General features: G+C 66.2%; 54 protein-coding genes (1 of these 54 cut by a window edge). 21 read left to right on the top strand and 33 right to left on the bottom strand.

Features of this window, described 5'->3' with window-relative positions:
• Nucleotides 1-140 precede the first annotated feature (140 nt).
• The 6 genes from efeB to ACTIMF_RS04480 all read right to left on the bottom strand — a co-directional run bounded on the left by efeB (nucleotide 141) and on the right by ACTIMF_RS04480 (nucleotide 6,675).
• Nucleotides 141-1,430, bottom strand: a complete 1,290-nt coding sequence (efeB, locus tag ACTIMF_RS04505; protein WP_442349079.1) for an iron uptake transporter deferrochelatase/peroxidase subunit — start codon at nucleotides 1,428-1,430, stop codon at nucleotides 141-143.
• Nucleotides 1,430-2,656 (bottom strand): iron uptake system protein EfeO, encoded by a 1,227-nt coding sequence (gene efeO / locus ACTIMF_RS04500; protein ID WP_442349078.1) that lies wholly within the window; start codon nucleotides 2,654-2,656, stop codon nucleotides 1,430-1,432. Before efeO ends, efeB begins: the two co-directional genes overlap by 1 nt.
• Before the next feature lie 39 nt (nucleotides 2,657-2,695).
• Nucleotides 2,696-3,598, bottom strand: a complete 903-nt coding sequence (gene efeU / locus ACTIMF_RS04495) for an iron uptake transporter permease EfeU (RefSeq protein ID WP_442349077.1) — start codon at nucleotides 3,596-3,598, stop codon at nucleotides 2,696-2,698.
• Nucleotides 3,599-3,695: 97 nt separating this feature from the next.
• The gene (locus ACTIMF_RS04490; RefSeq protein ID WP_442349076.1) at nucleotides 3,696-4,805 is read right to left on the bottom strand and encodes a DUF5995 family protein; all 1,110 of its coding nucleotides are present in this window, start codon (nucleotides 4,803-4,805) and stop codon (nucleotides 3,696-3,698) included.
• The gene (locus ACTIMF_RS04485) at nucleotides 4,802-6,022 is read right to left on the bottom strand and encodes an oxygenase MpaB family protein (RefSeq protein ID WP_442349075.1); all 1,221 of its coding nucleotides are present in this window, start codon (nucleotides 6,020-6,022) and stop codon (nucleotides 4,802-4,804) included. Before ACTIMF_RS04485 ends, ACTIMF_RS04490 begins: the two co-directional genes overlap by 4 nt.
• A gap of 32 nt (nucleotides 6,023-6,054) precedes the next feature.
• Nucleotides 6,055-6,675: a TetR family transcriptional regulator gene (locus tag ACTIMF_RS04480; protein ID WP_442349074.1), complete on the bottom strand. Its 621-nt coding sequence runs from the start codon at nucleotides 6,673-6,675 to the stop codon at nucleotides 6,055-6,057.
• A gap of 176 nt (nucleotides 6,676-6,851) precedes the next feature.
• Between ACTIMF_RS04480 and ACTIMF_RS04475 the strand changes: the two genes are divergently transcribed.
• The 5 genes from ACTIMF_RS04475 to ACTIMF_RS04455 all read left to right on the top strand — a co-directional run bounded on the left by ACTIMF_RS04475 (nucleotide 6,852) and on the right by ACTIMF_RS04455 (nucleotide 11,011).
• Nucleotides 6,852-7,538: a lytic transglycosylase domain-containing protein gene (locus ACTIMF_RS04475; protein ID WP_442349083.1), complete on the top strand. Its 687-nt coding sequence runs from the start codon at nucleotides 6,852-6,854 to the stop codon at nucleotides 7,536-7,538.
• A gap of 96 nt (nucleotides 7,539-7,634) precedes the next feature.
• On the top strand, nucleotides 7,635-8,918 hold the full coding sequence (eno, locus tag ACTIMF_RS04470; RefSeq protein ID WP_442349073.1) for a phosphopyruvate hydratase: 1,284 nt from the start codon (nucleotides 7,635-7,637) through the stop codon (nucleotides 8,916-8,918).
• 235 nt (nucleotides 8,919-9,153) lie between these two features.
• Nucleotides 9,154-9,543, top strand: coding sequence for an FtsB family cell division protein (locus tag ACTIMF_RS04465; protein WP_442349072.1), 390 nt, complete (start codon nucleotides 9,154-9,156; stop codon nucleotides 9,541-9,543).
• Nucleotides 9,540-10,055 (top strand): DUF501 domain-containing protein, encoded by a 516-nt coding sequence (locus ACTIMF_RS04460; protein WP_442349071.1) that lies wholly within the window; start codon nucleotides 9,540-9,542, stop codon nucleotides 10,053-10,055. The genes ACTIMF_RS04465 and ACTIMF_RS04460 overlap by 4 nt, the downstream gene beginning before the upstream one ends.
• Entirely contained in the window at nucleotides 10,052-11,011 is a 960-nt protein-coding gene (locus ACTIMF_RS04455) for a Ppx/GppA phosphatase family protein (RefSeq protein WP_442349070.1), read from the top strand. The genes ACTIMF_RS04460 and ACTIMF_RS04455 overlap by 4 nt, the downstream gene beginning before the upstream one ends.
• Nucleotides 11,012-11,028: 17 nt before the next feature.
• On the opposite strand, the gene ACTIMF_RS04450 is transcribed toward ACTIMF_RS04455, so the two are convergent.
• From ACTIMF_RS04450 to ACTIMF_RS04430, 5 genes are all read right to left on the bottom strand, one after another.
• A complete protein-coding gene (locus ACTIMF_RS04450) occupies nucleotides 11,029-11,583 on the bottom strand; it encodes a DUF4395 domain-containing protein (RefSeq protein ID WP_442349069.1) in 555 nt (184 codons plus the stop codon).
• A gap of 65 nt (nucleotides 11,584-11,648) precedes the next feature.
• Nucleotides 11,649-13,475, bottom strand: coding sequence for a DNA helicase RecQ (gene recQ, locus ACTIMF_RS04445; RefSeq protein ID WP_442349068.1), 1,827 nt, complete (start codon nucleotides 13,473-13,475; stop codon nucleotides 11,649-11,651).
• A complete protein-coding gene (locus ACTIMF_RS04440) occupies nucleotides 13,472-13,690 on the bottom strand; it encodes a hypothetical protein (protein ID WP_442349067.1) in 219 nt (72 codons plus the stop codon). Before ACTIMF_RS04440 ends, recQ begins: the two co-directional genes overlap by 4 nt.
• A 119-nt stretch (nucleotides 13,691-13,809) precedes the next feature.
• Complete coding sequence (locus ACTIMF_RS04435) at nucleotides 13,810-14,970, bottom strand: fatty acid desaturase family protein (protein WP_442349066.1); 1,161 nt, start codon at nucleotides 14,968-14,970, stop codon at nucleotides 13,810-13,812.
• A gap of 45 nt (nucleotides 14,971-15,015) precedes the next feature.
• A complete protein-coding gene (locus ACTIMF_RS04430) occupies nucleotides 15,016-16,083 on the bottom strand; it encodes a ferredoxin reductase (protein ID WP_442349065.1) in 1,068 nt (355 codons plus the stop codon).
• 135 nt (nucleotides 16,084-16,218) lie between these two features.
• Here ACTIMF_RS04430 and ACTIMF_RS04425 point away from each other — a divergent pair, with 135 nt between their 5' ends.
• From ACTIMF_RS04425 to ACTIMF_RS04410, 4 genes are all read left to right on the top strand, one after another.
• Nucleotides 16,219-16,842 (top strand): TetR family transcriptional regulator, encoded by a 624-nt coding sequence (locus ACTIMF_RS04425; RefSeq protein ID WP_442349064.1) that lies wholly within the window; start codon nucleotides 16,219-16,221, stop codon nucleotides 16,840-16,842.
• Between the two features lie 54 nt (nucleotides 16,843-16,896).
• Complete coding sequence (locus ACTIMF_RS04420; RefSeq protein WP_442349063.1) at nucleotides 16,897-18,348, top strand: serine/threonine-protein kinase; 1,452 nt, start codon at nucleotides 16,897-16,899, stop codon at nucleotides 18,346-18,348.
• A gap of 43 nt (nucleotides 18,349-18,391) precedes the next feature.
• Nucleotides 18,392-19,282 (top strand): hypothetical protein, encoded by an 891-nt coding sequence (locus ACTIMF_RS04415; RefSeq protein WP_442349062.1) that lies wholly within the window; start codon nucleotides 18,392-18,394, stop codon nucleotides 19,280-19,282.
• Nucleotides 19,283-19,366: 84 nt separating this feature from the next.
• Nucleotides 19,367-20,278, top strand: coding sequence for a hypothetical protein (locus tag ACTIMF_RS04410; protein WP_442349061.1), 912 nt, complete (start codon nucleotides 19,367-19,369; stop codon nucleotides 20,276-20,278).
• On the opposite strand, the gene ACTIMF_RS04405 is transcribed toward ACTIMF_RS04410, so the two are convergent.
• The 4 genes from ACTIMF_RS04405 to ACTIMF_RS04390 are packed head-to-tail and all read right to left on the bottom strand — an operon-like array spanning nucleotide 20,275 to nucleotide 23,823.
• Nucleotides 20,275-21,630: a dipeptidase gene (locus ACTIMF_RS04405; RefSeq protein WP_442349060.1), complete on the bottom strand. Its 1,356-nt coding sequence runs from the start codon at nucleotides 21,628-21,630 to the stop codon at nucleotides 20,275-20,277. The two genes, ACTIMF_RS04410 and ACTIMF_RS04405, sit on opposite strands and share 4 nt — an antisense overlap.
• A gap of 5 nt (nucleotides 21,631-21,635) precedes the next feature.
• Nucleotides 21,636-22,397: a pirin family protein gene (locus ACTIMF_RS04400; protein ID WP_442349082.1), complete on the bottom strand. Its 762-nt coding sequence runs from the start codon at nucleotides 22,395-22,397 to the stop codon at nucleotides 21,636-21,638.
• The gene (locus ACTIMF_RS04395) at nucleotides 22,394-22,849 is read right to left on the bottom strand and encodes a MarR family winged helix-turn-helix transcriptional regulator (protein WP_442349059.1); all 456 of its coding nucleotides are present in this window, start codon (nucleotides 22,847-22,849) and stop codon (nucleotides 22,394-22,396) included. The genes ACTIMF_RS04400 and ACTIMF_RS04395 overlap by 4 nt, the downstream gene beginning before the upstream one ends.
• A complete protein-coding gene (locus ACTIMF_RS04390) occupies nucleotides 22,846-23,823 on the bottom strand; it encodes a pirin family protein (RefSeq protein ID WP_442349058.1) in 978 nt (325 codons plus the stop codon). The genes ACTIMF_RS04395 and ACTIMF_RS04390 overlap by 4 nt, the downstream gene beginning before the upstream one ends.
• Before the next feature lie 181 nt (nucleotides 23,824-24,004).
• Between ACTIMF_RS04390 and aqpZ the strand changes: the two genes are divergently transcribed.
• The 3 genes from aqpZ to ACTIMF_RS04375 are packed head-to-tail and all read left to right on the top strand — an operon-like array spanning nucleotide 24,005 to nucleotide 26,069.
• Entirely contained in the window at nucleotides 24,005-24,796 is a 792-nt protein-coding gene (gene aqpZ / locus ACTIMF_RS04385) for an aquaporin Z (RefSeq protein ID WP_442349057.1), read from the top strand.
• 9 nt (nucleotides 24,797-24,805) lie between these two features.
• A complete protein-coding gene (locus ACTIMF_RS04380; protein ID WP_442349056.1) occupies nucleotides 24,806-25,207 on the top strand; it encodes a hypothetical protein in 402 nt (133 codons plus the stop codon).
• A gap of 34 nt (nucleotides 25,208-25,241) precedes the next feature.
• Entirely contained in the window at nucleotides 25,242-26,069 is an 828-nt protein-coding gene (locus ACTIMF_RS04375) for an alpha/beta hydrolase (protein WP_442349055.1), read from the top strand.
• A 165-nt stretch (nucleotides 26,070-26,234) separates the two neighbouring features.
• Here ACTIMF_RS04375 and ACTIMF_RS04370 read toward each other — a convergent pair whose 3' ends face one another.
• The 9 genes from ACTIMF_RS04370 to ACTIMF_RS04330 all read right to left on the bottom strand — a co-directional run bounded on the left by ACTIMF_RS04370 (nucleotide 26,235) and on the right by ACTIMF_RS04330 (nucleotide 36,143).
• Nucleotides 26,235-28,022, bottom strand: coding sequence for an acyl-CoA dehydrogenase (locus ACTIMF_RS04370; protein ID WP_442349054.1), 1,788 nt, complete (start codon nucleotides 28,020-28,022; stop codon nucleotides 26,235-26,237).
• Between the two features lie 19 nt (nucleotides 28,023-28,041).
• Nucleotides 28,042-28,869 (bottom strand): SDR family NAD(P)-dependent oxidoreductase, encoded by an 828-nt coding sequence (locus ACTIMF_RS04365; protein WP_442349053.1) that lies wholly within the window; start codon nucleotides 28,867-28,869, stop codon nucleotides 28,042-28,044.
• A gap of 54 nt (nucleotides 28,870-28,923) precedes the next feature.
• Nucleotides 28,924-29,085, bottom strand: a complete 162-nt coding sequence (locus tag ACTIMF_RS04360) for a hypothetical protein (protein ID WP_442349052.1) — start codon at nucleotides 29,083-29,085, stop codon at nucleotides 28,924-28,926.
• A 46-nt stretch (nucleotides 29,086-29,131) separates the two neighbouring features.
• A complete protein-coding gene (locus ACTIMF_RS04355) occupies nucleotides 29,132-29,818 on the bottom strand; it encodes a hypothetical protein (protein ID WP_442349051.1) in 687 nt (228 codons plus the stop codon).
• A 103-nt stretch (nucleotides 29,819-29,921) separates the two neighbouring features.
• Nucleotides 29,922-30,536, bottom strand: a complete 615-nt coding sequence (locus tag ACTIMF_RS04350) for a TetR/AcrR family transcriptional regulator (protein WP_442349050.1) — start codon at nucleotides 30,534-30,536, stop codon at nucleotides 29,922-29,924.
• Between the two features lie 6 nt (nucleotides 30,537-30,542).
• Complete coding sequence (locus ACTIMF_RS04345) at nucleotides 30,543-32,771, bottom strand: MMPL family transporter (protein ID WP_442349049.1); 2,229 nt, start codon at nucleotides 32,769-32,771, stop codon at nucleotides 30,543-30,545.
• Nucleotides 32,772-32,858: 87 nt separating this feature from the next.
• Nucleotides 32,859-34,304: a YibE/F family protein gene (locus tag ACTIMF_RS04340; protein ID WP_442349048.1), complete on the bottom strand. Its 1,446-nt coding sequence runs from the start codon at nucleotides 34,302-34,304 to the stop codon at nucleotides 32,859-32,861.
• 32 nt (nucleotides 34,305-34,336) lie between these two features.
• Nucleotides 34,337-35,494 carry an acyl-CoA dehydrogenase family protein gene (locus ACTIMF_RS04335; RefSeq protein ID WP_442349047.1) on the bottom strand — a complete coding sequence of 386 codons (1,158 nt, stop codon included), beginning with the start codon at nucleotides 35,492-35,494 and terminating at the stop codon, nucleotides 34,337-34,339.
• A gap of 67 nt (nucleotides 35,495-35,561) precedes the next feature.
• Nucleotides 35,562-36,143: a TetR/AcrR family transcriptional regulator gene (locus ACTIMF_RS04330; protein WP_442349046.1), complete on the bottom strand. Its 582-nt coding sequence runs from the start codon at nucleotides 36,141-36,143 to the stop codon at nucleotides 35,562-35,564.
• A 79-nt stretch (nucleotides 36,144-36,222) separates the two neighbouring features.
• Here ACTIMF_RS04330 and ACTIMF_RS04325 point away from each other — a divergent pair, with 79 nt between their 5' ends.
• Entirely contained in the window at nucleotides 36,223-36,999 is a 777-nt protein-coding gene (locus tag ACTIMF_RS04325) for an SDR family oxidoreductase (protein WP_442349045.1), read from the top strand.
• A 59-nt stretch (nucleotides 37,000-37,058) separates the two neighbouring features.
• On the opposite strand, the gene ACTIMF_RS04320 is transcribed toward ACTIMF_RS04325, so the two are convergent.
• The 3 genes from ACTIMF_RS04320 to nagE form a co-directional block, all read right to left on the bottom strand.
• Nucleotides 37,059-37,892, bottom strand: a complete 834-nt coding sequence (locus tag ACTIMF_RS04320) for a DUF559 domain-containing protein (RefSeq protein WP_442349044.1) — start codon at nucleotides 37,890-37,892, stop codon at nucleotides 37,059-37,061.
• 107 nt (nucleotides 37,893-37,999) lie between these two features.
• Nucleotides 38,000-38,617 (bottom strand): phosphoribosylanthranilate isomerase, encoded by a 618-nt coding sequence (locus ACTIMF_RS04315; RefSeq protein ID WP_442349043.1) that lies wholly within the window; start codon nucleotides 38,615-38,617, stop codon nucleotides 38,000-38,002.
• A gap of 21 nt (nucleotides 38,618-38,638) precedes the next feature.
• Nucleotides 38,639-40,687, bottom strand: a complete 2,049-nt coding sequence (nagE, locus tag ACTIMF_RS04310; protein ID WP_442349042.1) for an N-acetylglucosamine-specific PTS transporter subunit IIBC — start codon at nucleotides 40,685-40,687, stop codon at nucleotides 38,639-38,641.
• 169 nt (nucleotides 40,688-40,856) lie between these two features.
• Here nagE and ACTIMF_RS04305 point away from each other — a divergent pair, with 169 nt between their 5' ends.
• The 6 genes from ACTIMF_RS04305 (at nucleotide 40,857) to ACTIMF_RS04280 (ending at nucleotide 47,131) form a co-directional block, all read left to right on the top strand.
• Nucleotides 40,857-41,876: an iron-siderophore ABC transporter substrate-binding protein gene (locus ACTIMF_RS04305; protein ID WP_442349041.1), complete on the top strand. Its 1,020-nt coding sequence runs from the start codon at nucleotides 40,857-40,859 to the stop codon at nucleotides 41,874-41,876.
• An 11-nt stretch (nucleotides 41,877-41,887) separates the two neighbouring features.
• Entirely contained in the window at nucleotides 41,888-42,877 is a 990-nt protein-coding gene (locus ACTIMF_RS04300; protein WP_442349040.1) for a FecCD family ABC transporter permease, read from the top strand.
• Entirely contained in the window at nucleotides 42,874-43,905 is a 1,032-nt protein-coding gene (locus tag ACTIMF_RS04295) for a FecCD family ABC transporter permease (RefSeq protein WP_442349039.1), read from the top strand. Before ACTIMF_RS04300 ends, ACTIMF_RS04295 begins: the two co-directional genes overlap by 4 nt.
• Nucleotides 43,902-44,702, top strand: a complete 801-nt coding sequence (locus tag ACTIMF_RS04290; protein ID WP_442349038.1) for an ABC transporter ATP-binding protein — start codon at nucleotides 43,902-43,904, stop codon at nucleotides 44,700-44,702. The genes ACTIMF_RS04295 and ACTIMF_RS04290 overlap by 4 nt, the downstream gene beginning before the upstream one ends.
• Nucleotides 44,692-45,648: a siderophore-interacting protein gene (locus tag ACTIMF_RS04285; RefSeq protein WP_442349037.1), complete on the top strand. Its 957-nt coding sequence runs from the start codon at nucleotides 44,692-44,694 to the stop codon at nucleotides 45,646-45,648. Before ACTIMF_RS04290 ends, ACTIMF_RS04285 begins: the two co-directional genes overlap by 11 nt.
• A gap of 73 nt (nucleotides 45,649-45,721) precedes the next feature.
• On the top strand, nucleotides 45,722-47,131 hold the full coding sequence (locus tag ACTIMF_RS04280) for a class II fumarate hydratase (RefSeq protein WP_442349036.1): 1,410 nt from the start codon (nucleotides 45,722-45,724) through the stop codon (nucleotides 47,129-47,131).
• 14 nt (nucleotides 47,132-47,145) lie between these two features.
• Here the strand turns inward: ACTIMF_RS04280 and ACTIMF_RS04275 are convergent, their stop codons facing one another.
• From ACTIMF_RS04275 to ACTIMF_RS04265, 3 genes are all read right to left on the bottom strand, one after another.
• A complete protein-coding gene (locus tag ACTIMF_RS04275; RefSeq protein ID WP_442349035.1) occupies nucleotides 47,146-48,270 on the bottom strand; it encodes an NAD(P)/FAD-dependent oxidoreductase in 1,125 nt (374 codons plus the stop codon).
• A 54-nt stretch (nucleotides 48,271-48,324) separates the two neighbouring features.
• Nucleotides 48,325-49,791 carry an aldehyde dehydrogenase gene (locus ACTIMF_RS04270; RefSeq protein ID WP_442349034.1) on the bottom strand — a complete coding sequence of 489 codons (1,467 nt, stop codon included), beginning with the start codon at nucleotides 49,789-49,791 and terminating at the stop codon, nucleotides 48,325-48,327.
• Between the two features lie 229 nt (nucleotides 49,792-50,020).
• Entirely contained in the window at nucleotides 50,021-51,718 is a 1,698-nt protein-coding gene (locus ACTIMF_RS04265; protein ID WP_442349033.1) for a fumarate hydratase, read from the bottom strand.
• 236 nt (nucleotides 51,719-51,954) lie between these two features.
• Between ACTIMF_RS04265 and ACTIMF_RS04260 the strand changes: the two genes are divergently transcribed.
• A complete protein-coding gene (locus tag ACTIMF_RS04260; protein WP_442349032.1) occupies nucleotides 51,955-52,530 on the top strand; it encodes a hypothetical protein in 576 nt (191 codons plus the stop codon).
• A 33-nt stretch (nucleotides 52,531-52,563) separates the two neighbouring features.
• Here ACTIMF_RS04260 and ACTIMF_RS04255 read toward each other — a convergent pair whose 3' ends face one another.
• The 3 genes from ACTIMF_RS04255 to ACTIMF_RS04245 form a co-directional block, all read right to left on the bottom strand.
• The gene (locus ACTIMF_RS04255) at nucleotides 52,564-53,415 is read right to left on the bottom strand and encodes a patatin-like phospholipase family protein (RefSeq protein WP_442349031.1); all 852 of its coding nucleotides are present in this window, start codon (nucleotides 53,413-53,415) and stop codon (nucleotides 52,564-52,566) included.
• Nucleotides 53,412-54,545, bottom strand: coding sequence for a MalY/PatB family protein (locus ACTIMF_RS04250; RefSeq protein ID WP_442349081.1), 1,134 nt, complete (start codon nucleotides 54,543-54,545; stop codon nucleotides 53,412-53,414). The genes ACTIMF_RS04255 and ACTIMF_RS04250 overlap by 4 nt, the downstream gene beginning before the upstream one ends.
• Nucleotides 54,546-54,701: 156 nt before the next feature.
• Nucleotides 54,702-56,069 (bottom strand): LLM class flavin-dependent oxidoreductase, encoded by a 1,368-nt coding sequence (locus ACTIMF_RS04245; RefSeq protein WP_442349030.1) that lies wholly within the window; start codon nucleotides 56,067-56,069, stop codon nucleotides 54,702-54,704.
• A gap of 176 nt (nucleotides 56,070-56,245) precedes the next feature.
• Here ACTIMF_RS04245 and ACTIMF_RS04240 point away from each other — a divergent pair, with 176 nt between their 5' ends.
• A protein-coding gene (locus ACTIMF_RS04240) for an ABC transporter substrate-binding protein (RefSeq protein WP_442349029.1) crosses the window boundary here: on the top strand, nucleotides 56,246-57,512 show its 5' portion. It continues 404 nt past the right edge of the window; 1,267 of the gene's 1,671 nt are visible here — the first part of the coding sequence; it begins with the start codon at nucleotides 56,246-56,248; the stop codon falls past the right edge of the window.

Raw genomic sequence — 57,512 nt, 5'->3', positions numbered from 1 at the left:
GCCACGACGGATACCCCTGGTTCCGCGAACCGGTCGATCCGGACCACCCGAACCGGCGGCGCGAACCCTTACGGTCGCACGGCAGGCGAACCATGACCGTCCACCCAGCGGCGGCATGACCGCGGTTGGGTAGGGAGCGGTCAGGTGAACAGGCGCTGGCCCCACCATTCGCCGTCCTTCAAGCCAGGAGGCGCGGCGAAGATGGCGGACGCGTTCGGGATCAGGTACTCGGTCATCGCGTCCTTGCGGGACAACTGGTGCTGCATTGGAACGAACTGTTTGAAGCTGTCGCGGTTGAAGGCGATGAAGAACAGTCCCGCGTCGAGGTGGCCGAAACCGTCGGAGCCGTCGGTGAAGTTGTATCCGCGGCGGAGGATCTGGACGCCATTGTTCTGATCCGGGTGCGCCAGCCGCACGTGTGCGGTCCGAGCGATCATCGGCGATCCATATGAGGTGATATTGAAGTCCGGCTCGTCGAACTCCCCGGCCTTGCCGATCGGAGCGCCCTCGCCCTTCGTTCGACCGACGATCGTCTCTTGCTCCTTCAGATTCGCGCGGTCCCAGGGTTCAATGTCCATCCGGATACGTCGGGCGACGAGATAGGTGCCGCCCGTCATCCACTGCGCGGCAGGCGGATTGTCCTTTTCCGCGACCCACACATGGTCGTCGAGCACATCGGTGTCCTCGGCGCGGATGTTCGCGGTTCCGTCCTTGAACCCGAACATGTTGCGCGGAGTGTCCTGTCCGCGGGTCGTCGACGACGTACGCCCGAAACCCAGTTGCGACCACCGCACCGACACGACACCGACGCCGATCCGAGCCAGATTGCGGACCGCGTGGACGGCGACCTGAGGATCGTCGGCGCACGCCTGGATACAGATGTCGCCGAACGACCTCGACGGCTCGATCTTCTCCGCCGCGAACGCAGGCAGATCCGCGAGAGCGGCAGGCTTGCGTCCGCCGATCCCGAAACGGTCCTTCCGGTTCGGGTCCGATGCACTCGCTCCGAACAAGCCCGGACCGAACCCGATCGTGAGAGTGAGATGGGCAGGGGAGAGCCCGAGCGCCTCGCCGGTGTCCGCGGGCGGCGTGTAGTCACCGAGATCCAGCGCGCCGCCCTCGACGGTTTCCTCGCCACGCGTCATGCGCTCCGCGGCGACGGTCCACCGCTTCAACATGTCGATCAACGCGTCACGCGAATCGGTGACGACGTCGAACGCCGCGAAGTGCAGACGGTCCTGCGCCGCGGTGGTGATCCCGGCCTGATGGTCGCCGCGGAACGGGACCGTCTGGTCGTCCGGAGATGCATCAGACGACGAGCCGACGCCGTAACCACCGGCCGCTCCCGCGACACCGCCGACGACCAGGCCCGCGCCCGCTGCCCCGAGGACGGCGCGGCGCGAGACTCCCGGGCTCTCCCCGCTACCCACTACTTCTTCTGCATCACGATGCCGGGTACCTGAGAGAGGCTCGCCGACAGCGCGTCGATCTTGTCCGACAGGCCCTTACGGGTGTTCTCGTCGACCTGGTCGTACGACTTGTAGCCGTCGCCCTCCTGCAGCGCGTCGATCGCCGACCGAACCTCACCGAACTGGGCGGTGATCTTGTTCATCAGATCCGGGCTTGCCTTCGAGATCATCGGCTGCATCTCGGCGATCAGCGTCTCCGCACCGTCGATGTTCGCCGCGAAGTCCCACAGGTCCGTGTGGCTGTAGCGGTCTTCCTCGCCGCCGACCTTCGTCGCCGCGATCTCGTCGACCAAGGCCTGCGGCCCCTGGACGAACGACTGAGTCTCGAACTGGAAGTCCGGCTTGTTGACTTCGGTCTGCAGCGTTTTCACGTTCGTGAGCAGGCCGTCGGCGATCTTCGCGATCGCTTCCTTCGTGTCAGCGGTCTTCGCCTGCGCGGCGTCGGCCGGAGCCACCTGGTCGCCCGCCTCGCCCACATCGGAGGCCTGCGGTGCCCACAGGTAGCGCTCGATCCGGTGGAAGCCGGTGAACTCGACCTTGCCGTCCTCGGTGTCGTCCCACCGCATGTCGACCATCGGATCGAGATCCGGGAAGCTCTCGGCGACCGGCTCCACGCGCTCCCAGAAGGTACGGACCTGACCGAACTGCGAACGCGCAGCATCGAGATCACCCGACTTCACCGCTTCGGTAAACGTCTGAGTCTGCGCGACGAGACCGTCCACCTGGCCGCGGACATACTCGAGGTAGCGAGCCTTCGCGGCTTCGACGTCGGCCGGAGCTTCGCTCTTCTCCTTCTTGTCGCCGGTCACGTTGACCTCTGTGCGGATGCCCTGACCGACCATGCCCGGCTTGCAGGCGACGGTGTACGTGCCCGGGTCGACGATCTCCACGCCCAGCTTGCCCGTGAGACCTGGACCGATGTTCTCGACCTCGCCGAGCACGCGGTTGTTGTTGCCGTACACGTAGAACTCAGTGACCTTCGAGCCCGAGTTCGTCACCGCGAAATCGACCTGACCGGTCTGAAGATCGGTGCTCGAGAGATCGCACGCGTCGTCGGTCGACGTCACCGTGATGGCGCCCTCGCCGTCGGACTTCGACTCGCACGCGGCGAGTGCGATCGGCGTGGCGACAGCCAGGCCGAGGATCGTCGCGGTCCGAAGACCGCGATACAGGGACGTGGTGGCCATGAGATTTCCTTTCGGAGGCGTACTCGGCGATTGCGAGTATCAGGAGGAGACAGACAGGGAGTCGGACTTCGTCGACGGCGCGGGACCGGCGCGCTTGGGCGATCGACCGCGCATTACGAACAAGGTGCCGACGATCGCGACGTACGCGACCCACACGATGACCTGCAGCCGCGTCGGTTCGGGGCGGAAGTTGAAGATGCCCTGCAGGACCTCTCCGTACCAGGCGCTCTGGTCGTACCAGGAGGTGATGTCGAAGGCGATGTTATGCAGGCCCGGCAGCCAGCCGTACACCTGCAACGCGTGCACGCCGTACCCAGCAATACCTGCGGCGACGACGATCAGGAACAAGCCGGTGTAGTAGAAGAATCGAGCGAAGTCGATGCGGACGGCTCCCCGATACAGCAGCACCGTCAGAACAACCGCCACCAGGATCCCGAGAAGCAGCCCGAGCAGCGGCCACGGTCCGTTCGACGAACTCTCGGCGTACCCGACCATCAGCAGCGCAGTCTCCAAGCCTTCGCGGCCCACCGCGAGGAACGCGAGTCCCATGACTGCGGCCGGGCCAGCCGCCATCGCTGTCGACAACCCCGACTTCAGTTCGCCGGAGATGCTCGCCGATGCCTTCCTCATCCACAGCACCATGAATGTCACGATCACGACCGCGACGATCGATGCGATACCCGCGATCAACTCGGCTGCCAGCGACGAGACGGTCGATGTACCGAACTGGATGATCAAGAAGGTGCCGATCATCAATGCGAGTGCGACGCCGACGCCCGCCCAGATCCACTTCAGTGCGTCACGCCGACCCGACTTGACCGCGAACGCGATCAGGATCATCACGACGATGCCCGACTCGAGGCCCTCGCGGACACCGATCAAGCCGCTCCCGAACATCTGGGTTACTACAGACGGTGCGCCCGACGCGGCGAGAGGGATCATCGGCGACTTCAGCTTTCATGAGGCAAGGCATACCAAAATGGCAACGCTCAACAATAGCGCTCGACGCCCTTCGAGTGAATAGCGAGTACTGCGCGAGTCACGAAGCGAGGTCGACGGCCGCCGCGAATGCCGCGAATCGGTGTCTCCCCACGTCATAGCCTTGCCGAGCGATGAGGGCGTCGCGGATCTGCGGGTGGATGCGCGCAGCGATACCTGTCCACCACGGTTTGTGGGAGCGCGGCAGGTCGTCGAGCAACCTGTCGGACGCGGCCGAGAACACCGGGGAGAGTCGGAGATAGTCGGGCCGGAACTCGCGGAGGTCGCGGTCGGCGTACTCGGCGCGGTGCAGTTGGGAGATGGCGCGCGGGAGGTCGGCGTCGATGTGCGCCGCGACTCCCGACATCAGCCCCTTCATGACGGGAACGTGCGGCTTGCGGTCGTCACGTCGCTCGCAGGCCGACCACGCCCGCTGCCACATGGGCTCGCACGGCGCGCCGCTCTCGAACGCGACGAGACTGCGCGTGTAGTACTCGTCGAACACCGGAATGAGTGAGAGCACCCAGTCGGGGTTGTCGACGCCGCCGCGATCGCAGATTCCGAGCATCTCGTCGGTCACATACGAGTACACGCGGGCGAACCACTGCTTGGGGTCGTCGTCGGCGGCTAGACGGTCCGCGGTCTCGCGCTGCTGGGTCAGGACCTGCGTCGCGGCGCATCGGGAGGTGGTCAGATCGACGTCGGAGCGGGGCATGACGGTGGGCGGCGCGACCGGCGCGGGCGGCTTGAGGCCGGCGAGCAGATCGAGGGATTCGGCGACCTGCCCTCGGACCCGGTTGGCGAGGAGCGTGGTCGCGGTCTGCGAGACCAACTGCATTCGGGCCGTCCAGGTCAGCGTGCATCCAGTCGGGGTCGGCGTGATCTCCTGGCGCCCGGAATGGTCGAGGAGTGCGGGCCCGCCGTCGTAGACGCGGTAGTCGAATGATCGCGCGAAATCGGAGCGCTCGACCACCTCCCGGAGCTTTGCCCGGCCACCGGGCAGGGTGACCGTGCGTAGGGCGCCGACGCCGTCTGCGCGGTCGCCGACCCCGGGATCGCGGAGTTCGATCCGGGCGGTCGACCACCGGTTCATTTGGTCGGGTTCGGTGAGCATGGTCCACGCCTGTTCCGGCGAACAGTCGAGGTCGCGGCGCAGCCGGAACTCCCTCACGCGACCCTCCCGTACCTGGCGGCGTCCGGATCGGCGAGGTCGATCCCGAGTTGCGTGGTCACAAGCCGCAGTTCCCGCTGAGCGACACGGGTGTCCGATCCGAAGACGCCGAGCGCTCGCAGTACCTCGCGCGAGCGCACCAGCGGTCGGGCCAACGCCACCACGTTGTGCAGGGGCGTGGCCCGCAGTCCCATCGCCGACGCGATGTCTTCGTCGACCCAGCGCGTGGACACACTCGCGAACAGAGTGCGCAGTACCGGTCGCGTCACCGTGTGGACCGCTCCGTTGATGGCGTTCGCCACCGCGGGCGGCAACGGCAGCGGGAACTCGGTGCGGAACCCATCGTCGAGCAGCGCCGACACCAGGGTCCGTGCATCGGGGTCGGGTTCCATCCGGAAGGCGCGTGCGACGCGGTCGATCTCCGCGGCATCGGCAAAACTGCGGGGCAGCAGGTCGTCGTCGACGCCCATCACCGAGCCGATCCACCGCCACATGTGCGTGATCGCCTCCCGTTCCGCGGGCGAGTACCGCAGACCGAAGTCGTGGCCGATGCGCAACGGCAGTGCGAGGAACCCCGCCGTGATCGTGAACTGGCTGTAGGTCTGATTGATCGGAACGCCCCACTGCTCGGTGTCCCACCCCTGACGGTGCACGAGGTGATGGCGCACCATCGCGTGCACCAACCGGATGCGCAGCGTCTGCACCCAGCCCGCCCGTCCGACCTCCATGTACTCGGGTGCGGTGGCGAGCGCGACCCAGCGCGCCGTCGACTGAACCCGGTCCCAGGTGCCGTCGGTGAGACGCCCCGTCGCGCTGAGTGGTCGCGTGAATCCGCGCGCCTGATAGCCGTAGATCAACGATTGGTACAGCGTCGACGACTGCAACGAGCCGAATCGCCACCACGCCATCGCGCCCGCACGTGCGAGGGCCGGGTCGTACCAGGTCGGTGGGGTGCGGACAGCGTCGAGAAATTCAGTGAGAGCCGGTGGGGACGGCGAGTCTGCGCCTTCGAGCGCAGCCATCACGTCCTGCCATGTCATCGCATCCGGGGCTCCCTGCCGGTCGAAGAACTCGGCGATCACCGCGTCGGCCAACCGGTCGCCTCGCATGAGGCCCGCGGCCATGCTCGCCGCGCGCTCCGGGTGGTCGGCGGCGACGGCATCCCAATTCCGGGCCCCGGTGATGGCGGCCGCCTGGTGAGCGGTGATCGGCTCCATAAAAGACAGTGTGTTCTTTTATGAGACGGACGTCAAGATCCGTCTACCAAAGATCCGTCTACACGGTTGGTCGCGGACAGACCCGACCACAACAGCGACGTGACATGGTCGACGAGTTCGTCGCGGCTGATCTCCCGCGTAGCCGCCCACCACTCGACACTCGCCGCGACGGCGCCGACCATTGCTCGGGCCCACACGGGCGCGGGTGCGTCGTCGAGTCCGCGTGTCGCGAATCCCGCACGCAACACCTGCGTCAACGTCGTCTCGACGAACGACCGTCCGTCGCTGCGCCATCGGGCCGCGAGGATCGGGGCGAGCGCCGGATGCTCGTCGAACCACACAGCAAGTAGGTCGACGGCCGCCCGAGTCTGCGAGTGCGGATCCCTCGACCCCCCGGCCAACGACTGCATATGTGCCACGATTCGCCCCGAATGGCGGGCGGCGAGTGCGTCGATCACAGCGTCACGGTCGTCGAACGCTGCGTACACGGCGGACCTGGTGAGACCGGCCTGGGCGGCGACCTGACTCAGCGACACGTCCGCACCAGACTGTGCGATCGCGCGTTCGGCGGCATCGAGCAGCACCGCGCGTCGCGCATCCCGATCTACTCCCGGACCAGGGGGTCTGCCGCGTCCGCGGTTGATATCGCTCACAGGACAGACGCTACTGGGAACCTCGGCGGGTCGTCCGGAGTTAGGTAGGTGATGTGGCACCCTGGTGCGCGGCCCTGAGCGAGGGCCACTCGGTGCGAAAGGACGGATCACCTGTGGCGAGGGCCAACACTCTTCGACGCGTCGCACTCGGGGCGACGGCCGGACTGGCAGCCGTCATGCTGACCGCCTGCAACATCGAGATGCCGTGGGACAGCCCCGATATCCCCGACGGGCTCCCGCCGGGCCCCGGTGTCCAGCAGCCCTACGTCGACATCCACGCCGCGGGCCGCACCGCCGACACACTGCGAACGTGGGCGACGCCGCTCGCCGACGACCTCGGAATCCCGGTCACCTCGATGGAGGCATACGGCAACGCCGCAGAGATCCAGCGTCAGCAGCACCCCGAATGTGGAATCGCCTGGACCACCGTCGCCGCAATCGGCGGCGTCGAGACCAAGCACGGGACGCACCACGCCGCCGACGTCGCAGCGAACGGTGACGTGCGCCCGGAGATCCGCGGACCACAGCTCGACGGAACCAACGGCAATTGGGAAATCCGCGACACCGACAACGGGAAGATCGACGGCGACGCCGAGTTCGATCGCGCCGTCGGACCGTTCCAGTTCATCCCCAGCACGTGGCAGCGGTACGGCGTCGACGCCAACGGCGACGGCAAAGCCGACCCCGACAACATCGACGACGCCGCGCTGTCGGCGGCGCGCTACCTGTGCGTGTCGTCCGGTGGTGACATGACGACTCCCGAGGGGTGGGAGAAGGCCGTGCTGACCTACAACAACTCGATGGATTACGTCCTCAAGGTGCGCAATCACGCGAACGCGTACTCCGTCAACGTCAGGTACTGAACGGGCGGTCGCGACCGAGCCATTACCCTGATAGACGTACCCGAAGGCGGCGCCGCACGAGGCGTCGGCACGACCATCTGAATGGGGCTGGAACAAGTGGCAATTATCGAGCAGGTTGGCGCGCGCGAGATCCTCGATTCCCGAGGCAATCCGACCGTCGAGGTGGAGGTGGTACTCGGAGACGGGTCATTCGGTCGGGCAGCGGTCCCGTCGGGCGCATCCACCGGTGAGCACGAGGCCGTCGAGCTTCGTGACGGCGGTGATCGTTACCTCGGCAAGGGCGTCCAGAAGGCAGTCGAAGCGGTCCTCGACGACATCGCCCCCGAAGTGGTCGGCATCGAAGGCGACGATCAGCGCGTCCTCGACCAGACATTGGTAGACCTGGACGGCACCCCCAGCAAGTCACGTCTCGGTGCGAACGCGACCCTCGGTGTCTCGCTCGCCGTCGCCCGTGCCGCAGCCGAGTCGGCGGGCCTTGACCTGTTCCGTTACGTCGGCGGTCCCAACGCCCACATCCTGCCCGTCCCGATGATGAACATCATCAACGGCGGCGCGCATGCCGACAACGGAATCGACTTCCAGGAGTTCATGATCGCGCCGATCGGTGCGCCGACCTTCAAGGAGTCCCTGCGCTGGGGCGCCGAGGTGTACCACGCACTCAAGTCCGTCCTACACAAGCAGGGGATGAGCACGGCGCTCGGCGACGAGGGCGGCTTCGCCCCCGACCTGCCGAACACCGAAGCGGCTCTGGACGTCATCGCCACCGCAGTCGGCAACGCCGGCCTCAAATTCGGCAGCGACGTCGTCGTCGCACTCGACTCCGCGTCGACCGAGTTCTTCACCGATGGCGCCTACCAGTTCTCCGGTGCACCGAAGACCGCTGAACAGATGATCGACTTCTACGCCAAGCTGATCGCCGACTACCCGATCGTGTCGATCGAAGACGGCCTCGCCGAAGACGACTGGACCGGGTGGGCCGCGCTCACCGAGGCCATCGGCGACAAGGTGCAGCTCGTCGGCGACGACCTATTCGTCACCAACCCGGAGCGACTGGAAGAGGGCATCAGCAAGGGCATCGCCAACGCTCTCCTGGTGAAGGTCAACCAGATCGGCACCCTGACCGAGACCCTCGACGCCGTCGCGCTGGCCCACAACAACGGCTACAAGTCGATGATGAGCCACCGCAGCGGCGAGACCGAGGACACGACCATCGCCGATCTGGCAGTCGCCTGCAGCTGTGGCCAGATCAAGACCGGTGCCCCGGCCCGCTCCGAGCGCGTCGCGAAGTACAACCAGCTCCTGCGCATCGAAGAAGGTCTCGGCGACGCCGCGCGCTACGCCGGTGACCTGGCGTTCCCGCGTTTCAACGTCGACGCGTGATCAACTGATACGTATGGGTGAATCGACGTCCGGGCGCGGCGCCCGGGGCCGGAGCAGCCGTCGGGACGACAAGTCCCGACGGTCACGACCGGTACCCCGCCGCACCCGGAGTCGGTCGTCCGACGATGATCTCGGCGCCCTCGCCGACGCGGTCGCGTCGCCGTCACCGTCAAGGGCCGAACCTGCGCAGGAGCGGCGCCCGGCCCGTGGTCGCGGACGCCGGGCGCGTCGACCAATGACGTCGTGGCTCGGTCGCGTCGACCCCAAGCGGGCAGCCGTGATCGCCTTGGTCGTCGTCTTCCTCGCGTTGACGCTGGCGGTCCCGGTGCGGACGTATCTGTCGCAGCGCAGTGAGTTCAACGAGCTGCAGCAGGAGAACGCCGAACTGCGGCAGGAGGTCGCCGACTACGAACACAAGGTGGTCGAGCAGAACGACCCCGCCTACATTGAGGCGAAAGCACGCGAACGGCTGCAGATGGTCAAACGTGGCGAACGCCAGGTGATCGTGATCGCGCCGAACAAAGAACAGCAGGAAGCCGCGGAACGCGCCGAACGTGAGCGCGAAGCCAACCCGTGGTACCAGAACATTTGGGATGCGGTGTCGACACCGCCGGAGGGCAAGTGAGCGTTTCCGACAACGACCTCGCGGCCGTCGAGCAGCAGCTCGGGCGGGTGCCGCGGGGCGTTATTGAAGTCAGTTACCGGACCCCGGACGGTGCGCCCGCCGTGGTGAAGACGGCGCCGCGGCTCCCGGACGGGACACCGTTCCCCACTCTTTATTACCTGACTGACCCGCGGTTGACGGGCGCGTGCAGTCGCCTGGAGTCCGGCGGCGTGATGCGCGAGATGCAGGCGCGTCTGGCCGAGGACGACGAACTCGCCGCAGGCTATCTCCGCGCACACCTGAGCTACCTCGCTGAACGCGACGCGATCGAGTCGCTTGGCACCGACTTCACCGGGGGCGGGATGCCCGACCGAGTGAAATGCCTGCACGTCCTCGTCGCGCATTCGCTTGCGAAGGGGCCGGGTGTCAATCCGCTCGGCGACGAGGCCGTCGCCATGCTGGCCGACGTCGAGAAGCTCCGCGGCATCGCCGTGCCCGCAGATTGGGCGCACCTGCCTGAGGGCGCCGAATGACTCGCGTCGCCGCCGTCGACTGTGGGACCAACTCGATCCGTCTGTTGATCGCCGAGCCCGGGGGAGAAGGATCACTCGTCGACGTCGCCCGCGACATGCAGGTGGTCCGTCTCGGGCAGGGCGTCGACGCGACCGGGGAGTTCGCTCCCGAAGCGATCGAACGCGTGCGCGCCGCGCTCGCCGACTATGTGGACGTGATGCTCGACGCAGGCGTCGACCGCGTCCGCATGGTCGCCACCTCGGCGACGCGGGACGCGGGGAACCGGGACGAGTTCTTCGCGATGACCGCGGAGCTGCTCGGCGAGATCGAGGCGGGTGCTGTCGCCGAGGTGATCTCGGGCGACGAAGAGGCGCGTCTGTCGTTCCGCGGTGCGGTCGGCGGCCTCGACCCCGCGGACGGGCCGTTCGTCGTCACCGACCTCGGCGGCGGCAGCACCGAGGTCGTCGTCGGCTCGGTGACCGTAGGGAACGCAGTCGTCGCGGGCGCGTATTCGACGAACATCGGCTGCGTTCGACTCACCGAGCGTGCACTGCACTCGGATCCGCCCACGCTGGACGAGGTCGAGACGGCCGTAGGCGTGGCTCGTGAGGAGTTGGCGAAGGCTTTCGCCGAGGTGGACGTCTCATCCGCCCGCACTTGGGTCGGCGTCGCCGGGACGCTGACGACGTTCGCAGCTCTGCACGCGGGACTCGATCACTACGATCCCGAGGCGATCCACCATTCCTCGATCGGTCTGGCCGACCTGCACAAGCTGTGCTCGAAACTGGTTGCCATGACGCGCGCCGAACGTCTCGATCTGGGACCGATGCACCCCGGTCGCGCCGATGTGATCGGCGGCGGAGCCCTCGTCACTCAGGAGTTGGCCCGCAACTTCGCCGACCGGGCGGCCATCACCGAGATGGTCGTCTCCGAACACGACATCCTCGATGGCATCGCGCTGGGACTCCTGGACTGAGGGTGCGCGGGCTGGGGCTACTTACGCCGCAGCAACGTCACGTCGTTGCAGGCTTCGCACACGTCGTCGGGGATGAGGCCGCCGCGCTGCAGGTACCCGAAGGCGATGCAGCCGAGGCAGACGCCGAGCACGGATTCCAACACTGCCGCGACGATCAGGACGCCGACGACGATCTGCGCGGCGAGTCCGAGCCCGACGAGGGACAGGACGAACGCCGTGCCGGAGAAAGCGAGTCCGACGACCTGGGCGAACCGCTTCGGCGGGCCGGGAACGATCTTCTCCTTGCGCCACATATGAGGGACGATCACGTGCACCGCGATCCGGCCGAACGGCGAATAGCGCGGGCCGCCGGCCACGCGCAGTAGAAACCCCAGCGCCAGCACGCCGTACAGCCACGGCTGATTCACCGCGATCGAGACGACCGCCAGTACGACCACGAGACCCGCCGTGGACCGCGCCGCGAAGTCGTTCACCGGATTCGGGAAATCGAGCACACCACGGTGCCACGACGGCGCCGCTTTGACGGCGACGGGTGCGTCCACCTGGGTGAACAGGGAATCGGGCGTGCTCATCGTGGTGCTCCTTCGATCGGCCGTTTCACGGTAGGTCGGCGAAACGGCGACGTCGAGGATTTAGCTCACGCCGAGGTGAACTCGTCGATCACCTCGAGGATCGCCTCGCCGTAGCGCTCCAGCTTCGCCTCGCCGATACCGCTCACGGAGAGCATCTGCTCACTGCTGGTCGGTCGGATCTGCGCGAGTCCCTCGAGTGCCTTGTTCGACAGCACGGTATACGGCGGGATCTGTGCCTGCTTCGCAACCGACGTCCGCCACCTGCGCAGCGACTCGAACAGGTCGCGGTCGGCGTCGGACAGATCCACCGACACCGCAGCAGCTTTCGGTCTGCGCGCGCGACTGGGACCACGAACGTCCTCGCGGAACATCTGCTGGACATGGCCATGCATCACCGGGACGCCCGCCTCGGTGAGGTAGTACTGCCCGTACTCGCCGCGCGTCTCTAGATATCCGGAGGCGAGTAGTTGACGGACCACGCTGCTCCAGGTGTTCGCGTCCAGATCCGCGCCGATCCCGTAGGTGCTGAGGCTCTTGTGTCCCAGTTGCGCGATCCGCTTGTTGTCGACGCCGCGCAGGATGTCGATGAGGTGGCCTGCACCGTAATGCTGCCCGTGTTCCCGGTCGAGCCGCCAGATCGTCGCCATCAATTTCTGCGCGGGCACCGTTCCGTCCCACGTTTTCGGCGGGTTCAGGCAGGTGTCGCAGTTGCCGCACGGCTCGGAGTCCTGGTCGAAATAGCGCAACAGCCGCTGCCGACGGCAGGACGCCGTCTCGCACAGCGCGAGCATTGCGTTCAAATGCTCCGACTGCGCACGGCGATGCGCGGCATCGCCGTCGGACATCTGGATCAAGCGTTGCTGCTGAACGACGTCAGCCAGCCCGTACGCCATCCACGCCACCGACGGCAGGCCGTCGCGGCCTGCGCGCCCGGTCTCCTGGTAATAGCCCTCCACGCTCTTCGGCAGATCGACGTGGGCGACGAATCGCACATCGGGCTTGTCGATGCCCATCCCGAATGCGATGGTCGCGACCACGACGATCCCGTCCTCACGAAGGAACCGGTGCAGTGTGTCGTCTCGCAGTCGTTTGTCCAGACCGGCGTGATACGGAAGCGCATTGATGCCATTCGACACCAGGAACTTCGCGATGTTCTCCACCGATTTACGGCTGAGCGCGTAAACGATCCCCGTCGCCTGCTGTCGGTCGACGACGCCTTCGGTCGTGATGAACTCCAACAACTGCTTGTTGACCTGCGCCTTGGGTTCGATCCGGTAGGTGATGTTGGGACGGTCGAAGCTGGACACGAAATGACGGGCGTTCTGCAGATGCAGCCGCTGCGTGAGTTCTTCATGAGTACGGCGGGTCGCGGTCGCGGTCAGTGCGATGCGCGGCACGCCGGGCCACAATTCGGCCAGATCGCCGAGGGCGAGGTAATCGGGGCGGAAGTCGTGGCCCCACTGAGATACGCAGTGCGCTTCGTCGATCGCGACCAATGACAGTTTGCCCCGCGAGAGCAGATCACGCGTGTACGGCTGGCTCAATCGCTCCGGTGCGACATAGATCAAGTCCAGATCGCCTGCGAGGTAACGGCGTTCGACGTCCGACCGTTCCTCGGGCGACTGCGTCGAATTCAAGAACGCGGCTCTCACTCCGAGCTGACGAAGGGCGCCGACCTGATCGGACATGAGGGCGATGAGCGGGGAGACCACGATTGCGCACCCATCCCGGACCAGCGCGGGCACCTGGTAGCAGAGGCTCTTACCGCCGCCGGTGGGCATCAGGACTACGGCGTCGCCGCCCGCGATCACATGCGAGACGACGTCCTCCTGGTCGCCGCGGAATGAGTCGTATCCGAAGACGGTGCGCAGCACCTCGTACTGGTCGGTCACTGGGTTCCGGAGTCCTCGACCTGCGACTGCTGAGCCTGCTCCGCCTTCTTCGCAGCATCGCGCATCTCGAAACCGTCGGTGATCAGCTCGCCGACCTCACGCGCCACGTCGACCACCGCGGTCGTGATGATCGTGGTGATGTTGCCGATCCGCGACGCGGTGTTCTGCACCATCTCCTGCACGAAATCCTTGTTGCGCTCAGCCCGACCGACCACGATTGCATCCCTCCATTCGACGTTGGCTACATCGTATGGGGTCTCGACGTCGCACGACTTGGGCACTCCATTTCGGCCCTACGCCGAAATGGAGTGCCCAAGTGTGTGGCCGGTAGTCATCAGGCCGCGTCGACGGCCGTCTCCCGCTCGATGTTGACGACGAGGTCGTTGTCGTCGCGCGTCATCCAGTTGGGAAGCGACAGCTTGGCGATCTTCTTCCACGTCGATCCGAGCTGCTGGCTGAGCGAACCCGTGTTGTACGGGAGGTCGTACTTCTCGCAGATCTCACGGACCTCGGCGGCCATCTGCGGGTAGCGGTTGGCCGGAATGTCGGGGAACAAGTGGTGCTCGATCTGGTGAGACAGGTTGCCGCTCAAGATGTGGAACAGATCGCTGCCGTAGATGTTGGCCGAGCCGAGCATCTGGCGGACGTACCACTGGCCCTTCGTCTCGTCGGCGCACTCTTCGGAGGTGAACGTCTGCGCGCCGCTGGGGAAGTGGCCGCAGAAGATGATCGAGTACGTCCAGAGGTTCCGAATCACGTTGGCGCTCGCGTTACCGACGAGGGTGCTGACGAAGAAGGGGCCGGTCAGTGCGGGCCAGAGGATGTAGTCCTTGGCGACCTGCTTGCTGGCCTTTCGCCACATGCCCTTCGCCAAGCCCTTGATGTCGCTCCACTTGCGCTTGCCCTGGATGATGTTCTCGACCTCGAGATCGTGCAGCATCACGCCCCACTCGAATAGCACCATCAGAGCGGTCGCATAGGCGAGGTTGCCCAGGTAGTAGGGGTTCCACTTCTGGTCGCGGTCCATCCGCAGGATGCCGTAGCCCACGTCGCGATCCTCACCGAGGATGTTGGTGTAGGTGTGGTGCATGTAGTTGTGGCTGTGCTTCCACTGGTCGCCGGGGCACACGGTGTCCCAGTCGAACTCGCGGGAGTTGTAGGTGTCCTCACGCATCCAGTCGTACTGGCCGTGCATGACGTTGTGGCCGATCTCCATGTTGTCGAGGATCTTCGACAGGGCCAGCGAGCCGACTCCGGCGAGCCACACCGGCGGCAGGAACGGGACGTACATGGCGGCACGGCCGGCGAACTCGAGCTTTCGCTGGATATTGATGATCGAGTAGATGTACTCGCGGTCCGAGTCGCCGAGGTCCCCGACGATGCGTGCGCGCAGTTCGTCGAGGTCGGCGCCGAGTGCTTCGACCTGGTCGTAGGTCAGGTTGACTTCGGTGGTCGGATTGGTCTGAGTGCGGGGTGTGAGGGGTGCCACAGTCATGGTCATTGTTTCCCTTCGTAGCGGTGAGTGAGGTGTGCGTCTCGGTCAGGCGTCGATCTCGACGTCGCCGACCGGGGCGTTGATGCAGATCTGGATGTGGCTGTCGGGCTCGGAGTCGAGTTCGCCGGTCAGGATGTTCCGGGTGCAACCGGACGTGCGGACCTTGGTGCAGCTGAAGCAGATGCCCATGCGGCATCCGTACTCGGGGCTCAGACCCGCAGACTCGGCTTGTTCGAGGAGGGTCCGACCGTCGTTCTCGGCGCTGACGTCCGATGCGCGGAACTTCACCGAGCCTTCGACCTCGTCGGTGTCGATGACCGGCGAGGCGAGGGTGAACGCCTCGGTGTGCACGGCGTCGGCGATGCCTGCCTCGTCGGCGTAGGCGCGGACCGCGTCCATGAGAGTCGGCGGACCGCACATGTACACCTGTGCACCGTCGACGGCGACATCGGAGATGTGCTCGGCCGCGAAGTGCTCGGCGCCCTCGCCGCGTGTGTAGTGCAGGCGGACGTCGACGCCGTCGATGGTGCGGTCGATCGCATCGAGTTCGACGCGATACGGGACGTCGTCGGCGGACCGCGCGTAGTGCACGAAGGTGACCGGTCCGGTATGTCCTTCGGCGATCAACGTGCGCAACATTGAGAGGACGGGTGTAATGCCGCTTCCGCCGCTGACGAGGACGATCTTTGCGGGTCGCTGATCGGGGAGCGCGAACGCACCGTCTGCAGCTGTCAGAGTGACGACCTCGCCTACCTCGAGTGCGTTGCGCACGTGGTTCGAGACGAGTCCGCCGTCGTGGACCGCAACGGTGATCTCGATGTCTCCGCGGGTGTTCTCGGCGTTGGTCGGCGAGTAGAAGCGACGCTGGCGAACACCGTCAATCACCACTCCCACCTCGACGTACTGTCCGGCGCGGTGGCCCTTCCACTGACGCGTGGGGCGCATGGTGACGGTGGTGGAGCGGTCGGTCTGGTGACGGATGTCGATGACCTTGGCTCGGGTGTCCCGCCAGGTGAGCATCGGATCGATGAACTCCAGGTAACGGTCCACCGGGTAAGGGGTTGCGGTGGCCTCGACGAGTGATCCGACGAGGGTCGCGATACGGTTTGCCATCTGGGTGTCCTTCGGTCTGTTCGAACTTTTCAGTGAACATGTGTACTCCCATATTCTGTCGGTCCGTACTGTCGAGTGTCAAGGATTGTGAACGTGTCCGCCATCACCGTTGGGGTGGTGAACTAGACTGCTCGCGTGGCAGGAAGCCGGGCGGAAAAGAAGGAACAGACGCGGCAGGCGCTGCTCGAGACCACCATCGATCTGGTGGACGACCGTTCGTTCGGAAGCATCAGCCTGCGTGAGGTCTCACGCGGTGCGGGCATCGTGCCCACCGCGTTCTATCGGCATTTCGCCTCCATGGAGGACTTGGGCGTCACCCTCGTCGAGGATGCGATGCGGATGCTGCGCGGTGCGTTGCGCAAGGCGCGGCGCGATCTCGCCAGTCGCGGCATGCCGACGGCGCGCGACTCGCTCGACATCCTATTGACGCGGGTTCGCAGCGATGAGAAGCAGTTCCGGTTCCTCGTTCGCGAACAGCACGGTGGTGTGGCGGAGGTGCGTCGTGCGATTGGCACCGAGCTGAGGCTGCTCTCGCGTGAGCTTGCGATCGATCTGGCGCGCACGCCCGCACTTGCGGCGTGGGAGGCTGAAGATCTCGAGGTGGCCGCCGATCTGATTGTGATGATCATGATGACCACCGTCGCCGAGCTGCTCGACGGCGACGGCCGAGACGCCACCGAACGCACGCTGGTGGCCCGTGCGGAGAAACAGTTGGTGATGGTGTTTCTGGGGATGTCGGCCTGGCGTCCGAACGGATGACAGTTGGTCCGATGCGGGTCACGATTGTCGGACTGATGAGGAATGATCGTCCTCATGGATGTGGGTTCTCAGTTCGGTCCGTACCGACTCGACGCGCTCGTCGGACGCGGTGGCATGGGGCAGGTGTTCCGGGCGTACGACACCGTTCGTGATCGAGAGGTCGCGCTCAAGCTGTTGCGGGGAGACCTCGCCTCCGACGGGACCTTTCAGGAGCGTTTCCGTCGAGAGTCGCAGACTGTGGCGAGACTCGGTGAGCCCCACATCATTCCGATCCACGACTACGGCGAGATCGACGGCGTCCTTTACCTGGATATGCGATTGGTCGACGGCCGCGACCTGCGTGCGGTGCTGCGCGGTGACGGTCCGATGTCCCCGCCGGACGCCGTGGCGGTGATCGAACAGGTCGCCTCGGCGCTGGACGCCGCGCACGCGGTCGGTCTCGTGCACCGGGATGTGAAGCCGGAGAACGTCCTGATGACGTCGAGTGGGTTCGCCTACCTGGTGGACTTCGGCATCGCACACCATTCGGGAGACGCACACCTGACGCGCACGGGGACCGCGGTCGGATCGATCGCCTACATGGCGCCCGAGCAACTCGACAACGTTCCGGTCAGCCCCGCATCGGATGTCTATTCGCTTGCGGCGGTACTGTTCGAGTTGCTGACCGGCCGGCAGCCGTATCCGGGAGATTCGGTCAGTGCAGTCGTGAAGTCGACGGTGCTGTCGGCGGTTCCGGTGCCGAGTTCGATCAGCCAGGCCGTGTCGCCCGCATTGGACGCCGTGGTCATGCGTGGACTCGCAAAGACGCCGGCTGACCGGTATGCGTCTGCGGGGGAGTTCGCTGCGGCGGCCCAGGCGGCGATCCACGGCGCTCCGATGGATCCGGCGTACGACGCGACCCAGATCGCTACGCCTCTCCCGTCCGGCACGAAGAACTACTCCGGACCTCAGTCGTTCTCCGGACCCCAATCGTTCTCCGGACCGCAGCGGATGACGAATGCGCCGCATGGCTATCCGGGGCAGTCGTACGGCGGTGGATACCCGGGCGGTTACGGGGTCGGATATGCGGAGCCGCCGCGGCAGGACGACAATCGGATCCTGCACATCGTGTTGGCCGTGCTCATCGTCGTGCTCGTCGCGGCGCTCATCGGTCTGGCGGTGTACTGGTTCGGCTTCCGTGATTCGGGCGGTTCGTCGACGGCGTCACCGTCGTCTACCACCACGATCACGAATACCGTCGATCCGCAGACGTCGGCAGCGGTTCCGACGCCGCCGCCGGGCACCTCGTCCTGCGGTGGCGGTGTCGGCGTGGCGACGTCGGTGACGAGTTGTGAGTTCGCCGCGAACGTCGGAGCCGCGTATCTGCAACAGGGCCCGAAGGGGGATGCGCGCACGGTCGTCGCGTCCAGCCCGGTGACCGGCATGGTGTACACGATGGCGTGTTCGCCGGAGACCGGTGTAGTGGTCTGTCGCGGTGGCAACAACGCCGTCGTCGTGATCTATTGAGCCGCCGACACTGACCGTGAACAGACAACGAGAGGATGCTCGCGTGGCATCGAGGCGTCATACCGCTGGAATCGCACTACTGGCGGCAGTGGCCGCCACGTCACTCGTCGCCTGCGGATCGGGGGATGAGCCGGACTCGGTCGCGACGGTCACCGAGGTCGTGACGGCGACTCCGTCGTCCCCGGCCGCCCCGTCTCCTTCTGTCGGGTCGTCGTCTCGGGGGAATGCCAGACTCACGGCGAGCTTCGACGCATTGACGGTGGCGCAGCCGGTCGGCCTCGCGGTGGCCCCGGTCGGCGGCGGTGAAGTCTCGACGTTCGGCGACCAGACGCCGCAGGTCGCCTGGTCGACAATCAAGGTGCCGCTCGCAGTGGCGGCAGAACGTGCGAACGGTCCGAGTCAGGCCGAATCGTCGGCGATCATCAACTCTGACAACTCCGCGGCGGAAACGCTGTGGGCCTCACTCGGGTCGAACGACGAGGCAGCGGCTGCGGTCACCGCAGTGCTGCGTGAGAGTGGTGACGAGAAGACGACGGTCCCGTCCCAGAAGCTGCGAGCGGAATACTCGATCTTCGGCCAGACGACGTGGCCGTTGGAGAATGCGGTGACATTCGCAGCCAACCTGCCGTGTCTGCCGGGTAGTGGGCACGTGGTCGCGCTGATGGGGGAGGTCGCAGGCAACCAGCAGTGGGGTGTCGAAGTGATTCCCGCGCGGACGACAGCGGTCAAGGGCGGCTGGGGGCCGAGTACGTCGGGCGGCTATGTGGTTCGCCAACTCGGGCTTGTGACTCTGCGCAACGGAACTCGAGCAGCAGTGGCGATGAGCACGTATTCGCCTGGGGCATCGATGGACTCGGGTATCAACGCACTGAACACCGTCGGGAGCTGGGTCGGGCGACACCTTGCGTCGCTGCCGTCCGGCCGCTGTCGGTAACGGTCGCGCAACGTCCACGTTGCGGGTGGGCCTCGCCGATTGGCCGCCTCTACGCCTACGACTAGTGTTACTAAAGTTGTTGGTGTGACTGAAGGGGTATTTGTGACTGGTCGGGTAATTGCGGTTCGTCGTGGGTTGGTGGCGTGCTCTGCTGCCCTGATGCTCGCCGGTGGTGTCGCGGCAGGAGCGGGCAGCGCGGGCGCTGCACCGATCAACCCGATGCCGAATCCGCTTCCGCGACTCTCTCCGCACGCGACGCAGGTCGACCTGGTCAAGAGCTTCAACCGTCGCTCACGCACCATCACTAAAAGTATTCCGGGTCGCATCGGTCTCGCGATCACCCCGGTGGGTGGTGACGACACGATGAACTTCGGCACCGTCAAGACCGCGCGTGCGTGGTCGACGCTGAAGGTTCCGGTGTCGATCGCTGCCGAGCGCGCCAACGGCAAAGCCGTGGTCGGGGATATTCGTTCGGCGATCCGCGCGTCCGACAACGACGCGGCCGAACGTCTGTGGGCCTCACTCGGCGGCGATCGGCACGCTGTGGACCGGGTGTCCGAAGTTCTCCGCGAGGACCACGACGGCGATACTCGCGTTCTGTCGTCGATCTCGCACCCCTCGAGCTTTCCCGGCTACACCGACTGGACTCTCGCCCGTCAGTCGGTCTTCGGCGCGCATCTTCCGTGTCTCCCCGATTCGGGTCGAGTTCTCGGCTACATGCGCACCGTTGAGTCCAACCAGAAATGGGGCGTCAAGGCAATGCGCAAACGCGGTGTCACCACTGCGGTGAAGGGCGGCTGGGGGCCGGTGTCCGACGCAACGGGGAAGTATGTCGTACGCCAGCTCGGAGTCGTCACCACGCCGCGAGGCGCATTCGCGGTGAGCATGGCGGCCCTGCCGTCGAGCGGAACGTTCAGTGACGGGACCGCCATGCTCAACCGGGTCGGAAAGTGGATCTCGACGAATCTGGGCAAGCTGCCGGTCGGCGGCTGCTAACTCGCCCCGAGGCTCGCCAGCACGATCGCTTCGGTGAGGGCCGTCCGGCGGATCTCCTCGGGATCGACGCTCTCATTCGGCGCGTGGATGTGGCACCGGGGCTCTTCGACGCCCAACAGTGCGATCTCGGCGTCCGGATGAGCTTCGGCGAGCACGGTGCACAGCGGGATCGAGCCGCCCTGACCCGCGTAGAAGACACCGTCGACGCCGTACGCGCTCTTCATCGCATCGGTGAGCGCGGTGTACCCGGGCCCGTCGGTCGCGGCGCGGAAGGGACGCCCGAACGCGTCCGGTTCGAACTCGACCCGTACGCCCCACGGGATGTGTTTGCGCAGGTGTGCGACCAGCGCGTCGTACGTCGGCTGCGGCTCCGTCCCGGGTGGGATGCGCAGGTTGAGCATGGCCGAGGCCTGCGGGATGATGGCGGCCGCGCAGTCGGCGGTGTTCGGCGCGTCCATGCCGATCACCGTGACGGCCGGGCGGGCCCACGCCATGTCGGCAGGGCTGCCGCTACCGAGGATCTCGGTGCCGTCGAGGGCCCCGACGTCGGTGCGGAACTGTTCGTCGGAGTAGGTGACGCCGCCCCACTCCTGGGTGTTCTCCACCCCTTCGATGACGGTGTCGCCGCGTTCGTTCCGCAATGACGCGAGGCCGGCCACGAGGGCGGCCATCGCGTCGGGGGTGGGCCCGCCCGCCGCACCCGAGTGGACCGCGGTCTCCAGCGCCAACACGGTGACTTTGACGTTCACCACGCCGCGCAGACTCGTCGTCAACGTTGGGAGCCCTGCGGCGACATTGCCTGCGTCACCGATCAGGATGAGATCGGCCGCGAACAGTTCGGGTCGCTGCTTCACCAGGTCGTCGAGGCCCTCGCCGCCCGCTTCCTCGGATCCCTCGATGATGATCCGGACATGGCAGGAGAGATCGTTGGCGACCGCTCGCAGCGCCGTGAGATGCGAGACGACGTTGCCCTTGCAGTCGGCGCTCCCGCGGCCGTACCACCGGCCGTCGCGTTCAGTGAGTTCGAACGGCGGCGACGACCACAGCGCATCCTCGCCCGCCGGCTGCACGTCGTGATGGCTGTACAAGGCGACCGTCGGGCTGCCCTCCGGTCCGGCACGGTGTCCGACGATGGCGGACGACCCGTCGCTGGTCACGATCACCTCGACGTCGAATCCGAGTTCGGCGAACGCATCCCGGACCCAGGCGGCGCTCGCCGCCGACGCGTCGGCCTTCGACGAGTCGAGGTGGACGGAGGCGAACGACACGAGCGTCGCGAGATCGCCGTGGGCGCGATCCATGAGATCAGAGACGGAGGACGAGAGGGCGTCGGCGGACGGAACCGTGGTCATGCCTTTCAGGATCGCACGAGATCGAAACTCGCGTGCATCTCCCAGTACAGGATCTCCGGTCGGTCGGTACCGGAGGCCGCGGTGACCTGGACGGCTCCGGAATCAGTGAGCCGCATGGCATCTCCCTCACGCAATTCGTACTGCTCGCTGTCGACGTCCACGGTGACTGCTCCGCGGGCGACGTATAGATGCCCGAACGGGGCGCCTGGCAGGGCGACGGTCGTCTCTGGCAGCGGCTGGACGATGTGCAACGCGGCGAACCGGTTGGCGATCGGGGCCGCGCCCGATCGCGCGTGGTCGGCACGACCCGATGCGACGACGACCGGCTGCCCGGAGTCGAGGGCTTCGTCGAAGCGGTGTGCGGACTGCTGTGGTGGCAGACCGTCGGTGTGCGGCGCCACCCACATCTGCACGACGCGGACCGGCGTGCGCTGCGCGCGTGTGGCCGCATTGGCCTCCGAGTGGGTGATCCCGCTGCCGGCCGACATCACGCCCAACGTCCCGGCGTTCAGCGTGCGGGTATTGCCTGCCGAATCGCGGTGTGTCACAGCGCCGTCGAGCACCCAGGTCAGGATCTCCATGTTCTGGTGACTGTGTGTGTCGAGCCCTTCGCCTGCGTCGACGACGTCATCGTTGTGCATCACCAGTACGCCGTGCGCGTTGTCGAACAGGTCGAAATTCCCGGTCCCGGGAAACGACTGACGCGAGGTGAGCCACTCGTTAGACCAGTAGTGGCGGTCGGCAGAGTTGATCACGGTGATCATCAGTGCTCCTCCAGTGCGTCGAGATGAGTGGACAGGCGGGCCATGACGGACTCGAGGGCGGCACCGTCGGCAGGGGCGAGGCAGGCGTGGAACAACTCGTCGACGTCGTGTCCGTGCCGCCGTGCGGCGGCGGTGAAGGCGTCGCGCCCGGCCTCGGTGAGGCATGCGAACGCGCCGCGACGGTCATCGGGGACGGGCTCGCGGCACACGAGTCCCCGCGCGGCGAGAGCACGGATCTGATAGCTGAGGCGCGACGCGGAGAACACCATGCGGCGAGAGAGATCGCGCATCCGCAGGCGGTGGTCCGGCGCTTCGGACAGCAGCAACAGGACGTGATAGTCGCCGAGCGTCATGCCGTCTGAAGCGCGCAACCGTTCGTCGAGAGCAGTCTGCACGCGGGCGCCGTTCTCGATGAACAGGCGCCACGCGGCGGGCCTGCGGTCGGTCGGGTTCACTGTCCGCCGACGCGATGCGGACGGAGCGCATCGGCGGGGACGACACCGAGTCGACCAGCTTGGAAATCTTCCATTGCCTCGATGACCTGCTGTTTCGTGTTCATCACGAACGGTCCGTACTGTGCGACGGGCTCGCGGATCGGCAGGCCACCCAGTAGCAGGACCTCCAACGCGGGCCGGTTCGAGTCCTGGCTGGCGTCGGCCGCGAGAGTGATGCGGTCGCCCGCGCCGAGGACGGCGAGTTGTCCGCCTTCGACGGGGCGCTTCTCGATGCCGACGGTTCCGTGGCCGGACAACACGTACACGAGTGCGTTGAAGTCCTCACGCCACGGCACCGACAACTGCGCACCGGGCGAGACGCTCGCGTGCGCGAAGACGATCGGCGTGTGTGTCGAACCCGGCCCGGTGTGCCCGTCGAGGTCGCCAGCTACGACGCGCACCAACGATCCGCCGTCCTCCGAGGCGAGTAGCAGTACCTGTTCGCCTTCGAGGTTCTGGTATCGCGGAGTGAGAAACTTGTCGGTCGAGGGCAGGTTGACCCACAACTGCACACCGTGGAACGCGCCGCCCGACTCGACGAGTTCGGCGGGCGGCGTCTCGATGTGCAGGATGCCCGCACCGGCGGTCATCCACTGGGTCGCGCCGTTCTCGATGAGCCCGCCGCCGCCCGTCGAGTCCTGATGCTGGAACCGGCCGTCGATCATGTAGGTCACGGTCTCGAAGCCTCGATGCGGATGCCAGTCGGTGCCGCGCGGCTCGCCGGGCTCGTACTCGACTTCGCCCATCTGGTCCATGTGGATGAACGGATCGAGGTCTCGGGCGTGGACTCCGGCGAACGCGCGGACGACGGGGAATCCCTCGCCCTCATAGCCGCGGGGCCCGGTGGTCACTGTGCGCACCGTGCGCTCGGTCGAGGTCAGCGGGGCGGGGGAGATGCGGGGCAGGGTGAGAGTGTCGGCGGTGACGGCGGGCATGATGGCCTCCAGTTCATTAAAATTTGAACGATCTACGGGAAGTAACAGCCTCGACGCCGAGTCCATTCCCAACCGTAACTGCCGATTCGGCCTGTTCGGGCCCGCGCGGACGCCATACTCGATTTGGGTAGACCTGCGTGATCGCGTCGGTCGTCAGATTCATCGGATTCGGGAGGCAGCAATGAGTGACGTGGTATCGACGCCGGCCAAATGGCTGGCAGAACTGTTCGGAACGTTCTGGCTCGTCTTCGGCGGCTGTGGCAGCGCCGTTTTCGCGGCCAAAGTGATCGCGCAAGACTCAGGGACCAGTACCAGCTTCCAAGTCGGCATCGGATTCCTCGGTGTCGCACTCGCCTTCGGTCTGACTGTCGTCACTATGGCGTACGCGGTCGGCCACATCTCCGGCGGCCACTTCAACCCGGCCGTCACACTCGGCGCCGCGGTCAGCGGTCGACTGCCGTGGAAGGATCTGCCCGGCTACTGGGTGTCTCAAGTGGTCGGTGGTCTCCTCGCAGGCGCCGCGATCTACGCGATCGCCTCAGGCAAAGACGGATTCGACGCGACCGGCAACATGGCTGCGAACGGTTTCGGCGACCATTCGCCGAGCGGATACAGTCTCGCCGCGGTGCTCCTCGCCGAGATCATCCTGACCGCGTTCTTCCTCATCGTGATCCTCGGTGCTACCGACGGACGCGCACCGAAGGGCTTCGGCCCGTTGGCCATCGGACTGTCGCTCACCCTGATCCACCTCATCTCCATCCCGATCTCCAACACGTCGGTCAACCCCGCACGCTCGACGGCGGTCGCATTCTTCAACGGCGACGGCGCGCCGGGGCAGCTCTGGGCCTTCTGGGTGGCTCCGCTGGTCGGCGGCCTCATCGGTGGACTGCTGTACCCGCTGCTGTTCGAGAACGGGAAGTTCAAGTACGGCTCATCGGCTACGGCGGACACCGGACTCGCCGACCCGTCGTAAGGTTCAGGCATGGCCATCAACCCGCCCGACCGGGGCACACGCGCCGGCGACGACCGGCAGCGGATCCGAAAGCTCGCGCAGGCGGCGATGAACGCCGACCAGACCGTCGGACAAGTCGAGGCCCTGCTCGCCGACATGGGCCCGCTCCTGATGGGGCTCACCAAGACGACGGGATCGCTCGACGAGACACTCGCGGGGATGGATGCGACGATCGCCAGAATGGACGCCACCTTGAACAAGGTGGACACCACAGTCGATCAGATGGCCACTGTCGTCGAACGCCTCGAAGCGGTGACCGGTCGCGTGGAGCAGATCGTGCTGATCGTGGAGGCCGCACTGCGCCCGCTCGGCGTCGTCGAATCCGCCGGCCGGGCGATCGTCGGCCGGTTGGGCGTGCTCGGTCGGGATTGACTCGATCCGCGACGGCGCAGGCTAGTCTCGCCAGATGAGCATCGAGACCTCGTCAGTCACTGGCCGACACGGCCTCACCATCGTCTACGACGTCCACCGGCCCGACACCGAGCCGGTGGGCGTCGTAATCGTCGCCCACGGACTCGGCGATCACGCCGGCCGGTACCACCACGTCGCGGAGAGGTTCACTGACCTCGGGTACGTCGTCGTCGCTCCCGACCATGCAGGCCACGGCAGGTCCGCCGGGAAGCGACTCGGTGTCACCGACTTCAGTGACTTCACCGCAGACCTCGACACCGTGATCAATGCGGTGGACGTCGACGGACCACGATTTCTGTTGGGGCACAGCATGGGCGGGGCGATCGCGCTGTCGTACGCCCTCGACCACCAGGACCAGTTGGACGGACTGATCCTGACTGGGCCCGCGTTGGTCCCCGGCGAGGATCTCCCGTCGATCCTGGTGAAGATGGCTCCGGCGCTCGGCAAGATCGTGCCGTGGCTGCCCGCCACAGCGCTTCCCGCGTCGGGGGTGAGCCGCGACCCGAACGTCGTCGCCGCCTACGAATCCGATCCGCTCGTCTGGCACGGGGGCATCCGCGCCGGACTCGGCGGCGCGCTCATCGGAGAGATGAAGACCTACCCGGATCGCCTTCCGTCCCTGAAACTTCCGCTGCTCATCCTGCACGGCGGAGCCGACGTCCTCACGAACCCCGACGGCAGTCGGATGGCGGCGCGCCTCGCCGGCAGCGACGACGTGACGTCGACGATCTATCCGGGTCTATACCACGAGATCTTCAACGAACCCGAACAGGATGAGATCCTCAAGGCCGTGACCGACTGGATCGTCGCGCACACGGGCTGAGCCCGTTCCGTTGGTCGGGCGCGTTCTGTTGGTCGAGCCTGTTCTGTTGGTCGAGCCCGTTCCGTTGGTCGAGCGGAGTCGAGACCGTGGATCTCGACTCCGCTCGATCAGCAGGGGGAGCGCTCGATCAGCACGTGGAGCGCTCGATCAGCGGAGAGGCGAGGCCTACAGCCAGCTCGGGTCCGTGTCGATGGTGGTGCGGTCGAGGGACTCGAGCAGGTCGAACTGGACGGTGGTCTTCGGCAGTTCGTAGGCGTAGAAGTAGCGCGCGGCCGCTCGTTTGCCCTGGTAGAACGCGTCCTCGGGTGCGGCCGCGGCATCGGCGGCGAGCACCTGCTCGAGCCACATCCAGGCGATGACGACGTGGCCTGCGGCTTCGAGGTAGGCGGTCGCGTTGGCAAGGGCCAGTTTCGGATCACCCGGAGCCCACACGGCGGCGGTCGCCTGGCCGAGACGGCCGACGGCGTCGGCCAACGCTTCGGCGTGCCCGGCGACCTCGTCGCCTGCCTCGCGTCCCTTCGAGATGGTCTGCCCGATCGTCTCGACGAGAATCGCGAGTCCTTCGCCGTCGTTCATGATCACCTTGCGGCCCAACAGATCCAGGCCGTGGATACCGTGGGCGCCCTCGTGGATCGGGTTGAGACGATTGTCGCGGTAGTACTGCTCGACGTCGAACTCCTTGGTGTACCCGTAGCCGCCGTGCACCTGGATCGCGAGACTGTTGGCCTCCAGGCACCACTGACTCGGCCAACTCTTGGCGATCGGCGTCAGCACTTCAAGGAGAAGGTGGATGCGATCGCGGCGGTCCGGGTCGCCGGTCTGCTCTTCGTCGAGCAACGACGCGCAATACAACAGGAGAGCGAGAGAGCCCTCGACGTACGACTTCTGGGCCAGCAGCATTCTGGCGACGTCCGGGTGTTCGATGATCGGGATCGGCGCCGATGCGGGATCCTTGGCGTCGATGGGCCGCCCCTGTGCGCGGACCTTCGCGTACTCCAACGACGCGCGGTACCCGGCATGACCGAGCGCCGTCGCGAGGAAGCCGACCCCGATGCGCGCCTCGTTCATCATGTTGAACATGTACTTGAGACCCTGGTGTTCTTCGCCGACCAGGTAGCCGACCGCGCCGACACTCGAAGCGCCGTCGAAGGTTCCGTCGCCGAAGTTGAGCAGCGTGTTGGTGGTGCCGCGGTTGCCCATCTTGTGGTTCAACCCGACGAGCGCCACGTCGTTGCGCGTTCCGTCCGGTAGGAGCTTCGGCACGATGAACAGCGAGATACCCTTGACGCCCGGGCCACCGCCCGGCGCCTTCGCCAGTACGAGGTGCACGATGTTCTCGGTGATCTCGTGGTCGCCGCCGGAGATCCACATCTTGGTCCCGGTCACTCGGTAGGTGCCGTCGTCGGCGGGAACCGCTTTGGTGGTGATGTCGGCCAGCGACGAACCCGCCTGCGGCTCGGACAGGCACATCGTTCCGAAGTAGCGGCCTTCGAGCATCGGACGGACCCACGTGTCGATCTGCTCGGGCGTGCCGTAGGTGGTCAGCAGATTCGCGTTCCCGGCCGTCAAGAACGCGTACGACGACGTCGGGGCGTTCGCCGCCTGGAAGAACGTCATCGCGGCGCGCGAGACGGTGTTCGGCAACTGCATGCCGCCGAGTTCCTCGTCGAAGGTTCCGGCCATGAGTCCGGCTTCGCCGTACGCAGTCAGGGCACGGCCGATCTCCGGCAGCAGAACCACTTTGCCGTCGTCGCCGATGTAGGGCTCGGTCGCATCGGACACCTTGTTATGCGGTGCGAACAGTTTCCTCGCCATGTCTTCGGACAGGTCGAGGACGGCGTCGAATGTCTCGCGGGAGTGGTCGGCGAAACGGGGCCGTGAGGTCAGCGACGTGACGTCGAGCCACTCATGCAGCAAGAAGTCGATGTCGCGGCGGTCCAGGTGCTCGGTCATAGGGTGATCATACGAGGCGTCAGATGCCGAGTCGGCCGACGATGCGCCCGACCGCTCGTGGCGAGACGTCGCCGATTGCGCGCAGCACCGACGCATACCGCGGGTACAGGTGCGCGGGGCGCTCTGCGACGGCCCGCAGAATCCACTGGGCGGCTTGCTCGGGACGTAAGGCCGGAGCGTGGTCGTACGACGACGTCGGCGCGATCATCGGAGTGCGGACCAACGGGAAACCCACCTCGGAGACGGTGACACCGGTGCCCGCGCACTCCGCGTCAAGTGACCGACTGAACGCCGCGAGCGCCGACTTCGACGCGTGATAGGCGCCGAACTTCGGCATCGATCCGGCGTGGACGCCCCATGTGACGACGTTGACGATGTGTCCGCGCCCGGCGTCGATCATCGTGGGCAGCAGTCCGAGAGTGAGGGCGACGGGGCCGAAGTAGTTGACCGCCATCGTCCGCTCGTAGTCGTGGAACCGGTCGACGGTGTCCATCGTGGACCGGCGAATGGACCGCCCCGCGTTGTTCACGACGACGTCGGGTGCGCCGAAACGGTCGAGAAGCTCGGCGGCAAGGCGTCTCGCGTCCTCGGGATCGGAGAGGTCTGCGGTGAGCGGATGTGCTGTTCCGCCGGCGATCGTGATTCGGTCGCAGGTCTGTTGAAGCGACTCGATGCCGCGGGAGACGAGAACGAGTGTCGCGCCGTGCGCGGCGAGCAGGTCAGCCGCCGCGGCGCCGATTCCCGACGACCCGCCGGTGATGACAATCGTCCGCCCGGTCAGGTCGGCCCCTGAGTCGCCGAGGATCGAATGCAGGAACTCGGTGAGTCCGCGTGGTGGATTCAACACGAAATCACGGGGTGCGGCGAGTATCGAATCGATGGTGCGGGACCCGAACACTGGCTACTTGTTGTCTTTGATCACATCGCGCACCTCGTCGGCGGTGATGTTCTTGGCGACCAGTTTGCCGTTTTTGACCTTACGGACACTGTACTTGCCGGTCTTTTTACCTGTAGCGACGTGAAGGCCAGCCTTCTTCGCCTTCTTGTTGAGATCTTCCAGCACGTCTGGATCGTAGCGTGCCAAAATGAACAGACTCGACGAGTCCTCGCTATTCGGCCGCGATCGCGGCCTGGACACGTCGTTCGAGTGCGGCGGAGCCGGCGGTGGGCAGGGCGATCAGGCCGTCGAGTTCGGATCGTGCGCGTGCGTACGCCTGCCTCCGCTCCTCGCCGGACGCCGCGTCGTTCATCGCGAGTGCGAGGAGCCGTTGGGCGCGCGCGAGCCGTTCCTGTTCGAGAGGATTGAAATCGCTGCGGCGACGTCGGCGGGCTTCCTGCTCGGCGACGGCGAGCGATGTCGAATACGCGTGGACGGCGTCGCGATACGACCTGACGGCGGCGTGATCGACCGAATCCGGCGACGGGCGAAGGAGTTCGGCCCGACTCCGGTCGCGATGGAAGCTCTCGGTGAGTGGTTCGCGTAGGTCGACCAGCATCGGATAGTCGAGCAGAGTGGCCAGGTCGGTCTCGTAGGCGAACCAGGTGGCATCGGCCCGTTCGTGTTCGGCGACGGCCGCTGCGAGCTCGGCTTGGACCGCGGCGGCGTCCACCCGCCCGCGGCTCTGGGCCTCGGCCCGTGCCACCGACGCCTCCTGCTTGATTCGGTACCGCTCGAGCCTGCGCTGCGCGCGCCGCTCGTTCCAGGCCCCGATTCCGCGTGCGACGCCGCCGATAGACCCTCCGAGCACGAAGATGAGCCACCAGTAGTCGCCGATTGCGTCCCAGAAGCCGCTCATCCCTTGAGACTAATCGACATCAGCAGATGTCGACGCCTACCGGCGTCGAATCGTCGAGGCGGCGCGCAGGGGCTTCGTCCAGGGTGCATGCTCTCGGCGCGATCTACACCGGCAGCCCCGCCTCGAGTAGGTTGAGAGCTTCCAGGCACTCGTCGAGCGTCGGGATCTCCCCGTCGCCGGTGTTACTGACGACGTGGAACAGCACTCCGGCCGCCGCGGCGATGAACACTCGCAATCGGAGGTCGTCCGCCTCCACGCCGAGGTAGTCGGCGATGAATCCGCGGAGTTCGACGAGCATCCGGTCGGCGTCGGCCTGTTGTGCAGTGATCAGTGCCGGATCTGTCTGGATGAGTCGGAACCGCGCCGGATTCGACGCCCACTCGTCGTCCTGGCCGACCTGAAACATGTCGGTGATCAACCGACGGACGAGGCCGAACCGATCCAGCCCTGGCTCGATCGCGTTCTTCAACTCGCTGCGCGCCTCGTCGAGGTCGTCGGAGAGGACCACCTGTTCCTTGCTCTGGAAGTACCGGAAGAAGGTGGTGTGGCTGACGTCGGCGGCGTCGGCTATCTGCGCCACCGTCGTCGCCGCGTATCCCTGCTTCTCGAACAGATGCATCGCGGCCGACCGGATGGCATCTCGGGTGCGTGCTTTGTTGCGTTCGCGCAGGCTCGGCCGCGGCCCGAGGGCCGCGGCCGATTCTGTTGTCTCGGACATGTGGAGCTACTTCGCCTCGACTAGTTCCTCGCCCTCAGCGGGCACGCCCGCATCGCGGACCTTGCTGCCCTCGATGTCGAAGTCGACGACCAGCTTGTCCAGCCACTTCGGCAGACTCCAGGCGCGGTCGCCGAGAAGGGCCAACGCAGCAGGCACGACGGTCATGCGGATGATGAACGCGTCGAAGAAGACTGCGACGGCGAGCGAGAATCCCATCATCTTCGCGGTCGTGTCCGGTGCCAGCATGAACGCCGCGAAGACGCTGATCATGATGATCGCAGCCGAGGTGACCACGCGTGAACCGTGACGGTATCCGGCGATGATCGCCTCCTTGGCGCTCAATCCGTGAACGAACTCCTCGCGCATTCGGGTCACCAGGAACACCTGGTAGTCCATCGCCAGGCCGAACACCACACCGACCAGGAAGATCGGCAGGAACGACAGGATCGGCTTGGTGTGATCAATCAGGCCCAGTGCGCCGTCGGTGAAGATCCACGACGTGATTCCGAAGGTCGCGAGCACCGAGAACACGAAGCCGAGAGTGCCGATGAGCGGCACCCAGAGCGACCGGAAGACGCCGATCATGATCAGGAACGCCAAGCCGACGACCACGGCGATATAGGGGATCAGCGCGGAGTCGAGCTTGGCCGACAGGTCGGACATGATCGCGGTCTGACCGCCGACGTGGAGTTCGCCGCCCGCGGACTCTGCGGCAGGCGTGAGCGCACGGATCTCCTCCATCAACGTGTGTGTCTGGTCCGACGACGGTGCGCTGATCGGAGTCACGATGATCATCGCGCTATCAGCGTCGACGTTCGGGTTCTTCGGGTCCGCCGTACCGTTGCCCATCCACACGGTTGATTCCGGCGCGACGACGCCGTCGAGCTTCTTGATGCCGTCGACCGTCGCCGTGGCGGCGTTGTCGACGGTGCCCTCGTCGGCGTGGACGACCACGAACAGCTCGCCACCGACACCTTGACCGAATCCCTGGGCGAGAAGTTCCTGGCCCGCGACCTGGTCGTCGGAGACCATGTCCATGCCGAGCTTCATACCGCCGACCGGGATGGCAGCGGCGACCAGGATGATCAGGCCACCTGCGATGAACGGCAAGGGACGCTTGGTGATCGACTCGCCGAACCGGCTGCCGAGAGTCTGGGCGTCGGGCTGCGGCTCCGCGTGCTTGATCCACGGAATGCGGGGTGAGAACGCGAACCGGCCGAAGGCACCGAGGAGTGCCGGGATCAGGGTCAGGCCGCCGAGGACTGCAACGATGACCGCGACCGCGGCGCCCATACCCATCTGGGTGATGAACGGGATGCCGATGACCATCAGCGCGGCGACGGCGATGACGACGGTGAGACCGGCGAACACGACTGCGGTGCCCGCGGTGCCGACGGCACGTCCCGCGGCGTCGGCCGGATCACCGCCGCGGGCTCGTTCGGTGCGGTAACGGGAGACGATGAACAGCGCGTAGTCGATCGAGACGGCGATGCCGAGCATCATCACGATCGCGGTAGCGGAATCGTTGATCGACATGAACTTAGCCGACAACGTCAGCAGGCCGATCGTGAGGCCGACGCCGACGATCCCGGTCACCAGCGGGATGAACGCTGCGATGAGCGCGCCGAACGCGACGATCATGATGACGAAGGCGATCGCGAAGCCGATCAGTTCGGCGGTTCCGCCCTGTTCCATCGCCTGCATGACGCCGCCGGTGGCCTCGATCTGGAGTCCGCCGTTGCGGTGTTCGGCGAGGACGTCCAGGACGGCCTCCTTGTCGTCGACGGTCAGGTCCATGACATCGATGCCCTGATGCACGGCGATCAGACCGACGCGTCCATCGTCGCCGAGGACGCTCGCGGCTTTCTCCGGTGCAGCCTGTGCGGCCTGGACCGGGTTGAGGATCGTGTCCTTACCGGTCACCTCGGGGAGCTTCTTGAGGTCGGCGACGAGCGCGTCGATCTCCTGAGTGTGCTTCGACAGGCCGTCGTCGGCGGCGATCACGATGTTGGTCGACGACTCGGTCTGCTGCTGGGTGACGGCGGGGAAGTACTCCTCCATCTGCTCCATGGCGGTTCCGCCATCGGTGCCCGGCATCTCGAAGTCTTGAGAGAACTTGGGTTGCAGTGCGCCGACCAGTGCGAAGACCACGGCGAGTGCCGCGACCCACGTGCCGAGGACCCACCATTTGTGGCGGTAGGAGAACCGCCCTACGCGGAACAGAAAGGATGACATGGTCACTATTGTTACTGACTAACACTTTTCTGCGCTACCGCGATTTGTAGTGATGGTGCTCTCGTGATCAGTGGTCGGTGGCGTGATTCACGTGGTCTGTTTGCCGCCGGGCACGACGAGTGCGGCAGCGACCGCCGTCGTCAACGGAACAGACAACGCCAACGCGATGCCGCCGACGAATGCACGCGCCAATTCGATCGCGACTTCTTCGGACGTCAGGAGAGACGACACCGGCTGCGCGGCCACCGAGAACAACAGCAGCAGTGGGAGCGCGCTACCCGCGTACGCGAACACGAGGGTGTAGACGGTGCTCGCGATGTGGTCGCGACCTACCCGCATCGCGGCGCGGAACGCACCCAGGCGCGTCTGGCCGGGCATCGCCGCGAGTTCGAACGTCGCCGACGCCTGCGTGATCGTCACATCGTTGAGGACACCGAGCGTGCCGATCACGAAACCGGCCAACAGGAGTCCGTTCAACGACAGGGTGCCCTGGTACAGCTGCAGATTCTTCGTGGAGTCGGCCGAGAGTCCCGTCAACTGCAATGAGGCGATCGCCGCGCTGCTCAGCACTCCGGCTACCACCAGCGACGCCAGCGTCCCGACGAGTGCAGCGCTCGTCCTGAGGCTGACTCCATGTGCGAGGTAAAGGACGACGAACAAGATCGCCGCCGCCGAGACGATCGCGACCAGCACGACGTTGTGCCCGTCCAGAATCGACGGCAACGTGAAGAATCCGAGAACCGCGAAGGCGACCGCCAGCCCGATGATCGCGCGCAGACCACGCCATGTCGCGACCACGACGACGGCGAGCACGAACGCAACCGCCCAGAAAATCAACGGCGACCCGCGCGTGTAGTCGTAGAACGCGTACGTCGACGAGTCCGGCGCGCTGCCCACATCGTGCGACGGCATGGCGCTCACGCGGATCTCGTCGTCCACCGACAGGCTCGGCTGACCTGGCTGCGGGTCGTCCGGAGCGCCGGTACCGATCGCCTGCGAACCCGGTCCGGAACCGGACTGCGCCGCATTCGTGGGGATGGACAGAGCTGCGTATTTACCGGAGTCCGGGCCCGAATCGATGTGCAGGACCGTCGCGATGCACGGGCCGCCCGTCGTGGGAATCACCGGATAGTCGGCGGTCGGAGCGCCCGAATCGATGGCCGAGCAGTCAGCACGCGTCTGCGAGACGACGGTCGCGTCGTAGATCTTCAACGGCCCGCCGTCGGACGACTGGAATTGCAAGGGGATGGGGTGGTCGTCGTCGGACGGCCAGGTCATGATCGCGCCGACCGTGATGAACAAGGCGGCGATCGCGAGGGTCACGATCACCGCGGGGCGCGCGTAGCGGGCGAGGGTCCCGGGGATGTCGCCACCGTGATCGTGGTGGTGATGATGGCCGGGAGCCGGCGCCCGCGTTTCGGCGGGCTCAGGCGGCGGCGAGGCTGGAGGGCGAGGCCGGGCCCTGGCGGGCTTCGGCCGAGGCTCTTGTTCCGGTCGAGACGGTGGTTCCGGTTCCGGAAGTCGGTGGCTCACGCCCTCCAGCGTCGCACGTCTGCGCTGGAGAGTTACAGCCCCATGTTCTTTGCGATGATCGATCGCATCACTTCGCTGGTGCCGCCGTAGATGCGGCTCACTCGGCTGTCGGCGTACAGGCGCGCGATCGGGTACTCGTTCATGTAGCCGTAGCCGCCGTGCAACTGCAGGCACCGGTCGATGACGTCCGACGCGGCCTCGGTGCAGAACAGCTTGGCCGACGCTGCGTCGGCGGCCGACAGTTCACCCCTGTCATAGGCTTCCATCGCGCGGTCGACGACGGCCTCCATCGCGTCGACCTGGGTCTTGCAGGCCGCGAGCTCGAACTTCGTGTTCTGGAACGAGGCGACCGTCTTGCCGAACACCTGACGCTCCTGCGTGTACTCCTGTGCGAAGCGGACCGCGGCGGCGGCCTGGGCGTACGAGCCGACCGCGATCGACAGGCGCTCTCGCGGCAGATGCTGGCCCAGGTAGTAGAAGCCCTGGTTCTCCTCGCCGAGCAGGTCCTCGACCGGGACCAGGACGTCGGTGAACGAGAGTTCGGCGGTGTCCGACACGCGCAGGCCGATCTTGTCGAGCTTGCGACCGACCTCGTAGCCCTTCGACGCGGTGTCGACCACGAGCAGGCTGATACCGAAGCGCCGGTCGGTCTCGCTCGGCGACGACGTGCGTGCGCAGACGATGACGCGGTCGGCGTTGACGCCGCCGGTGATGAACGTCTTCGAACCGTTGAGGACGTAGTGCGTTCCGTCCTCGGTGAGCTTGGCCGTGGTGCGCATGCCGGCCAGGTCGGAGCCGGTGCCGGGCTCGGTCATGGCGATCGCGAACATCGTCTCACCGGTCGCCATGCCGGGCAGCCACCGCTGCTTCTGCTCCTCGGTCGCCTGCGCCAACAGGTAGGGCAGGCACAACGGAATGTGCACGGACGAACCGCCGAGGCTGACGCCTGCGCGTGCCATCTCCTCGGTCATGACGGCCTCGTACTTGTACGACTCGACGCCGGCGCCACCGAATTCCTCGGGGACCTCGATGCCGAACACACCGAGTTCGCCGACTTTCTTGTAGAAATTGCGGGGAACGATGCCCGCCTCGAGCCACTGGTCGTAGACCGGGACTATCTCGGATTCGATGAACGCCCGGATCGTCTCGCGGAACGCTTGGTGGTCTTCGGTATAGATCTCGCGGCGCACAGCGCCTCCTTTACGTGTCGATCGGACTTGCCGGGCCGCGATGCGTCGGCCCGGACGACTATTGGGGTCAGCGGGCGCCGACCATGGCCAGAGCGAGTTGGGCGTAGTAGTCGCCCACCGATTCCGGACTCCACGTGCGGCCGTCTCGGAACCAACGGGAGACGTCGACCCCCAGTGACGAGATCGCGGTGGTCGTCATCGCGACGTCGCCGACCGTGAACTCGCCGCAGGCGATCCCATCGTTGAGGACGCCGGTGAGCACCCGGTCGATCTGGACGCGGATCGTGACGATCTCGGCGAGGTGCTCGGGGTCGAGCCGAGTCAGTTCGTAGTTGACCACGCGCGAACTGACGTGGTGCTGCGCGTGATAGATGACGAATTCGCGCACGATGTTCGCGAGTCGAGTAGTGGAGTCAGAGGTCGAATCTGCTGCCGCAGTGACGATCTCAAGGATCTGCTGATGTCCGGTCCTCGTGATCTCGAACAGCAGTTCCTCTTTGGAGGAGAAGTGGACGTACACGGCGGCAGGGCTCATCCCCGCCGCTGCGGCGATGTGGCGTGTGCTTGTTCCGTGGAAACCGTGCTCGGCGAACGACGCCATCGCGCCTTCTTGGAGTCGAGCGCGGGTGAGTTCGGATTTCGTTACCACCGTCGGCTCCTCTCTGGCACACTGGCAATGAAAATAAGCGACCGCTTATTTCTGAGCGTACACGATTTGAGGAAAAGTCATGCCTTCGGATTCCACCGTTCGTCGCGTCGTCGTCACTGGGGCGGCGGCAGGAATCGGCCGTGCCATCGCCACGAAGCTCGCAGCTGAGGGCGAGCGGGTCATGGTCAACGACCTCGACGCCGATGCGGTCCACGCGCTGGCCCACGAGATCGGCGCGATCGCTGCGCCCGGCGACGCCGCGTCGCCCGAAGGTGTAGGCGGTCTGGTCGACACCGCCAACGAGTGGCTCGGCGGCGTCGACGTCTGGTTCGGTAATGCGGGCATCGACCGCGGCCGTGGATTGGCGGCGTCCGAGGAGGACTGGACCGACTCGTGGGAGGTCAACACGATGGCGCACGTGCGTGCGGCCCGCGCGTTGATGCCGCAGTGGTTGGAGCAGGGTGGCGGTCGGTACGTGGTGACCGCGTCCGCGGCCGGCATGCTCACCATGCTCGGCGCGCCAGCGTACTCAGCGACCAAGCACGCGACCATCGGATTCGCTGAATGGTTGTCGGCCACCTACCGCGACAAAGGCATTGTGGTTCAGGCGATCTGTCCGCAGGGCGTCCGCACGCGCATCTACGAGGAATCCGGCGACTTGAAGGAGGTTCTGTCGCACGACGCCGTGCTCGAGCCGTCCGACATCGCCGACGCTGTCTGGAATGCCTTGTCCGGCGAGGACTTCTACATTCTCCCGCACGAGCAGGTCCGCGATTACTACGTCGCCCGCGCGACGTCCCCGGACCGCTGGCTCACCGGTATGAACCGTATTCAGCAGAGCCTGGAGAAGCGCTGATCGGGCACAACTCTCACCTATGGCGACACTCGTGCGGAAAACACCCTGCAATCGTCGCTCTACGTGAGAGTTGTGCCCAATGGAGACACCTCGACCCGCCGCATGTGCTCACCGCGCCGGACCAGTTCGACGATCAGTGGGCCGACTCTGTCCCACTGGTAGACCACCTGTTCGTAGGTGAGTCGCACAGGGTGATAGCCAAACGCGTGTGCTTGGAGGTCACGGAGTCGGTCGTTTTCGTAGGCGTCCTTGTTCTGGTGGAACTCTGCGCCGTCGACCTCGATGATCAGCGAGGTGCCGACGAGGAAGTCGACCCGGCCGATCATCGGAATGCTGACCTGCGGACGGGCGCGAATGCGTGCCGCTCTCAGACGAAGTCGCACCATCGTCTCGATGCCCGACTCCGCTCTGCCGTCGACCTTGCTCAGCACTCGGTCGACGAACCGACTCCGGCCTGCGAACTCAGCCGATAGATCGGACTGCGTCATGAGGCCGAGGTTGATGACAGAGTCGCAGACGACGATGAAGTCCTCGGGACCAAGGCAGTGAGCGGCATGTCGGAGAGCCGTGAACAGGTCGTCGACCGCCTCGATCTCGGGCGGTTGACGTCCGCTCTGGCGGCACCACTCCGGGTGTGCGCGGGCGGTGCCGTCGTTCCCTCTGATGTGGACTCTGTCGGTCCTGCGCACCCAGACGTTGTGGAGTCGGAGTGCCGAAGCGCAGGAGAGGACGCCGCCGGCACGCACCGCGTACTCGACCTGCCTGTCGGCCGCCGAGGTCGCGTACCAGCCGCGCCTGAGGCGGATCAGAGTTCCCTCCGCTACGGCATGCCGCAGTTCGATCCGCGGTGCGCGTTGCAACAGATATCCCCACCGATAGACCCCCGTGTCCATGACGGAATCGTCCACTGGATGCAGCGGCGACGGACAGGTTTTCGGATTTTCGCAACAAGTCTCACGTATACGGCCATTCGGTCGTAAAAATGGCGGTGGCCGGCGCTCTACGTGAGACTTGTGCCCGCGCGCCGCGCTGCTTCGACGAACGCGCGCACAGCGGCATGATCCTTCACCCCCGGCGAGGATTCGACGCCGCTGGAGACATCGACGCCCCACGGCCGCACCTGGCCGATCGCGTCGGCGACATTGGTCGGGGATAGGCCGCCAGCGAGGAGCCAGCGGCCGCTTACGCCCCTCCCGGCGAGAACCGACAGGTCCCACCGCTCGCCGGAACCGGGGCGCGCGGAGTCGAGGAGCAGGGACTCCTCGCCATAGGCACCGACCTGCAACGGCGGGTCGTTCGCAAGCGACGTTGCCCGCCACAGGTGCCCGAAGACCTCTGCGGCCGCGGCGAAGTCGTCGGCGGTGTACGACCCGTGCAACTGCAACACCGAGAAGCCGAGGTCCGCGGCGATGCGGGAGGCATCGGCGGCGGGCATGTCGTTGACGACGAGAACCGTGTCCACACGGCCGTCCGCCCGCTCGACGATCGTGCGCGCGACGACGGTATCGACAGCCCGCGAACTCGTCTGATTCATGACCACACCGATCGCGTCGGCTCCCGCGGCGACGGCGACGTCGACCGTCGCCGGATCGGTGAGCCCGCAGACCTTCACATACATGCGGTCAACGGTACCGGCCGCTCACGTGAGTTCGACGACCGTCGACTTGTCGTTCATCACGACTACCGGCGTCACCGTCGAGTAGCCCGCGGCCTCGACCTTGGCGAGGTCGACGCGCAGGATGGGCTGGCCCTGCGTCACGGTGTCGCCCGCGGCGACGAGCGGCTCGAAGCCGTCGCCCTTCATTTTGACGGTGTCGAGTCCGACGTGGACGAGGATCTCGGTGCCGTCCTGCAGGCGTAGCCCGATGGCGTGGCCGGTGGGGAACACCGTGACGACAGTCGCGTCGGCGGGCGCGGTCACCTCGCCTGCGGTGGGTACGACGGCGGCGCCGGGGCCCATCATTCCCGACGAGAAGGTCTTGTCCGGCACTTCCGACAGCGCGATCGCGTAGCCGGGGATCGGGCGATGCAGGGAGACGATCTTTCCGGTCTTCTCCAGCGTCGTGACCCCAGCGGTCGACGGAACGTCGGCCGGCTCCTCGTCGTCGGCATCGGGCACCACGTCGGGAACCTCATCGGCGTCGGGCGCATCGATCTCGCCCGCCATGACCTTCTCCATCGCGTCCTTCACGAACTGGACGTTGAGGCCGTAGATCACCTGGACCGACTTACCGCCGGGCCGGATGGTTCCCGCGGCACCCGCTCGCTTGAGCGCCGGGTCGTCGACGACCGACGGGTCGTTCACTTCCATGCGCAGGCGCGTCGCACAGTTGTCGAGTTCGGTGATGTTGCTCTTGCCGCCGAGCGCGTCGATGAACTTGACGGCGGTGCCGACGTAGCCGACCGACTCCGACCCGTCCTCGTCGACGCCCACCGGATCGTCGTCTTCGCGGCCTGGGGTCTTGAGTCGGAACCTCAGGATGACCCAACGGAAGACGAAGAAGTAGACGACGAACCAGAACGCGCCCATCACGAAGATGATCCATGGGTTTTCGGCCAACGGGTTCGTCCAGTTGAGCATGAGGTCGACGAAGCCGCCGGAGAAGCCGAAGCCCATCCGGACCGGAAGCAGGGAGCTGACCGCCATCGAGATCCCCATGAAGACGGCGTGGATCAGATAGAGCGGCGGTGCCAGGAACATGAAGGCGAACTCGAGCGGCTCGGTGACGCCGACGAAGAACGACGACACTGCGCCCGACAGCAGGATGCCGTAGGCGATCTTCTTGCGCTTGGTCTTGGCGGTCACGTACATCGCGAGGGCCGCACCGGGCAGACCGAACATCATGACGGGGAAGAAGCCGGTCATGTACTGGCCGGTGACGCCGAACTCGCCGTCGCCCGCGAGGAAGTTGTTGAGGTCGTTGATGCCTGCCACGTCGAACCAGAACACCGAGTTGAGCGCGTGGTGCAGGCCGAACGGGATGAGGAGTCGGTTGAAGAAGCCGTACAGGCCGGTGCCGACGGCTCCGAGGTCGACGATGTGCTCGCCGAACCAGACGAGTCCGCTGTAGATGAGCGGCCACAGGAACAGCAAGACGAGTCCGACGATGAGCGAGATGCCCGCGGTGACGATGGCGACCGAGCGGCGCCCGGAGAAGAACGAGAGGGCGTCTGGCAGCTGGACCGATTTGAACCGGTTATAGCAGGTCGCGCCGATGATGCCGCACAGGATGCCGATGAACGCGTTCTGGAACGACCCGGGCGCGAACGCCGCATTGACATCGGGCGACGCGATCACCCACTGCCCGTGGTCCTGGACGATCTGTTGGCCGTCGGTGAGAGTCGCACCGTCCTCGAGCGGGGAGTTCGTGTAGTCCCGGGACAGGAGCGTCATCACCGACGACGGCGCGAGCAGGCTGGTGATGACCAGCCACGACACCAGACCCGCAAGCGCCGATGTGCCGTCGGACTTGCGTGCCATGCCGATCGAGACACCGACGGCGAACAGCAGCGCCATGTTGTCGAGGATCGCCAGGCCCGCGGTCTGCAGGAATGAGGTGACGACGTTGGTCTGGTCGTCGTTGATGCCGATGATCCAGTTGGCTATGCCGACGAGGATCGCGGCCACCGGGAGGACCGCGACCGGCAGCATGATCGACTTGCCGAGGTTCTGGAGGAATTTCATCATCGGTGGTGACCCATCGTCGGACGAGCAGAGGCGTCGTTCGAGTTGGACCATACAGCGACTGTCAGCAGTCCCGAGGGCGATCGCAGGCGCCAGACACCCGAATGTTAAGTTATGGAAGCCTACCCATATATGTGCGGTGGCCCTCCCACCTTCCGAAAGGCGCTCGGCGTTGAGAAAGTCCCGATTTCTGTCCCTCGTGTGCGCGGCCGCTCTGGCTGTCACGGCCACGGCGTGTTCCAGCTCTGACGACGATGCATCACCCGGTGGAACGGGCGGCGATGGCTTTCCGGTGACCATCGAACACGCGCTCGGAACGACGACGATCGACGCCCCGCCCGAACGGGTCGCCACCATAGGCTGGGCCAATCACGAGGTGGCGATGTCGCTCGGGGTGGTACCGGTCGGCATGGCCAAAGCCACCTGGGGTGACGATAACGGCGACGGCATTCTCCCGTGGGTCGACGACAAACTGAAGGATCTGGGCGGCGAGACACCTGCTCTCTACGACGAGACGGACGGGGTAGACGCCGAGGCAGTCAGCAACACCGCGCCCGACGTCATCTTGGGCGCGTACTCCGGTCTCACCCAAGAGCAGTACGACACGCTCAGCAAGGTCGCGCCGGTCGTCGCCTACCCGAAGACTCCGTGGGGAACCACGTGGCAGGAGATGATCCAACTCGACTCGAAGGCCCTCGGCAAGCAGGCCGAAGGCGACAAGCTCGTCTCCGATCTCACCGCGCAGGTCGACGCATCCGTGGCCAAGCATCCCGAGCTGAAGAACACCAAAACGATGTTCGCGTATCTCGACCCGTCGGATACGAGCAAGGTCATGTACTACAACTTGCACGATCCGCGCGCCACGTTCCTGCGTGACGCCGGTATTCCGGTGCCGTCAGCGGTCGAGAAGAACACCGCTGAAACGGACCAGTTCTACACCGAGGTCAGCGCCGAGAAGGCCGATCAGTTCAACGATGTCGGGCTGATCGTCACCTACGGAGACGAGAACACCGTCAAGCGTCTGCAGGCCGATCCGCTCCTCGGTAAGATCCCGGCGATCCGCGACGGCCACGTCGCGATCCTGAAGGACAACACTCCGTTGGCAGCGTCGTCGAACCCGACGCCGCTGTCGATTCCGTGGGGCATCGACAAGTACACCGACATCCTCGGCGCCGCCATCGCGAAGCCCTGAGCGCTCGCATCGTGCCCCGTCGCATCGCCTGGCTTCTCGCGGGCGCCGTGGCGATCGTCGCGCTCTTCTGCGTGTCGATCGCGCTCGGCGCCCGCGACGTCGCATTCGGCGACATCGCGAGCGGGCTGTTCGGCGACGCCGACACGTTCGGTGCCGCCGCCGTCGAAAAGCGGATCCCGCGCACCGTGCTCGCGATGATCGTCGGAGCAGCCCTCGCCGTATCGGGCACCGGCATGCAAGCCGTGACCCGCAACCCGGTCGCCGACCCCGGCATCCTCGGCGTCTCCGGCGGTGCGTCCCTGGCCGTTGTCTGCGGGATGGTCTTCTTCGGCATGACCGACCCGTACTCGTACATCGCCCTCGCAATCGCGGGCGCCGCGATCACCGCGGTGTTCGTCTACGCGATCGGCTCGATGGGTCGAGGCGGCGCGACTCCGCTCAAGCTCGCCTTGTCGGGTGCAGCGACGGCGGCCGCGCTGACCTGCTTGATCAGTGCGGTCCTGATGCCACGCGTCGATGTGATGACACGGTTCCAGCACTGGCAGGTCGGCGGCGTCGGCGGCATCGACTGGCACCGGATCGCGGTCGTGTCGCCGGTGCTAGCGGCCGGGGCGCTCCTCGCGTTCGCCTGCTCGCGTGGCATGAACTCGTTGGCGCTCGGTGACGACGTCGCGACCGGCCTGGGCGAGAACGTCGGCCGCACGCGAATCCTGACCGGCGTCTCCGCGGTGGTCCTGGCGGGCGCGGCGACCGCCGTCGCCGGTCCGATCGCATTCGTCGGACTCATCGTCCCTCACGCCTGCCGTGCGGTGATCGGGACCGACCATCGCTGGCTGCTGCCGTTCTCGGCGCTGGTGGGCGCAGCGCTCCTGGTGATCGCGGACGTGGTGGGACGACTCATAGTGCGGCCGGAGGAGGTCGACGTCGGGGTGGTGACCGCGATCATCGGCGCGCCGTTCTTCATCTGGATCGTCCGTCGGCAGAAGGTGCGTGAACTGTGACGACCATCGAGACCGTCAAAGCGAGCCGTGTGTCGCGCGCTCGACGTCGCGCCGCGATCCTGGCCGTCCTCATTGCGCTCGTCGTGGTCGTGTTCTTCCTGTCGCTGATGGTGGGCCAGCGGTTCTACCCGCTCGCCGACGTGTTCCGGGTGATCGCAGGCGATACCGTGCCGGGTGCATCGTTCACCGTCGGCGAGCTGCGTCTGCCGCGAGCCTGCCTGGCGTTGTCGTCGGGCTTAGCGTTCGGTCTGGCAGGCGTCACGTTCCAGACGCTCCTGCGCAACCCGCTCGCGTCACCCGACATCATCGGGATCTCGTGGGGTGCGTCGGCGGCCGCCGTGGTCGGAATCGTGATCTTCGGGCTCACCGGCACCGCGGTCTCGATAGTCGCCCTCATCGGCGCCCTCATCGCCGCATCTGCGGTGTACGGACTGTCGATGAACAGCGGATTCTCGGCGACGCGACTGATTCTGATCGGCATTGGTGTCGCCGCGATGCTCTCGAGTGTCGTCTCGTACGTGCTGGCACGTGCGGCCGACTGGGACATCGCTAACGCGTTGCGGTGGATCACCGGTTCGCTCGCCGAGCCGTCGTGGGACAAAGTCGTTCCGATGCTGGTCGTCGCCGTGGTCGTCGTTCCACTCATGTTGCTGCAGTCCCGCGACATGGGCGTTCTCCGCTTGGGCGACGACACCGCCGCGGGTATGGGCGTCGGCGTGGAACGGACCCGGATCTTCCTGCTGCTCGGAGCGGTCCTACTCCTCGCGTTCGCGACTGCCGGGTCGGGCCCGATCTCGTTCGTTGCATTCATGTCCGGCCCGATCGCGATGCGGCTGTTCACCCGTGTGGGCGGGTCCATGCTGTTGCCCGCGGGGCTGGTCGGTGCACTCTTGGTGATGTCCGCGGACCTCGTCGCCCAGTTCGCGTTGCCGCACCGCTACCCGGTCGGTGTCGTGACGGGTGTGCTCGGCGCGCCGTTCCTGATCTATCTGCTCATCCGCGTCAACCGGTCGGGAGGAACTCTGTGACCGTCCACCACCAGCTGTCTGCCGAGCGGATCCGCCTCGCCTACGGCGATCGGGTCATCGTCTCCGAACTCGATCTGCAGGTTGCGCAGGGGCAGATCACCTCGATCGTCGGCGCCAACGGATGCGGCAAATCGACGCTGTTGCGAGCGCTCGCCCGACTGCTGTCGCCGGTGTCGGGCCAGGTGGTGCTCGACGGCGCCGACATCTCCTCACGTCGTTCGCGTGAGGTGGCGCGGATCCTCGGACTGCTTCCGCAGAGCCCGGTCGCGCCCGAGGGGATCACCGTCGCCGATCTGGTCGGACGTGGTCGACACCCGCACCAACGGATTCTCGCTCCGTGGAGCGCACATGACTACGAGGCCGTCGCCGATGCGTTGGACGCCACCGGGACCGCCGACCTCGCCGACCGTTCGGTAGACGAACTGTCGGGCGGGCAGCGTCAGCGTGCGTGGATCGCGATGGCTCTCGCCCAGGAGACCGACATCCTTCTGCTCGACGAGCCGACGACATTCCTCGACCTCGCCCACCAAGTAGAGGTGCTCGACCTGCTCACCGATCTGCGGAAGCGGCGCGACACCACGATCGTCATGGTGCTGCACGACCTCAACCTCGCCGCCCGCTACTCCGATCGTCTGGTCGCGATGCGGGACGGCGCCATTCACGCGACCGGAACACCAGAAGAAGTGATGACCGTGGACCTCGTCGACGAGGTGTTCGGTCTCAAGAGTCAGATTCTCCGAGATCCAGTGTCGGGGAAACCCGCCGTCATGCCGATAGGGAGGCATCATGTCCGTTGATAATCAAGCCGTAGCCGAAGAGAACCCGTATGCGGTGGCGCGCGCGAGAGTATCGCTCGTCGAACCGGTCTCGCCGAACTTCGTGCGCATCACACTCGTCGGTGAGGACGTCGACGGACTCGGCAATCCCGGGCACACGTTCGACCAGCGGATCAAGGTGATATTTCCGCCCGAGTCGGGGGTCCTCCCGGAACTGGCGGCCGGGAACGACTGGTATCAGCGGTGGACGGCGATCCCCGAGGCCGATCGCGGCGCAATGCGCACGTATTCGGTCCGCGACGTACGGGTCGGCGACGACGGAACGACCGAGCTGGTCGTCGACTTCGTCCTGCACATGATGCCGGGCGCGACCGGGCCGGCGTCATCGTGGGCATCCCGTGCGAGCGAGGGCGACGAGGTGATGGTGGTCGCGCCGCGCCGCGGTCGCTTTGACGGCGGCGGCTTGGAATACGCCCCCGGTGCCGCGGAGTCGGTGCTGCTGGCCGGCGATGAGACGGCTGCGCCCGCGATCGCGCGGATCCTCGAAGACGCACCCGCCGACCTGCGAGGCACCGCCTTCATCGAGATCCCGACGGGCGACGATGTGCTGCCGTTCGCCGCTCCCGCAGGCGTCAGCGTGCACTGGCTGGCGCGCGACGGCGCGGACCACGGCGCACGCCTGCGTCCGGCGGTCCTCGACCATCTCGGGGCCACCGCGTCGACCCAGGACGTCTCCGATGTCGACGAGGACCCCGACGAGCCGATGGTGTGGGAGACGCCGATCTACTCGAACTTGGGCGAAGACATCGCTCCGGACCCGGCGCCCGCGGACCGGTACTACTGGATTGCAGGCGAGAGCAAGGTCGTCACCGGTCTGCGCCGCCACCTGGTGAAGGAGTTGGGCATCGCCCGCTCCCAGGTCGCCTTCATGGGGTACTGGCGCCACGGCGTCGCGATGAAGGCCTAGCGCTTCTGCCGCTGGTCGAGCGGAGTCGAGACCCCCGGGAACACGAACACCACACGAGAGGTTGACACTGATTATGGCTGACAACGCTGACATCGAGTACCGGATCGAACACGACACGATGGGCGAGGTGCGGGTGCCCGCAGCCGCGCTGTGGCGGGCGCAGACGCAGCGCGCCGTCGAGAACTTCCCGATCAGCTTCCGTCCCCTCGAGCGGACTCAGATCCGTGCGCTTGGACTGTTGAAGGCTGCCACCGCTACGGTCAACAAAGACCTCGGGCTGCTCGACGCGGGGAAGGCCGACGCGATCGTCTCGGCGGCTCGGGAGATCGCTGACGGCGAGCACGACGACCAGTTCCCGATCGACGTCTTCCAGACCGGGTCGGGCACCAGCTCGAACATGAACGCCAACGAGGTGATCGCGTCGATCGCCGCGAAGGCCGGCACCGACGTCCACCCGAACGACGACGTGAACATGTCGCAGAGCTCCAACGACACGTTCCCGACGGCGACGCACGTCGCCGCCACGGAGGCCGTCGTCCGTGAACTCGTTCCGTCGTTGGCGCGTCTGCACGAGACGCTCACCGCGAAGGCCACCGAGTGGGAGTCCGTTGTGAAGTCGGGCCGTACGCACCTGATGGATGCGGTGCCGGTGACCCTCGGACAGGAGTTCGGCGGATACGCGCGCCAGGTTCAAGCCGGCATCGAACGACTGCAGTCGACGCTGCCACGCGTTGGCGAGCTCCCGATCGGCGGGACCGCGGTCGGCACCGGACTCAACGCGCCGGAGGGCTTCGGCTCGCGCGTCGTCGCCGAGCTCGTGGCGTTGACCGGTGTGGACGAACTGAGTCTCGCCACCGACAACTTCGAGGCGCAGGCCGCGCGCGACGGTCTCGTCGAGCTGTCGGGGCAGTTGAAGACGATCGCGGTGTCGCTGACCAAGATCGCCAACGACGTCCGCTGGATGGGGTCGGGTCCGTTGACCGGTCTCGGCGAGATCGCCCTCCCGGACCTGCAGCCCGGCAGCTCGATCATGCCGGGCAAGGTCAATCCTGTTCTGCCCGAGGCGGTTACACAGGTTGCAGCCCAGGTCATCGGCAACGACGCCGCGGTCACCTGGGGCGGCGGCAACGGCGCGTTCGAGTTGAACGTCTACATCCCGATGATGGCCCGCAACGTCCTCGAATCGGTGAAGTTGCTCGCGAATGTGTCGCGTCTGTTCGCCGCCCGCTGTATCGAAGGACTACAGGCGCATGAGGAGCGGCTGCGGACGTTGGCGGAGTCGTCGCCGTCGATCGTGACGCCGCTGAACTCGGCCATCGGCTACGAGGAGGCCGCAGCGGTTGCCAAGCAGGCGCTGCGCGAGGGGACGACGATCCGTCAGACGGTCATCGACCGCGGCCTGATCGGCGACAAACTCTCCGAAGAGGAACTGGACCGGCGTCTCGACGTGCTCAAGATGGCGAACGTCGACCGGAAGCGGTAGCCACCTGCCGGTGTTCAGAACCGGTCCGGCGCGAGGTCGGCGGGCCGCACCCCGCCTGCGGCGACCTCGCTCGGCATCGTCTGGCCGCGGAAGATCGCTGCGCCGGTCCGGGCCAGGCCGTCGGCCATCTGGATGCCGTAGCCGCCTTGGCCTGCGAACCAGAAGAAGCCGTCGACGCCGGGATCGAAGCCGACGACCGGCGAGCGGTCCGGCGCGAAGGTGCGCAGGCCCGCCCACGACGAGCGGACGTGTCGCAGACCCAGATCGGTCACCTCGTTGACCGACTCGATGGCACGGGCGATGTCCAGATCGCTCGGACGGACGTCGTGCGGATGACTCGGCGTCTCGTCGGCGGGCGAACACAGCAGGCCGTTGGCCTCGGGTTTGAGGTAGAAGGTGTTGTCGAGGTCGTCGACGACGGGCAGCGTCGACGTCGTCAGTGAGTCGGGCGCGTCGACCGCGAAGATCGTCCGGATCTTCGGGCTCAGATCCGTCGCCGCGGCGCCTGCGAGTTCGGCGATGCTGTCGGCCCACGCACCGGCGGCGTCGACGACGACCGGCGCGCTCACCGTCTCGCCGTCGGCGAGAGTCGCAGTCCACACTCCGTCGGCTCGGTCGAGAGCGGTGACCGCAGCACGCGTACGGATCTTGCCGCCGCGCTGGCGGAGTCCTCGGACGTATCCCTGGTGCAGGGCGTGCACGTCGATCTCCATGGAAGTCGGGTCGACCAGTGCAGCCGCGATCGCATCGCGACGCAGGTACGGCGCGAGTCCGATTGCATCGTCGGCCGACAGCATCTCGACGGCGGGCACCTGGCGTCGGACCTCGTCGCAGAATCCGGTGAGCGCGTCGCCGCGCCCCTGTCTCGCGAATACGAGATAGGGGCGCGGGGTGAGGATCGGGCCGTCGAAGTCGGCGCAAGGATCGGTGAGGAACGCGCGGCTTGCGCTGGTGAGGGTGCGTACCGTGGCGTTGCCGAACGTCTCCAGGTAGAGCGCGGCCGACCGTCCAGTGGTGTGGAACGCGAGCGTGCTCTCCTGCTCGAGGAGGCAGATGCGCTGGTCGGCGGCCAGCTCGTAGCCGATGGATACTCCGGCGATCCCGCCGCCGATCACGATGACGTCGAATGTTCCAGGCACGGACTCACCTCCTGGTCCCAGGGTAGGAGAGCTCCGCTCGCGGGGCGAGCCCTCTCAGCGATAGACCGACTTGAGGTTCTGGTAGGCGGCGAGACCTTCTGGGCCGAGCTCGCGGCCCATGCCACTGTGCTTGACGCCGCCGAAGGGCGCGATCGGGTCGGGGATGTAGCGGTTGATCCCGATGGTTCCGGTCCGTACTCCGGCGGCGACGGCGCGTGCCCGGTCGGGGTCCGAACTCCAGACGGTGCCGCCGAGGCCGTAGTCGGAGTCGTTGGCGATCGACACGGCGTCCGCGTCGTCGTTGTAGCCGATCACCGACAGGACGGGGCCGAAGATCTCTTCGCGTGAGATGGTCGCGGTGTTGTCGACGTCGGCGAAGACCGTCGGCTGCACGAACCAGCCGTTCTCGCGGTCGGCGGGACGGCCGCCGCCGGTGGTGATGCGGCCGCCGTCTGCGCGGCCCTTGGCGATGTACGACTCGACTCGGTCGCGGTGGCGCGACGTGGCCATCGGACCGATCTGGGTGGTCGGGTCGAGGGAGTCGCCGATCGCCATCGAGGACGCGAACGCGGTCAACGTGTCGACGACCTCGTCGTAGCGTGACCGCGGGGCGAGGACGCGGGTACCGAGGAAGCAGGTCTGCCCGTTGTTGGCGAGCGTCGCGACGAACAGGTCGTTGCCGATCGTCTCGAGGTCGAGTTCGGCGTCGTCGAGCACGATGGTTGCCGACTTGCCGCCGAGTTCGAGAGTGACCGGCCGCAGCAGCCTGCCGCAGGTCTCGGCGATCGACATACCTGCTGCAGTGGATCCGGTGAAGGCGACCTTGTCGATGGCCGGATGCGAGACGAGGTGAGCACCGGCTTCGCGACCTGCGGGAACGATGTTGATGACGCCTGAGGGCAGGCCCGCGGCCTGGGCGGCTTCGGCGAGGACGTACGAGTCGAGGACGGTCTCCGGCGACGGTTTGATCACCATCGTGCAGCCCGCGGCCAGTGCGGGCGCGAACTTGAACGCGGCCAGCGTCTGCGGGAAGTTCCACGGCACGATCGCGCCGATCACTCCGATCGGCGAGCGTTGCACCTCGACGGTGCCGCCGAACATGCCCTCGCGCACGTCGTCGCCCTGACCCTCGATGAGGTCCGCGTAGTAGCGGAGCAGCGTCGCCGGGTACACGGCTTCGAGCTGGCCGGCGACCGTGACGGGCATACCGTTCTGTGCCGAGACGAGTCCGGCGAGCCGATCTTTGCGGGCGTCGAGTTCGTCGGCGAACCTGCGCAGGTGTCCGGCGCGGGTCGCGGGGTCCAGACCGGACCAGGTCGACGGATCGTCGAACGCAGTGCGAGCGGCCGCCACCGCGGCGTCGATGTCGGCGTTCACGCCGTCCGGGACACTGCCGATCTGCTGCCCGGTGTTCGGGGAGACGACGTCGATGCGGTCATTGCCCTGCGGGGCGACCCACTGCCCGCCGATGAACAGCTGGTCGTAGGTCAGGCCTTCGGCGGGGATGAGGGTGTCGGTCATATCGGGTCACTCCTGAGGTGATTGCGGTCACTTACGTCGGTGAATTGATCCTCACACCGAAACCTTCGACCCAACTGTCCAGATTCCAGACAGTCGGGTGGTGGGGAGGTCGCCAACCGTGTCATCCACCGCCGCTAGCTCCAGCGCCCGCATCACCGTCCCGCTCACGAAAACGACGTTCGCTCCCCTCGGGAGGGGAGCGAACGTCGCTGGAGTGAGCGAAAGGCGTCTAGCGCTCCTTGGAGCGCACCCGGACGCCGCTGATCGGCACGTTGACGGTGCCGGACGGGTCGGTGAAGAAGTCGTTGCCCTTGTCGTCGACGACGATGAAGGCGGGGAAGTTCTCGACGTCGATCTTCCACACGGCTTCCATGCCGAGCTCCGGGTATTCGATGACTTCCTGGCTCTTGATGCAGTCCAGTGCGAGGCGGGCCGCCGGGCCGCCGATCGACCCGAGGTAGAACCCGCCGTGGGCGTCGCACGCGTTGGTGACCTGCTTGGAGCGGTTGCCTTTGGCGAGCATCACCATCGATCCGCCCGCGGCTTGGAACTGTTCGACGTAGCTGTCCATGCGGCCCGCGGTCGTGGGACCGAACGAACCGGACGGCATGCCTTCCGGCGTCTTCGCCGGACCCGCGTAGTAGACGGGATGGTTCTTCAAGTACTCGGGCATCGGCTCGCCTGCGTCGAGGCGTTCCTTGATCTTGGCGTGCGCGATGTCGCGAGCCACCACCAGCGGACCCGTCAACGACAGACGGGTCTTGACGGGATGCTTCGAGAGCTCTTCGAGGATCTCCGGCATCGGCCGGGTCAAGTCGATCTCGACAACCTCCCCGCCCGCGATGTCTTCGGCGACGCCGGCATCCGGCATGTACTGCGCGGGGTCGGTCTCGAGCTGCTCGAGGAAGACGCCGTCGGCGGTGATCTTGCCGAGCGCCTGGCGGTCGGCCGAACAGGAGACCGCGATCGCGACCGGCAGGGACGCACCGTGCCGCGGGAGACGGACGGCGCGGACGTCGTGGCAGAAGTACTTGCCGCCGAACTGCGCGCCGATGCCGAACGACTGGGTCAGCTTGAAGATCTCCTCCTCGAGGTCCGGGTCGCGGAAGCCGTGGCCGGACATGTCGCCCTCGGTCGGCAGATTGTCGAGGTAGTGGGCCGACGCCAGCTTGGCGGTCTTCAACGCGAACTCGGCCGACGTACCGCCGATGACCACGGCGAGGTGGTACGGCGGGCACGCAGCAGTGCCGAGAGATCGAATCTTCTCGTCGAGGTACTCCAGCAGGCGCTTCGGATTGAGAATCGCCTTGGTCTCCTGGAACAGGAACGATTTGTTGGCCGAGCCGCCGCCCTTGGCCATGAACAGGAACTTGTACTCCGGTCCCTTCGGCCCCTGCTCGGTCGCATAGATCTCGACCTGCGCGGGCAGGTTGGTCCCGGTGTTGCGCTCTTCGTAGACGGTGATCGGGGCGTTCTGCGAGTACCGCAGGTTGAGTTTGGTGTACGCGTCGTACACGCCGCGCGAGACCCACTCGCCGTCGTCCGTTCCGGTCAGAACGCCTTCGCTCTTCTTGCCCATCACGATCGCGGTGCCGGTGTCCTGGCACATCGGGAGCACGCCGCCCGCCGAGATGTTCACGTTCTTGAGGAGGTCGAGGGCGACGAAGCGATCGTTGCCGGACGCCTCCGGGTCGTCGATGATCTTGCGGAGTTGCTGCAGGTGCGCCGGACGCAGGTAGTGGCTGATGTCGTGCATCGCCTCTGAGGTCAGCTTCTCGATCGCAGTGGGGTCGACCTTCAGGAACTTCTGGCCCTCCACTTCGAACGTCGAGACGCCCTCGGTGGTGACCAGACGATACGGGGTGTCGTCTTGGTCGGCCGGGAGGAGGTCGGAGTAGAGGAATTCGGGGGCTGCAGACTCACTCACAGCCTGCACGTTAGTTCGTCTGGATCTGTCACCGCTGGTAAGGCTGCCCTTCTGAAAAGCGTCGGACCGCTCGTCCGGGTGCTGTGCAGACGAGGACGGTGGTCGACGGGCATGCACGACGCACCGGAGAATGACGCCCAAACACCTATTACTGACCTTCTTCACCCACCGTGAGATCGCTTGCCGGAGGGGTCACCATGGACCGGGTACTGACCGGCGAACGATGGATAGAAATCATGCGAACACAACGACAGGTACTTCGAGTTCTCACGGCGATGATGGCGATCGTGATCGTCCTCGTGGCCGGAGGCTGCAAGGGAAACGACTCCGAATCCAGTACGGCTGCTGACAATTCAGGAGCCAATTCGCAGTCGGAGAACGCCTCGGGAGAGTTCTCGTGCCCGGAGAAGAACACCATCAAGTTCGCGAAGACGAAGTTCACGTGGCATGCCGGCGCAGGATTCGGCGCCTTTCACCGGTGGATCTACAAGCCCGCCAAGGCAGGAACCTTCAAGAAGGGCGCCGACGGGCGCGTGAAGGCGTTCGTGAAGGCCGGCGCGGCGGCGTTGTTCGTCAAACGGCAGGTTCGCCTCGCCTCCGAGGACGCGAAAGCCAACCCGACGCTGTGCAAGTCGATCGTCAAACCGATGAAGTCCATCTCCGACAAGGTGTCCGACGCCGTGAAGAGTGCGCGCAAGGGCGATCTCGGCGAGATCGACTCTCTCAACGGCGACATCTCGTCGGTGATGACGCAGTCCAAGGATCAAGGGAGCGAGATCACCCCTGACGAGAAGGTGAACATCGGAAAATAGCACCCGAGCGCACGCGGAACTCGGGCGACTCGATCACCCCGCCGACATCTCGATGTGGTCGGCGGGGTGATCGCGTCGTCCGCCGTCCATGTCGAGGAAGGCCGACGCGGCGTCGTACGCCTGAGTCATCAGCATGTCGGCGTGACCGAAGTCCAGGGCGCCGACGGTCACGGGGCAGGGCGGCGGGAGGACCACGAGTTCCGCTGCCGCCGTGTATTCGCGGACGTCGCGGATGAGTCGCTTGTGAATCAACAGCGTCGTCGTGTGCAGGAGCGTCTCGGCGACGCTCGCGGGCGGGTCGACGTCGCCGCACTGATACCCGCAGGGCAGGACGTAGATGCTGTCGGCGCCCGCGTCGACCGCATCGGAGATCGGTGTGTTGTCGGCGATGCCGCCGTCGATGAGTTTGCGTCCGTCCCACGTGACCGGCGGCAGGAGGCCGGGGATCGCAGCACTCGCGAGGATCGCCTCGGTTGCGGGACCGGCGTCGATCCCGACCTCGGATCCGGTGAGGAGGTCGGTGGCGACCACGCGGAGCGGAATCCGAGCCTCGGCGACGTCATCGAACGTCAGATTGCGGTCAAGTAGCGCGCGCAACCCGCGGTCGCCGACGAGAGACGGGCGGTGCCCGGTCAGGGCGCCGACGATGCGTAGCGGGTTGGGTCGAAACAGCTTCCATGCCGACAGCGGGCGCCAGACGTCGGCGAGCTCGTCGACGGTGTCCGTATCGACTCCACGTCCGGCGAGGAAGCCGGCGTTGAACGCGCCGACGGATGCGCCGATCAACAGGTCGGGAGCTACGTCGTGTTCGGTGAGCGCGCGCAGCATGCCGACCTGGAACGCGCCGAGATTCGCCCCGCCGGACAACACGAACGCGGTGGTCACGGCCGTACTCGGCTCATCCGGGTGAACGCTTCGGTCAAGACTGCCTGCGACGTCGCGAAATTGACGCGCACGTGCCCGCCACCGCCCGGACCGAACGCATGACCCGAACTGAGGGCCACCCGAGTCTGGTCGAGAAACGCTTTTGCGGGTCCGGCGAGATCGGAGACGGCGCCGGGCGTCGCGTCGCCGCCGTCGAACCCGAGCGGGCGACAGTCCAGCCACGCCAGGTAGGTGCCATCCGGCGGGGCATAGCCTGCGCCCGGAAGGTACTCGGCCACAAGACGTCCGACGAGATCGCGGTTGGCCGCGAGCCCGCCCAGGAGTGCGTCGAGCCACGGCTCGCCGTCCGCGTAGGCGGCGGTGTGGGCGAGCACGCCGAAATGACTCGGTCCGTGACTGACTTCCTCGGGCATCCGACGCAGGTCGTCGACCGCGGCCGGGCCCGCGAGCGCCAGCGCGGCCTTCATGCCTGGAAGATTCCACGCCTTCGACGCCGAGGTGACGACGAACGCGTCCTGCGCACCGTCGACCGACAGATACGGGGTGAACCTCGCACCCGGCAGGACGAGGGGAGCGTGGATCTCGTCGACTATCACCCGTACCCCGTACTCGTTCGCGAGGGCGGCGACGGTGGTCAACTCGTCGGCAGTGTGGACGGCTCCCGTCGGGTTGTGTGGGTTGGCCAGGAGGAAAGCAGGCGTCGTGCTCGCGGCGCGGGCCTCCCGGAACGCGATCTCCAACGCCGCGAAGTCGACTCGGCCGTCCGGTCCGAGGCGGGCGCTCGCGACGCGTCGATCGGCGTGGGCGGTGAATGCGAAGAACGGCGGGTAGACGGGGGCGTTGACCACGACGGTGTCGCCTGGTCGGGTCACCAGTTTGAGGACTTCGACGATCCCGAGCATCACATCCGGCACGATCTGTGCGGTGTCGACGTCCACGCCGTCCCAGCCCCACCGTCGTCGAGCGAAGCCGGCGAGCGACTCGGCGTATTCGCGTGCGCCGCCCGGGTATCCGGTGTCGCCGCGGTCGAGCGCCTCTCGCGCAGTGGCGGCGATCGGATCGGCGGGCATGACGTCCATCTCGGCCACCCACAACGGCAGGACATCCGACGGGTAGGCGCGCCATTTCATGCTGGTGCGCTGCCGCAACTGGTCGACGGTCAGCTGTTCGAGTGGGTTGTCGACGGTCGCCGAATCACTCCGGCTTCGCGGGCGAGCCGACGTCGACGCGGTGTCCGGTCTGATCCCCATGGTCGCCAGCGTAGTCCCGGCAGCGCAGACAACGCCTCAGACGGCGACCTCCGCGAATGCGCCCCGATACCGCGCGGCCGGGTGGGTGTCAGGGAGACGGTCGCGCCCAGTCAGTTTGCGGCGAGTGGTGCCGGGTGAATACTCGCCCTGGGCGAGGCCGCGCCGACGGAGGACTGGAAGGACGTGGTCGGCGAACTCGACATAGCTGCCGGGGATCGTCGCGTTGATGACGTTGATGCCGCCCACTCCGGCGTCGCGCCACTCGGCGAGCCGGTCGGCGATCTGCTCGGGAGTGCCGACGATGCGTCCGCTCCGGCTTCGCAACTCTGCCAGGTCGCGGACGGTGGGCTCGCGGTCGGGGACTGCTTCCCTTAGCCAGATCAGCGTGCTCTGTGTGCCCTCGGTGGTGATGTCTCCGACGGGCGTGTCCAGATCGTAGAAGCCAAGATCGGTACCGAGGCCACCGGCCGAGTGGGCGATGATCGTGTTCGGGTCGATCAACTCGTCCAACTCCCGCGCTTTGCGGTCCGCCTCTGCTTCCGTGCTGCCGACGACGAACGAGAGGCCTTGGAAGAAGGTGATGTCGTCGCGGTCGCGTCCGGCGGCCCCGGTGAGCCGTCGTGTGTCGTCGATCAACGCACGCGCCGCGTCGGGGGTCGGGGACTGGATGAACTGTGCCTCCGCGTTGCGGGCCGCGAAGCGTCGTCCCGTCGGCGAGGAGCCGGCTTGAAACAGGACCGGTGTCCGCTGAGGCGACGGAGCCACCAGGTGCGGACCTTCGACGCGGTACCGCTGGCCGTCGTGGTGAATCTTGTGGATTCGATCGAAGTCGGCGTGAATACCGCTCGCCTTGTCCTGTACGAGTGCGTCCTCGTCCCACGACCCCTCCCACAGTTTGTAGACGACGTCGACGTACTCCTCCGCCCACGCGTATCGGTCGTCATGCGCGGTGATCCCGTCGTACCCGAAGTTGCGCCACGCATTCGACGACAGACTTGTGACGATGTTCCAAGCGACCCGGCCCTTCGACGCGTGGTCGAGTGTCGACACCTTGCGTGCGAAGTCGAACGGATGCTCTTGCAGGATCGAGCTCGTGATCGCGATGCCGAGGTCGTTGGTGTGCGATGCCAGGGCGGACGCTATGACGAGAGGGTCGTTGCTCGGGATCTGTAACCCGGTGTCCACGAATTTGCGCCAGTCGCCCCGATAGTCGTCATAGAGGCCGACGACGTCGGCGAAGAAGATGAAGTCGAAACGTGCCTCCTCGAGACGTTTCGCTAGATCGATCCAGTGTTCCAGGGAGTTGAAGTCGGTCTGACGGGCGGTGGGATCGCGCCATGCGCCATGCAGGATGTGGGAGGTCGTGTTCATCACGAAGGCGGAGAAACGCAGCGGTTCAGGCATGGCGGCGACGTTACGACCACCGAGTCCGCGAACAACGTGTTGCGATCACCGTGACGTCAAATGCGCGCTTTCATCGCGTCGAGGCGACGTTGCGTGCACGGCGACGCTAACCGGTGACCTGGTGCATCGGGAGTCTCTACGGTTGGCCGACCGCCCGCCCCCGAGGAGTGAATGCTGTGTCCCGTCATGTCCACTGGCCGCCGACCCGAGTCGTCACGACCGTTGCCGTCGGTCTCGCGGTCTGCCTGTTGTCGTCCGCGTGCAGTGGCCCCGAGTCGGGCGACGGCCGGTCGCGCGGCGTCGCACCCGCCGACGGCGACTACGTGTCCGGTGGTGTCATCGAATACGGACACGAGCAGGAGCCGCCGTGCATCCACGGCGGGTGGGTGCAGAATGCGTACTTGGCACGCCAGTACCTCGACAATCTGGTATCGCTGGCCGACGACGGATCGGTCGTCCCGTGGCTGGCGACGAGTTGGGACGTCTCTGGGGACCGCCGCGACTATACGTTCCACTTGAAGCCGGGTGTTGAGTTCACCGACGGTACGCCACTCGATGCGGCCGCCGTCAAGACGAATTTCGACCGTTACCTCGATTCGGAGGAGCCGAATGGGACGGTGGTCGCCTACATCGGTGAGTACTACGAATCCGGTGAGGTACTCGACGATCACACGTATCGCATGCATCTGAAGTCTCCCTACGAGCCGCTGTTGACCGTGCTGACGCAGGGCTACTTCGGCATACAGTCGCCGACGGCGCTCGCCCGCGGAGCTGAGGCCAACTGTGCGCAGCCAGTCGGTTCAGGTCCGTTCATCATCGAACGCTGGGACCGCAACCGCAGCATCACATTCGTACGGAACCCGCACTACGACTCGGCTCCGGCGAACGCCAGGCACCAGGGGCCTGCGTACGTCGACAAGGTGATCTGGAAGTTCCTCAAAGACCCGGTACTCCGGTACGGCTCGCTGACGAGTGGTTCCTCGGACGTCGTCTACAACGTTCCGGCGATCAACTGGGCGGATGCGACGAGGAAGTTTCAGACAGATCAGTATGTGACGGCGGGTCGTCCGAATGCGCTGACACTCAACGTCTCCCACGCTCCGTTTGATGACGAACGAGTTCGGCGGGCATTAGCTTTCGCGACCGACCCGCGCAGGGCCGTCGAGACCGCCTACCTCGGTGTGGTGCCCTATAACGCGAACGGTGCGCTGAGCCAGAGCACTCCTGATCACGATCCCGAATCGGGCGACTATCCGCACGATACGGCGCGAGCGTCGGCGTTCCTGGACCAGGCGGGTTGGACGGGACGTGACGCAGACGGTGTCCGCACCAAGCGCGGGCAGCGGCTCACCGCTCGTGTCGTGTACCCGGCGGGATCGGTCATCGGGGCGGAGGGTGCGTCAGTCCTGCAGACTGTCGCCGCCCAGGCGAAGGACGTCGGTT

This window comes from Gordonia sp. (in: high G+C Gram-positive bacteria), from assembly GCF_052106715.1.
Taxonomy (GTDB): Bacteria; Actinomycetota; Actinomycetes; order Mycobacteriales; family Mycobacteriaceae; genus Gordonia.
This window is presented reverse-complemented; position numbering and strand designations above follow the sequence as displayed.

Coding starts and splice junctions, on each gene's coding strand:
- ACTIMF_RS04270 (WP_442349034.1), bottom strand. CDS start 49,791: ATGACCGACACCCTCATCCCCGCCGAAGGCCTGACCTACGACCAGCTG.
- ACTIMF_RS04260 (WP_442349032.1), top strand. CDS start 51,955: ATGCGAACACAACGACAGGTACTTCGAGTTCTCACGGCGATGATGGCG.
- ACTIMF_RS04320 (WP_442349044.1), bottom strand. CDS start 37,892: ATGGACACGGGGGTCTATCGGTGGGGATATCTGTTGCAACGCGCACCG.
- ACTIMF_RS04245 (WP_442349030.1), bottom strand. CDS start 56,069: ATGCCTGAACCGCTGCGTTTCTCCGCCTTCGTGATGAACACGACCTCC.
- ACTIMF_RS04485 (WP_442349075.1), bottom strand. CDS start 6,022: ATGGAGCCGATCACCGCTCACCAGGCGGCCGCCATCACCGGGGCCCGG.
- ACTIMF_RS04405 (WP_442349060.1), bottom strand. CDS start 21,630: ATGACCACGGTTCCGTCCGCCGACGCCCTCTCGTCCTCCGTCTCTGAT.
- ACTIMF_RS04390 (WP_442349058.1), bottom strand. CDS start 23,823: ATGCCCGCCGTCACCGCCGACACTCTCACCCTGCCCCGCATCTCCCCC.
- aqpZ (WP_442349057.1), top strand. CDS start 24,005: ATGAGTGACGTGGTATCGACGCCGGCCAAATGGCTGGCAGAACTGTTC.
- efeO (WP_442349078.1), bottom strand. CDS start 2,656: ATGGCCACCACGTCCCTGTATCGCGGTCTTCGGACCGCGACGATCCTC.
- ACTIMF_RS04450 (WP_442349069.1), bottom strand. CDS start 11,583: ATGAGCACGCCCGATTCCCTGTTCACCCAGGTGGACGCACCCGTCGCC.
- ACTIMF_RS04455 (WP_442349070.1), top strand. CDS start 10,052: ATGACTCGCGTCGCCGCCGTCGACTGTGGGACCAACTCGATCCGTCTG.
- ACTIMF_RS04250 (WP_442349081.1), bottom strand. CDS start 54,545: ATGAAATGGCGCGCCTACCCGTCGGATGTCCTGCCGTTGTGGGTGGCC.
- ACTIMF_RS04315 (WP_442349043.1), bottom strand. CDS start 38,617: ATGTATGTGAAGGTCTGCGGGCTCACCGATCCGGCGACGGTCGACGTC.
- ACTIMF_RS04370 (WP_442349054.1), bottom strand. CDS start 28,022: ATGACCGAGCACCTGGACCGCCGCGACATCGACTTCTTGCTGCATGAG.
- efeU (WP_442349077.1), bottom strand. CDS start 3,598: ATGATCCCTCTCGCCGCGTCGGGCGCACCGTCTGTAGTAACCCAGATG.
- ACTIMF_RS04380 (WP_442349056.1), top strand. CDS start 24,806: ATGGCCATCAACCCGCCCGACCGGGGCACACGCGCCGGCGACGACCGG.
- ACTIMF_RS04355 (WP_442349051.1), bottom strand. CDS start 29,818: ATGAGCGGCTTCTGGGACGCAATCGGCGACTACTGGTGGCTCATCTTC.
- ACTIMF_RS04430 (WP_442349065.1), bottom strand. CDS start 16,083: ATGGCAAACCGTATCGCGACCCTCGTCGGATCACTCGTCGAGGCCACC.
- ACTIMF_RS04435 (WP_442349066.1), bottom strand. CDS start 14,970: ATGACTGTGGCACCCCTCACACCCCGCACTCAGACCAATCCGACCACC.
- ACTIMF_RS04285 (WP_442349037.1), top strand. CDS start 44,692: ATGTCCGTTGATAATCAAGCCGTAGCCGAAGAGAACCCGTATGCGGTG.
- ACTIMF_RS04350 (WP_442349050.1), bottom strand. CDS start 30,536: ATGTCCGAGACAACAGAATCGGCCGCGGCCCTCGGGCCGCGGCCGAGC.
- ACTIMF_RS04475 (WP_442349083.1), top strand. CDS start 6,852: ATGCTGACCGCCTGCAACATCGAGATGCCGTGGGACAGCCCCGATATC.
- nagE (WP_442349042.1), bottom strand. CDS start 40,687: ATGATGAAATTCCTCCAGAACCTCGGCAAGTCGATCATGCTGCCGGTC.
- ACTIMF_RS04375 (WP_442349055.1), top strand. CDS start 25,242: ATGAGCATCGAGACCTCGTCAGTCACTGGCCGACACGGCCTCACCATC.
- ACTIMF_RS04465 (WP_442349072.1), top strand. CDS start 9,154: ATGACGTCGTGGCTCGGTCGCGTCGACCCCAAGCGGGCAGCCGTGATC.
- ACTIMF_RS04325 (WP_442349045.1), top strand. CDS start 36,223: ATGCCTTCGGATTCCACCGTTCGTCGCGTCGTCGTCACTGGGGCGGCG.
- ACTIMF_RS04420 (WP_442349063.1), top strand. CDS start 16,897: ATGGATGTGGGTTCTCAGTTCGGTCCGTACCGACTCGACGCGCTCGTC.
- ACTIMF_RS04345 (WP_442349049.1), bottom strand. CDS start 32,771: ATGTCATCCTTTCTGTTCCGCGTAGGGCGGTTCTCCTACCGCCACAAA.
- ACTIMF_RS04280 (WP_442349036.1), top strand. CDS start 45,722: ATGGCTGACAACGCTGACATCGAGTACCGGATCGAACACGACACGATG.